Below are 57,671 nucleotides of genomic sequence, written 5' to 3'. Positions count from 1 at the left end.
GCAGTTAAGAGCTTTGGGAATAGAACCCGAAGCTTAAGCTTGAGTGAAGAGCCAAGAGTCAAAGAAGAAGAATTCAGAATTCAGAATGCAATTAGTGGGGGCTTGATATCCCTAAGTCATCCACCACTCGCACACTCGTCATTCTGACTCCTGGCTCCTGACTCCTAACTACTTCTTGGTCAAAAGTCAAGGGACAAGAGTTTTTCTTCCTTGTCCCCTTGTCCTCCTTCCCACATCTTCCTTGTCAGCCAATCTCTAATCCCCAGTCCCTACACCACTACTTTTTCTAATATCAACTTAGAACGCTTCACCTGTTCAGGAATGACAACGGGGTAATCTCCAGTAAAGCAGGCTGAACAGAAACTATTGGTGTCTTCTCGCGTTGCTTCTAGCATTCCTTGCCAACTGAGGTAAGCAAGGGTGTCTACTTCCAACTGCTTGGCAATTTCTTCGACTGACTTGGTAGCAGCAATTAACTGATCCTGAGTATCGGTATCAATGCCATAAAAGCAAGGATGAGTAACTGGCGGTGAGGAAATTCGCATATGTACTTCCACTGCACCAGCGTCATGTAAGGCTTTAACGAGTTTCCGGCTGGTGGTTCCCCGCACAATCGAATCATCTACAATAATCACTCGTTTGCCCGCTAGCACATCTTTCAGAGGGTTGAGTTTCATGCGGATGCCCGATTCACGCATGGTTTGGGTTGGCTGAATAAAAGTGCGTCCGACGTAGCGATTTTTAATCAGTCCTTCACCATAGGCGATCCCAGAAGCTTGAGAAAATCCAATGGCGGCTGGTATGCCAGAATCAGGAACCCCAAAGACAATATCAGCCTCAACCGCAGATTCTGCCGCTAGTTGCCGCCCTAACCGCATCCGGTAACTGTACAAGCTCTCGTCATGCATGATGCTATCAGGACGAGCAAAGTAAATCATCTCAAAGATACACAATTTCCGCTGGGGCTGCTGATGCCAGTGAACGGAAGTTAGACCTTCTTCGTCGATCCACACTAATTCCCCTGGTTGTACGTCTCGGACGTAATCCGCACCAATAATGTCTAAACCACAAGTTTCGGAAGCTAGAACATAACGGTCTGGATCGCCAGCTAAAGCCCCGATTACTAGGGGGCGAATGCCATTGGGGTCACGCACACCCATAATACCCACAGGAGTGCCAATTACTAAACTAAAGGCTCCTTGGCAGCGATTAAACGCTCGGATACAACCATCTAGCCAATTTGCACCAGCATTTACTTCTTGGGCGATCGCAAACGCAATCATTTCTGAGTCTGTTGTCGTCACTAAGTTGCATTTGTTCTTCAGCAACTCTTCGCGTAAGTGCACTGTATTGACTAAATTACCATTATGTGCCAATGCTAACGAACCTAAGCGACTTTCGACCACAGCAGGCTGGGCATTAACTTTGCGGCTAGAACCTGTAGTTGAGTAACGAGTGTGCCCAACGGCTAGGCTACCTGGTAACTCGTTGAGCACAGATTCGTTAAAGACTTGAGACACCAAGCCCATATCTTTGTGCAAGTGTACTTTTGTACCTTCAAAAGTCGCAATGCCAGCTGATTCTTGACCCCGGTGCTGGAGTGCATACAATCCAAAGTAGGTCAGTTTAGCAACATCTTCTCCTGGTGCGTAGACGCCAAAAACACCACAAGCTTCTTCTGGCTTGTCGGGACGAATTTCATGACTATTGATTGGGTTGTTTGACTGTTGGGGGTAGTCATCCGGAGTGACGGAATCATAGGGAATCATGCTGGCTTTGCTCCTGGTGGTGGTGTCAAGTCACTGGGATTAGACGATATCAACTTGGTTAGAAGTATTTTTAGAGATTTCTGAATCAGCGTTGTGGATTGTAGAGACGTTGCAGACAACGTCTCTACAATCCCAAATCCAAAATCTAAATCCAAAATTGATATGAGTGGATAGTTAGAGTTTTCTTAATAAAACTTTAACTGTCCATTAAAACAGTACCGTAATTATGCTAATTGACGTTAGCGATCCAGCTTGGGGGGATTTTACGAATTAACTAGGGGTAGTAATGTGGATTGCTAAACGTCTAGCGATCGCGTGGGAATAGCGATCCATCATATCGTTGATAGTAGCGTTTATTAAGGTTTGGTTATCAGAGGTTAAGACCCCCAAGCCAACGCCAGAATTAGCCACTGTACCCAGTTTTTGCCATTGTTGACCGAGATGTTCTTCTAAGTAGGATTCCCAAATTTCTTGTTGTTCTGACGCCACAGATACTAAAATCTGCCCACCACCTTCGCCAAACAGCAGTGTATCTAGGCGTGTTGGCTGATTGGCTGGGATTTCTAAGGTAATTTGGGCACCAAGCTTACCAGTAATGCAAGATTCGGCTAAAGCAATAGCTAGTCCTCCCTCAGCACAATCATGAGCCGAACGTATCCAGCCTGCACGAATACCTTCGCGGCAAACTTTCTGTATGCGACGTTCCCAGTCAAAATTTACCTTGGCTGGTCTGCCAGCAACAGTGCCGTGAATTGTGGCTAAATATTCGGATGCGCCCAAACTTTCGTCAGATGTTGGCAGCAACCCAAGAAGATAAATTCCATCGCCAGCAGTTTGCCAAGCCTGACCACAAATTTTGTTGATATCTGGGATTAATCCCACCATACCGACAACAGGCGTGGGATAAATGGGTTGGGGATTACCTTGAGAATCAAGGGTTTCATTATAAAGAGAAACATTGCCACCAGTTACAGGTGTAGCCAATTCCTGACAGCCTTCCGCCAAACCACGACATGCTTCTGCTAATTGCCAGTAACCGATTGGTTTTTCTGGACTGCCAAAATTCAAGTTATCCGTTACCGCCAGAGGTTCAGCACCCACACAACTAAGATTGCGTGCAGCTTCTGCTACCACTGCCTTAGCTCCCTCATAGGGGTCAAGATAGACATAGCGTGGATTGCAATCTACCGTTGCGGCTACAGCTTTGTTACCTCCTGCGCTGACGGGGGAGGTTGGGAGGGGTTCTAGAGGACGTAAGCGCACCACAGCAGCATCAGCGCCACCTGGGAAAATCACAGTATTGTTTTGCACCTGATGGTCATATTGGCGATACACCCAGCTTTTAGAAGCAATAGTAGGAGTATCGAGCAAAGTTAGCAGAATATCATTCCAAGTTTGTAAACTACCTTGAATTTCAATGCCAGCAGTAATGCAGTCAGGCAAAGAATCAGCCCTCCATTCCCAAGCTTGGCGGGCATATTCTGGAGGTTCCGCCAACAATTCCCGATGATATAGGGGGGTGTTTTCTGCCAAAGCATCCGCAGGAATTTCTGCTGCTATTCCACCTTCAAAGAGAATCCGCACAATAGGTTCAGGAATTACCGTACCAGCAACAACAGCCTGGAGTCCCCAACGGTGAAAAATGTCAATTAGCTCCTGTTCCCGCCCCTGATGGGCAACGAACAGCATCCGTTCTTGAGATTCCGAAAGCAGGTATTCATAGGGAACCATGCCCAATTCCCGCGCGGGAATTTTATCCAAATCTAGTTCAATCCCGACACCGCCTTTAGCTGCCATCTCTGATGTCGAACAGGTGATGCCAGCAGCACCCATATCTTGTGCAGCGACAACTGCACCTGTTTTAAATGCCTCCAGACAAGCTTCAATTAAAGACTTTTCTAAAAAAGGGTCGCCAACTTGCACAGCGGGACGGTCATCTATTGACTCATCAGTTAATTCTGCACTAGCAAAACTTGCTCCTCCCATGCCATCGCGTCCGGTGGTAGAACCAACATACAGCACAGGGTTACCTATACCCGATGCCCCAGATTTGACAATTTCTGGCGTTTCCATCAATCCCAAGGCCATGACATTCACTAGCGGATTTCCGGAGTAAGCAGGGTCAAAGTAAACTTCGCCGCCCACTGTGGGCACTCCAACGCAATTACCATAGTGGCTGATACCAGCCACAACACCTTGAAATAGCCTTTGGGTTTTCGCATCTTCTAGAGAACCAAAGCGCAAGGAATTTAATAAGGCTATGGGACGCGCACCCATTGTAAAGATATCTCGCAGGATACCACCCACTCCGGTGGCTGCGCCTTGGAAGGGTTCAACTGCTGAAGGATGGTTATGGGATTCAATCTTAAAGGCAAGTTGCAATCCATCGCCTAAATCTACAACACCAGCATTTTCACCAGGGCCAACGAGAATGCGGGGACCTGTCGTGGGAAACTGTTTGAGTAAAGGCCGGGAATTTTTATAACAACAATGCTCTGACCACATTACGCCAAACATTCCCAATTCAGCTTTGTTGGGATGTCGCCCTAGCCGTCGGACAATTTCTTCATATTCTTCTGGTTTCAAACCTTCAGCGGCGATTTCTTTGGGTGAAAAGGGAGCAGAGGATTTGGCGGTCATGGAAATAATGCACCAAAAGGACAGAGCATTATTCTATCGGTTTAATTGCGCTGTAGGTGTAGTTGGAGGAATGCAGATAATTCTTCTTTAGAAATTTCTCGCTGCACTACTCGAATCACCATGTTATAAGTTTCTTCTGCTGACAAGTTCAAACTATAGCCGTTCAATGTAATAAAAGTATCCATCACAGCAAATGCAGTGCGTTTATTACCATCGATAAAAGGATGGTTCATCGCTAGATGGTACAGATAAGCTGCTGCTTGCTCGTAAATTGTAGGATGAAGCAGTTCACCGCCAAAAGTAGCCTGAGGTTGAGCTAAGGCTGAATCAAGTAAGCCTTCGTCTCTAATACCAGCAGTACCGCCAAATGTCTCAATTTGGCGTTCGTGAATCTTGATAACTTGGAAATTAGAAAGAAATCTAGGAGTCTGCAAGGCGGCGATATACCTCTTGCCATTTTTTTTCAGAAGCTAAATAAGCTTGCCATACCTCGTCATCCTCAGCAGTCACATTTAAGGTAGTATCCCCTAATTTTTCTTTGCTGTTCTCGGTTTCACGGAAAGATGCAGCAAAACCAGGAATGCTCAACAGTTCCTCACTTACCTGATTTTCTGCTGTTGCTTGCAAATAAGCCAGAAAAGCAACTGCTACTCGCAAGCGTTCAGGAGAAAGCTGACGTAAACGGTTTTCTGCTTCTAATAAATAACTGCTGTGCTTTTGTTCTGTTGTCATTGTTGCTTATTCGCTGTTGTTTCAACAAGACGTTGTGGATCATTTTTACTGCTGAATCTAGCTTATCGTGTTGATTTTTAAATAGCGATCGCTATCTCAAATTGATATTTACGTAAGCCAAAAAATGCGATCGCTATTTTTTTATTCAATCAAATATCCAAAAATCTCAGGGGTGCCCATGTACCTCTTGATTTTTCAAGACAATTTACTATTCACTGATTTCATCATTGTTACTCTCGCCTGCTTTCGACGGTACAGAAATACTAAGCTAGCACCTGCAATTGCTAATCCAGCTAAAGGTGAAGACTCCGGAACTGTTGCTATCCGCCGAAACTCGATGGGGGTATTAACTAGCAACTGACCACTGCTGCTAAAAATTTGGTCTAACGAGTTGATGCTGTTAGCTTGAATCGAGACGCTAGATATCACCTTACCACCAGTACTACTAGGACAACCTGTTGGTGCATTATTCCCAACATAACGACTTGGCTCATAGGTTAGATCCAGACTACAAACAGCAGCAGCAAGATTATTCTGGCTAATAATTCTTTCCGACACCGGGCGATCGCAAAGTCCAGTTAAACTGCTTGAATTGATAAAGCTACGAATACCAAGGTCTATAGCACCACTGCCTAATCCGAAGGAATAAAAGCGTACTCGGTTGAACCCTGCGCTATGTTGTTCCAAATAAACATTTTGAGATTCATCTGTCCCACTACTACCATCTAGCTGCACTTGACAATTTGTCATAGTAATGACTGGTACTGAAGGATTGCTAGCTACTTGGTTGGCGTTATCAAAATTGCCAGTAAACCACTTTACTACCTCTTTAATCTGTGCTGAGAGAGTCGGTAATTCAGCAGCTTGGCTCTGTTGGGGGAAAACAAATCCAGTCAATAAAAACGCTAAGGTGTAAGCTTTTAGTTGATTCATAATAGATTCGCAACTTAAACTAAACATTAGCAAGATTTTGGATTAAATAAGAAATATATTAAGGTTATCTGGATTCAAAATCTACTGTTTAACGTTAGATTTATCAGTTAGTCACCTCTCCAATAATTACTACTGAGCCTGGTTGTTATGCTGGATAAATCAAATTTGTTAGCTATCAACTCTGTAATTGCTCTCAACTATAATTAGCACAAAGTTATTAAAAATTAATGTGCGATCGCTATTGAAACAATACCAATCGCACTTAATGCCTCTGTTTATTTTGTAAAAAAATGGGTGACAATAAACCCATTTTTTGCCAAACAGACTTTGATGCATGATTTATTGAACGCTACCAACTTGCAGATTCTGTAAAATCAAATCTGCCCTTGGTGAAAATCCGTCGCCGTATTCTACTGGATAATTGGTAATTACATAGAAAACTTTGCCATTTTGCTGACCAAGGTACACATTACCTACTATGCTTTTTCCTTTACTGAAAACAATCTTTTCTTTTGCCCAGGCATAAGGAACTTTTTGAGTTCGATCAACAACCCGCCATTTATTGGATGCAATTAAACCATTCTTAGCATTAACAAAGCTTTTTAACTGTTGGAGAGTTTTTAAATTATTCAGAAAGGCAATGTGGACATATGCGTTCTCATTTTTACTACCCCCAAAATTAGCAATAAACCTCGCTCCTGTACCTTCGCCAGAACTACTTCCTTCAGCTAGAAATTCTTTGTCTGGAAAGTAGGTGGTAAACAAATTGCTGTATTGGTCATAGAGTCTTAGAGTAATAGGGGTTTTTTCTCCTTCAACACTAATAGTGGCAGTTTTAGTGGTTGGTCTATTAGTTTTTGAGTTATAACTGGCTTGAATGGGTGTAGGTGTAGCTGTAAGACCATTTCCTGAGGAGAGTTGATTAGGCAGCGGTGCGGCGCAACCCAAGGATGTTGCCAATAGAATTGCCCCAGTCATGAGCTTTCTAAGATGAAGATGCATTTTCCAGGATAGGGATTGGTTGTTTACAGATAAATGGACTTTGTCACTTAAGTTACAGTTCCTTTGGCTTGAATGTGTATTTTTCTCTAAATAGCAAGAAATTCCTTTGGCAGATAAAGTTGGGCTATAACCATCCAGTGATAACAATCACAGATGCCCATGATTAAGATCGTCTCTGTACAATTGGCAAACTGCCATAATGCCTTATAACTGAACTCTAGCCGAGTCATTAATAGGGAACACAATATTTGCCGACAGTCTTTTATTAAAGGCTGTCGGCTTTTTGTCTTTGGTTAAGAGTCAACAGGCAGTAGTCCAAGAGCTTTGAGACATTACTAATGACTAACCATAAAATTTCCCCACACATGGTTGGTAACTTGACATAGAACTTGCCAGAGCCACAACCAGTTGTGGGGAGAGTTATGATCAAATGAGAAATGTTATGGATTTTGAGTGCTAAATATCAGCACTCACTCTAGTGAACCAAAAGTTCACTACTCGAACCAGCACACACTTTGTATCAAGACATTGCCTGAATAATGTAATCAAAGTATGGTGCTGCTTCAGCAGCGTCTTCTGAACTAAGTAAGTCAAGGGAGGCTTTTTTCAGGGAAGTGATAGCTTCTACCATTCCAGGTACGGGAACGCCCAATGAATTGTACATTTCCCGCACACCAATCAAACCAATTTTTTCAATTGGCTCTTTATCCCCAGCAAGTACGCCATAGGTAATCAGGCGCAAATACCAGCCAAAGTCACGAATACAGAGAGAACGCTGACGTTCGCCGTAAGCGTTACCACCAGGTGAGATGAAGTCAGGACGCTTCTGCCACAATTGTTTGGTTGCTTCCTGAACGATCTTTTTTTCGTTTTCAGCTAGGGTGGCGGCAATCCGCGTCCGCTGTAAGCCTGTTTGCAAAAAGGTTTGGATACTTTTCAGTTCGCCACTGCTGGGATAACGCAGTTCATCGTCGGCTTTGAGAATAACTTGGCTAATTACAGTCATGATTATTGCAATCAAGCGAAATATTATTTGCTAGTTTAACGAGTCTGAGGTACACAAGTGAAGGGTTACACGCTGCTATGTATTGAAATTACATGTTTGAGAAGTCGAGAGTGGGAATTGGGGGCAAGGGAAAGATGAAATCACTAATGACCAATGACCCTTGACTCTTGACTAATGACCAATGACTAATGACCAATGGCTAAATGACCAATGACTAAGACAGTTTGGCAACAGGGTGAATTAATTGAAGTTGCGATCGCTGATTTGAGCGATACAGGCGATGGCGTAGGACGGTATAACGATCGCGTAGTTTTTGTACCAGATACTGTACCAGGCGATCGCGTTGTTGTCCGCTTGGTACATGTAAAACCCAAATACGCCCACGGCAAACTTCAGGAATTATTGCAACCATCGCCTCATCGGCATCGGCCAAGTTGCATTGTGGCTGATAAGTGTGGTGGTTGCCAATGGCAGCATATTGATTATGAATTCCAACTAGCAGCTAAGCGCAATCAAGTTATCCAGGCTTTAGAGCGTATTGGCGGTTTTATGCAACCACCAGTAAACCCAGTACTCGCGGCTACCTCACCTTTGGGCTATCGCAACAAAGCTACATATCCCCTGAGCAAATCCCCAACAGGACAGGTACAAATTGGTTACTACCAAAAAGCTAGTCACCAATTAATTAACTTGAATCAATGCCCAGTGCAAGACTCCAGGTTAAATCCAATACTTGCTGGGGTGAAGCAAGATATTCAACAGCGGGGTTGGCAAATTTATGATGAACAACGCCACCAAGGGCAAATCCGCCATCTCGGTTTACGTATTGGACGACGTACTGGGGAAATATTGCTGACTTTGGTTGTCAAGGACTGGAATTTACCAGGAATTGAAATCCTAGCCCAGGAGTGGTTAAAACGCTATCCCCAATTGGTAGGAGTATCATTAAATCGCAATCCTGCTCGTACAAATACTATATTTGGCAGCGAAACTCGTTGCGTTGCTGGTATGCCATACTTGCGAGAAAAATTTGCAGGATTGGAATTTCAGGTACTTCCGGATACGTTTTTTCAGGTTTATACTGAAACAGCGGAGGCACTATTAAAGGAGATTGAGTCAGAACTGAATCTCCAAGGGTATGAGGTGTTGGTTGATGCCTACTGCGGTATTGGAACTTTAACGTTGCCTTTGGCGAAACAAGTACGACAAGCTACTGGGCTAGAAGTACAACCAGAGGCAGTGCAACAAGCAATTTTGAATGCCCAACGTAATGGAATTAATAATGTTACTTTCCAAACTGGGGCAGTAGAAAAATTGCTGCCACAGATGGAAAATGCACCAGATGTGGTATTACTTGATCCGCCGCGTAAAGGGTGCGATCGCTCTGTTATGGAAACTTTACGGCAAGTGAAACCATCTCGAATTGTTTACGTCAGCTGTAAAGTAGCTACCCTCGCCCGTGACTTGAAATTGCTTTGCGAAGATGGGCTGTATACTATCAAACGGGTACAACCAGCGGATTTTTTTCCTCAAACTGCTCATGTGGAAGCAGCCGCATTCCTTGTGTTATCACATCTAGACGGGGGTTCTGCCACCTTGACAAAAACTCAAATTTGAAATTTGTAGTCTAGTGCATAATAAAAATGCTAAAATTGAATTAAGCTAAAAATAGGTTTAATTTTGTTTAAAAAACTGAAGTTGCATAGACTCTAGAAATTATGAATTAGATTGTTTAAAAGGCAAATCGGCCAACAGACATAACCTAAAAATGCTATTTATAAATCCCAGCATTTTTTAGTTAATTACTACCTTTGGAGTTTACTCCTTGCCGATTTAAATATTTAGCAACCTTAAATCATGAACAGAGTCAATGCTCCCTAGCATTTTCAATATTTAGTTTTAAAGACGCAAGTTTGAAGGCAACATGACCACCTCAATTTTTATCAGGGTGCCTGTAATAGCAAACTGATGTCTAGCTAACTGAAAGCTATGGGGTTTCTCTTGTGATTACTATCTCGCTCCGTCCAGTTGGACGTTATTGGGGCACTATTAGTTTTGCCTCAACTCTCTATCTATGTCCAATCTTAGATTTGCTTTTGGCAGAGATTCCACCAACATTACAAGCCGAGTTGCGCCTAGGGCTTCAGGAAGCTTTAGTAAATGCAGCGAAACATGGCAACAATCTTGATCCTAGTAAAACAGTAGTAGTTCGCTTTTCGTTAATAGATAATCAATATTGGTGGATAATATCAGACCAAGGTAGCGGCTTTGCTCCTGCATCTGACTCCGACGCTGATTACGATCCCGACCCAATAGATTATCTCCCACCCGATGAAGCGGAAAGCGGTCGTGGTCTTTGTCTCCTCCATCAGATTTTCGATCAGGTAGAGTGGAACCGCAAAGGCACAGAATTAAGGCTTTGCAAACAGCTAGAACATCGCCCTCGGCTATCTCTGCGGCGGTGACAAACAGAGCAACTATTAGTGATTGGGTATTGGGTATTTGGAAAACTTTTTCCTAGTCCCCAGCCCTTAGTCGCTGATCCCTAGTCTTTATTCGTTGATCCCTGATGACCATGAGTAGGACAAGGGGGAGCAGAAATAGAGCGATCTAACCAGCCAGTAGCCTGTTCTAGTCTGGCGAGGGCTTCTTGTGGCTGATCTTTCAGAAGAAACACAAGAGCTGCGGCGGCTTGTTCCCGAGCGCGGAAATTGCGGTTAGACTTGAGGCGATGCCAATCGTTAGGGGTAATGCTTAGCCTTTCCATCAGGGCTTGAGCTAATTCTAAATTGCTAAATTCATTCAGTTGGCTGGTTTTAGGCAGCTGGGTTTGAGACATAACTCTAAGTGCTGAGTGTTAAGTGCTGAGTTAGTCCATAGTCTCAATTTTGGCTATTGACTATTGGCAGACTCACATTTAATCATAGTTTACTACTCGAAAATGAAGCCGCCTAAACAGTTTTCTAATTCTTCGCCCGAAAAAAATCCAGAACCAGAATTTGAACAAGAACTCGAAGAAGTAGAGCGATCGCTTCTATCTTTAAAAGAACGCTACACTCAAGTGCAAAGCGATCGCGAGCAAAAAGCACAATTGCAACAACGTCGTCAAGACTTACAGCAAAATAAAAAGCCAACGCCAGAAATCAAAGCAGAGTTAAAGCACATTCAACAGCAATTGGAAGTGCTAGAACTAAACTTAGAAAGCCAGTTATTTTCTTGGCGTAGCTTTAAGAAACCTTTCTGGCAAGCCGTCCGCTTTGGTGGAATGGGCGTTATCATAGGCTGGATATTAAAGTCCTGTGCTGGTTAAATTATGGTAAATCGACGGATTGCAGAAATATTGCGAAGTGGTCAACCTGATGAGTCCCTCTTAGTTCAAGGCTGGGTGCGGACAAAACGCGAGTCTAAAGGGTTTGCTTTTATCGAAGTCAATGACGGCTCATCACTAGCTAATTTGCAAGTCGTGATTAATCAGGATTTGCCGGATTACGAAGCTATATTGAAAAAATTAAATACAGGTGCTGCGGTCGAAGTAACAGGGGTACTAGTAGCATCGCTTGGTAAAGGACAGCGGATTGAGTTGAAAGCCGAGACGGTGAAAGTCTACGGGGAAGCTGATCCCGATACATATCCTTTGCAAAAGAAACGTCATTCCTTTGAGTTTTTGCGCACCATTGGACATTTGCGATCGCGGACAAATTCCTTTGGTGCAGTTTTCCGCGTCAGAAATGCTTGTTCGACAGCAATTCACCAATTTTTCCAAGACAGAGGCTTTTTGTGGGTACACACACCCATCATTACTGCTAGCGATTGCGAAGGTGCAGGAGAACTATTTAGCGTCACCAGTTTGGATCTGAAAAATATTCCCCGCACAGAATCCCAAGCAGTAGATTACAGCCAAGACTTTTTTGCTAAACCTACGTATTTAACAGTTAGCGGCCAGTTAGAGGCGGAAGTCATGGCGATGGCGTTTAGTAACGTCTACACCTTTGGCCCCACCTTCCGTGCGGAAAACTCCAATACCTCCCGCCACCTAGCAGAATTTTGGATGGTTGAGCCAGAAATGGCTTTTTGCGACCTAGAAGGGGATATGGATTTAGCTGAGGCGTTTCTCAAACACATTTTTCAATATGTGTTGGAAAAATGCCCAGAAGATATGGAATTTTTCAATCAACGCATTGACAATACTGTATTGGCAACGGCGGAAAATATTATTAACAATCAATTTGAGCGCTTAACTTATACAGATGCGATCGCACTTTTAGAAAAAGCTGATGTCAAGTTTGATTATCCTGTGAGTTGGGGTTTAGATTTACAATCTGAACATGAACGCTACTTGGCTGAACAACTGTTCAAAAAGCCTGTAATCGTTACAGATTACCCAGCGCAAATTAAAGCTTTTTATATGCGTTTAAGCGATGATGAAAAGACCGTGCGTGCGATGGATATTCTCGCACCAAAAATCGGTGAAATCATTGGCGGTTCCCAGCGGGAAGAACGTTTAGAAGTGTTAGAACGCCGCGTAATAGCTCAAGGGATGAAACCAGAAGATTTGTCGTGGTATCTCGATTTGCGCCGTTATGGTACAGTTCCTCATGCTGGTTTTGGCTTGGGTTTTGAACGACTTGTGCAATTTATGACGGGGATGGGAAATATTAGGGATGTAATACCCTTCCCACGTACACCGCAAAATGCTGAGTTTTAATTTCGCACAAAGGCGTAAAGAAGAGTGCATTAGTTGAGGATATTGAATTATTACTTCCTTAATGCACTCTTTTATTTAACTAAATTTTAGGTTATTTTGATTGAAAAGGATCAGAAAGAAAAGGCTTTCTATCCTTAAAATTACTGACTCTATCTTTTAACGCTTCTATTGTAGCTAAAACCTTATCTAAATTTCCTTCTTGTGAAACTAACTGAGTATCATCAATCCATTTAACAACTTCAACAGCAAGATTTTTCTGCTTGATTACATATTTATTATTTGCTTTCTGTTTGAGATATTTATAAACTTCAGATATATTTTTAGGTTCGGTTTCTGTCAAGTTGTGGCTGTACTTTATTACTAGTTTATTAGCATAATCTCTAAATATTAACATATCTTGGTTTTCAAGAGTATTATGATTTTCAAGTTTTGTTCCATATATCCACATTCCTATACAAGAAGAAGGTGGATTTTTATGATAAATCCTACTAACTTCATTTTTAAGGATTTCAATTAAAGCATCAATATCTTTTTCAAATGGAGTCGGAGGTTCGGGAATAGAAGCACAAAATAAATTACTGAACATAGAAAAATTAATTATACACTTATGGATTGATATAGCAGTCCTAAATGATTCCTAAACCTCTTTCCTTATTATCTTGGTGCTCTTGGCGGCTTGGCGGTTCGATAATTTATACAACTCAAATAGGATTGCTATATAGGATTATATTTATTTTAATAAAGCAAAAATGCCAATAAATATGTTAAGTATTATTAAACAAGCTTTCACTTTAATAAAAAATGATAACTTTTGCAAATTAATGCAAAATTATCTAGGTTACAAAACCTAGTTACCAATTAGTTCTTGCCTGCGTCGCTCCTGTTCTTCATGCTCAATCTGTCGACGTACTGACTCATATTTATTTACTGCTGTTTCAGATTCATTATATATCGACTGCCTCAATTCACGAGCTTTATCCTCATCACCTAAAAGTAAAATTAGTTCTCTTCTTTTGGGCTTATCAAGTTTAAGAAACCATTGGATAAAAGCTTTTAAAATTGCTGTTCTTGAAGCTGAAACATCATTATAAGCTACAACGCAAGAAGGACAGACGTATATTAGATACTCATAACGACCTACAGTCTCAGCCAAGATTTCATAATCAGAAGCAATCACCTCGTGTATACGACCGCATTCACTATGATTAATAAGACATTCCAATAAATATAACTTATCAGAAAATGCTTTCTGTACATTGTATGCTAATTGACCGACAACTACAGAACCAGGATATCCAGGCATTATTTCTCTTGTTGAACTTAGCCAAGGAAATCGAGACATAACTAAGGAGTAATAGTACCGAGGTTTGACACATTTTTGTAAGAAACTAGCATCTAAAGTTTTGGTATTGATAGCCAATCCCATTTTCTTGTAATAGCTCACAGAAACTACATCTTTATGACAACTTTTAGCCATCTTAGCCAAGAGCTTTATATTAATTTGTGCATCACTTCTAATCGGAGTTAACAATAAAGCTGAGCTAGTTACAAACAAAATAATTAAATCTTTAACTGTGAATCTCATGATTAATTTCCTTCTTTTATTACTTGTTCTAATTCATCGTAAGCTTTAGGTGTAGGATATGTAGATTCCCAAGGGTTATTGGCATCATTGACATAATCATTTGAACTTCCTGCCTTTTCTTGTTTTTTCCTCTCTACTTTTGATTTAGGTGAGAGTTCTCGTTTATTGGAAATCACCACTGTTGTTTTTTGTTGTTTTGTTACCAAAATTGGCTGAAATTTCTCAGCTTGCTTTTTTGTCTGTTGTTGTTTTTTCAGTGCATCTTGTTCTTTTTGTTGTTTCAATATATAAGTCTGACCTTCCTTGATCACAGCTTCTAGGTTTTCCTGTGCTTCTTTAGCTGCTTTTTCTATTTTGATAGCCTTTTGTCTATCTTGTTCAGCTTTTAAAGCAGCTAGACGTTTTTGTTGTTCTATTTCTTCTCTTTGCCCTTGTTGAGCTTCTAAATCTTTAGATGCCGTTACATTTACAGGATCTGGTTGAATTCGCGATTTAGCTTTTGGTGCAGATTCAGGAATTGTAATAACTGGTATTTTGTCTTCGGGTGCAACTATGTGTTTATTTTTAGGTTGCTTCAACGTAGCAATAGCAAAACATCCCACACCTAAACTAATAAACCAGTGTAAATTTTTAAGTTTTTTATGAGTTAGTTTAGCAGCATTATTAACTGGTTGACTTCTACTCAATGAGACAGTTATTAAAAAGCTAGGTGAATTATTATTTGATTGATTTTTTGCTGTGTTTACTAAAAAATGAGGTTGTTTTAATGCCTTTTCAATTTCATTCAAACGCTGCAAAATAACTATTGTATTTTCAGGACGCTGGTTTGCAGTAGGAGCTATCAAATAGTCTATTAAATCTGTAAATAGTGGAGAAATATTAACTGCATAGTGTCGCCAATTTAACTCGTTAGTCAGAGGATCATAAATAGCCTTATCCTGTGGTTCTTTACCTGTAAGCAGAAAAATAAAAGTCCGTCCCAATGCAAAAAAGTCTGACTGTTGTACCGAATAACCGTTTTGTTGCTCTGGTGGTGAATAGCCTTGTGAAATAATTCTGGTATGAGAATTTCCTTTTAAAATGGTTGTAGTCACTTCTCTCACTGCCCCAAAATCAATTAAGACAAGCTGTCCACTTGGTCGCAGCATGATATTCTGAGGCTTAATATCACGATGAAAATATTGATGAGTATGTACTAAATTGAGAATTTCTACAAGCTGCTTTAGCCAATTAAGAGCTTGAGGTTGAGAGATAGGTTGATATGTGTTAGATTCCATCCATTTCTCTAAATCTACCCCCTCAATTTTCTCCATTACTAAACAGTGCAATGGTACAGAGCTATTTTTGGGTAAAACAGTGAAGTAACCATCGGAATCTACTTTGGGAATTCCTGTATTGTTCAACCGACTCAAAACCTTTGCTTCTTGCTGAAACAATTCAATGGCTTTTGAGTTATTCTCAGTCAGTACTTTTAGTACTTTTACAACTTTAGCTGTGCCAGAATCATCAACTTCAAAAGTTTGACCAAAGCCACCACTTCCAAGTAGTGTGATTACCCGATAACGACCTTGCAGCAAAATATCTGACCCACAGTTACGACAAATGCGGTTTTTTGCATTCGCTGGATCAACAGGTTTTGGGCAACGAGGATTGATACAATAACTCATTAAATAGCTATAAATTCCCCCAAGAATGATTTTTGAGCCATGCTCGGAGGATAAATCTGTAAAGTTCTAGTAATAGAGTTCCCTAAAGCTCTGGGCAAACTAACATATAGTTTTTAGAATAATTAATCGAGACAGACATCTTAACAAAAATAGGGTTTTCACTTCCGGTATCTTGCAGCTATCTTGAGAGGGAAAATACTCTTTTGCAGGCTGGGTGAGGTAAATTGATGTTAATGTTGCTGTTCTGGATCGAGAATGAACGCTACGCTTTGGCAAGCGAACAAGTAGTAGAAGTGGTACCGCTTGTCAACCTCAAAACCCTTCCCCATAAACCTGATTATTTTGCTGGTGTTTTTAACTATCGGGGACAAATTGTACCAGTTATTGATTTGTGTCAGTTACTGCATGGTAAACGCAGCCGTGATTATTTAAGTACTAGGATCGTTCTAGTTAATTATCAAGGTGAGCACAGCGACTCTGGCTTGAAACCTCAAACTCCCTATATTTTGGGTTTGATGGCAGAAAGGGTTGTAGAAACCTTGCACAAATCAGATTTGGATTTAGTGGATGTCAACATCCAAATAGGTACAGCGCCTTACTTGGGTAAGATGATCGTAGACGATCAAGGCATGATTCAGTGTCTGCGGATTGAGGGCTTGTTGTCAGAGACAGAACAAGTTTATCTTTTACCTAGCAATTGAATTTCGCAGCATAAAACTAATAACGCATCGCTAAATAAATGACATATTCTGACGGCGAGGCCTTACTGAAACGGAAGATTGGGTTAGATGCAAACTCAATTGGTTCCGGTGCGATCGCCAATGTCATTGCTCAACGAATGGTAGCTTGTAAAATTACGGGTATAGCAGGCTATTTGCAGCATTTACAGCAATCTCCTCAAGAATGGCAAGCACTTATTGACAGTGTAATTGTTCCAGAAACTTGGTTTTTCCGCCAACCGGAGTCATTGAAGTGTTTGCAGCAATATGTCATGTCTGAATGGTTAGCAACTCAACCAAAACCTGTACTGCGGATTTTAAGTGTACCTTGTTCAACGGGTGAGGAGCCTTACTCAATTGCGATCGCTGCTTTAGAAGCAGGATTGAGTGCGGCTAACTTGCACATTGATGCTGTTGATATTAGCAACAAATGCCTTGCAACTGCCCAACGGGCAATTTATGACAAATACTCATTTCGTGGTTGTCCAATCTCCTTTCAAGTTCGCTATTTCCAAGAAACTCCAGCTGGATATCAGCTAAGTGAACAAGTCAGACAGATGGTAAATTTTAGCCAAGGAAACTTAGTCAATCCAGATTTTCTGGCTGGAACAACATCTTACGATGCGATTTTCTGCCGTAACCTGTTAATCTACTTTGACCGCGATACCAAAAAACGCACCATTCGCGTTCTAGAAAAATTATTAAGCCAAAATGGTTTGTTATTTGTCGGTAACGCGGAAGCTGGGGTATTGCTTAACTCACAGTTTGTTATGGTTCCTCACCCTTTAGCATTTGCCTATCGCAAGTTAGCTGTTTCTCCACAATCAGCAAAGAGTGATGTCTCACCACAAGCCCGATCCGACCCCGCGCCTACGATTACGTCGAACAGGAACGCCAAGGGCGAAAGAGTTCGAGGGTTAGATCCAACTTCTCGAAAACAATTGCTTGTAGATCAAAAGCCTACGCAACCACCTCACCCCTCTACAAAACAACCGATTAAGCCATTTCAAGATTCCACACAGAACTTGCTAGAACAAGCCAAAGTTCTAGCTAATCAAGGCTGCTTAAATGAAGCGATTCAAATGTGCAAGTACTATCTCAGCCATAATCGAGCGAGTGTAGAGGCTTATGTTCTGCTAGGTGAAGCACAACAAGCGATCGCTCAGAATGAGCAAGCTGCGGAATCTTTCCAAAAAGCAATCTATCTACAACCTACTCACGAAAAAGCGCTTACTCATCTGGCATTACTTAGAGAACACCAGGGGGATATAGTCAGAGCCAATCTTCTTTGGCAACGCATTCATCGACTGCAAAATCAAACTGAAACTTAGCTAGAGCTTACTGCAAAATAATATAAATAATAATAAAGTTTTCTATTTTTTATTAACAATCTGGTGATCTCATAGTTGAAATGGGAACTCTTGCAGATACAGGCATTTTCAATAACCAGTACTAAATTAAGCTGTCACACACTTACTTGCACATATTAGATAGCAAGGGGAGCCAGCGCCTTAGGTGGGGTTTTTCGGCTGACTTGTAGCGAATAGTGTATCAAGGGTTGGCTGGAGAAGAATTGACGCTTTTTCTCCAAAATCAAGAAAATGTAAGTTAAATGTGCATTAACTCAATAGCATTTAAGTTTAAGTTAATCCCAAAACTTAGGAACAATTAGATGATGAAAAGTTGGAAAATTAAAGATTTAACATTACTAGGATTTTCCATACCAACAGTTCTAATGATTAGTTTTAGTATCATGGTTTATCTTACATCTAACCAAATATGGCAAACATTTAGGCAGGTTAATAATTCACAAACTGCTCTTACTGGAAAAAATCGTGTTCAGGTTAGTTTACTGGATATGGATAGACGAATGCGTCGTTATGTAATTGATTATCAAGTTAATCAAGATGCTCTAGATTTATATACCAAAGATCAGCAAAGATTTCAACAAGCTTGGGATCTGGCAACTAGTGTAGTTGAAGATGCTAGACAAAAAGAGAGATTGAAGAAAATGCAACAATTACATGATGCATACGATTCTCTCAAAAAAGCAACAGTAAACAAAAATCCAGGCAATATTCATAAAAATAAAGATGATGTTGAAAGTTTTTTTGATAAAGCTAAAGATATTACTAATAATTTTGAAGAAGTATGTAATGACTTTGAAACAACAGAAAAAGAAATATTGGATAAAAGTATCTCTTCCACCAAAATATCTATAGGTTTCTTAAGTTTAGCGGCTGTTATTGCATCAGTATCATCTTTATTGGTTGCTAGTAGTACTACATTTTTAATTACCCAGTTTTTAGGATCTAGAATTGCTAAAGCTGTACAAGCAGCAGAAAAAATTTCTATTGGCGATTTAACTCAATCTGTGGTCGAAAGTACGTCCAACAGTAAAGACGAAGTTGGGCAGTTACTTAACGCTTTCCAAAGCATGACTCAGAATTTAAATATGCTGATTCGTCAAGTGCAGCACTCTGGTATCCAAGCGACTTCTTCAGCTACCCAGATAGCAGCATCAGGTAAGCAATTAGAAGCGACAATGACTGAACAGGTAGCCTCAACAAATGAGGTGACAGCAGCAGCCAAAGAAATTTCTACCACTTCTAGACAATTAGTAAGAACTATGGAAGAAGTTGCTGTCATGTCGCAAACTACAACCATAGGTGCTAGCGATAGTCAAAAAGATTTACTGCGAATGGAAGCTACTATGCGCCAACTAGCAGAAGCAACTAATTCCATCGCGGCTAGACTTGGGGTGATTAGTGAAAAAGCTAACAATATCAATAATATCGTTGTCACAATTACCAAAGTGGCAGACCAAACCAATCTATTGTCACTAAATGCGGCGATTGAAGCTGAGAAAGCTGGTGAGTATGGTTTAGGTTTCGCCGTGGTAGCTAGAGAAATTCGCCGTCTAGCCGATCAAACTGCTGTCGCTACTCTTGATATTGAACAGATGGTCAAACAAATGCAATCTTCAGTATCTACAGGTGTCATGGAAATGGACAAGTTTGCCGCAGAAGTAGGGCAGAGTGTAGAAGATGTAGCCAATATTAGTACTCAGGTGGGGCAAATTATTGAGCAAGTCCAAGATTTGACACCAAGATTTGAAGCCGTTAACCAGGGGATGGAAACCCAATCTCAAGGCGCGCAACAAATTAGTGATGCTATGACACAGTTGAGCAATACATCTGTGCAAACAGCAGCTTCTTTGAGAGACATTAATCAGGCGATCGCCCAGCTTAATAAAGTTGCTCAAGGTTTGCGCCAAGAGACTACCCGTTTCAAAGTTAAGGATGAGAGTTTATCTACCAACCAGATTGACTTGAGCAAACAGTTATACAGGATTTCAAATAATTCTGCTGATTTATGTTGATTTATAAAAAACCGTATATAATTCATTAATTTGTTTTAAATAACATTACAAATATATGCAACAAGGACTAAAAATTAATCATTTTGTACTAGGTGGTTGCGGATTAATAATTATATTGTCATGCGTTACCACTTTTTTTAGCAACAGAACGAATCAAGAACTTATAGAAACTGCCAATTTAGTCAATCAAACTTATGCCTTGAAGACAGGCTTGAAAGATTTAGAGAAAATTTTAGTCGATGCTGAAACAGGTCAACGTGGGTTTATCATCACAAAACAAGAAAGATATTTAGAACCTTTTAACAAGGCTAAAGTTAAATTAAATGATAAGTTTGACGAATTACACAAAGTATTTAGAAATGATAATTTTAAAGATAAAAAAATAAGTTTTATTGAAGATTTAGCCCAGGAAAAAATTCAGGAGTTAGAGGGAACAATCAGATTCAAAAAACAGGGTAAAGAGAAGGAATTATTAATTGTAGTTCTTTCAGATAAAGGTAAAAATATTATGGATGAAATCAGGCGTAAACTTGAAGAGATGCTGCAATTAGAAGAGCAAAATCTCGAAGAAAGGCAAAAGCAAGTTAATCAAATTCAAAATTTGTCGAATATGGTTACTTGGGGAAGTTTTATCTGTATTGTCATCACAGTAGTAGTAGTTTCACTAGCAATTATCCTGATTCCTGGGAGAGCTTTAAATCGTTCATTACAGAACGCTTTTATTTTGGCAGAGAAGGTTTCCACTGGTGATTTAACCGTTGATTTTGAAGTGACATCAAAAGATGTAATTGGAAAGCTAATGGCTACACTCAAAAATATGGCACAGAGCCTCAACCTTTTGATTCGGCAAGTACAGCAATCTAGCTTACAGGTAACATCTTCAGGTACCCAAATAGCATCATCAGGTAAGCAATTAGAGGCAACAATTACCGAACAGGTAGCCTCTACCAGTGAAGTTGCCGCAGCTGCTAAAGAGATATCTGCCACCTCTATAGAACTGGTAAAAACAATGGAAGAAGTAGCGGATATGTCGCAATCTACAACCATAGCAGCTAGTAATAGCCAAAAAGACTTGTTGCGGATGGAAACAAATATGCGTCAACTGGCAGAAACCACAAATGCGATCGCAGCCAGGCTGGGGGCAATTAGTGAAAACGCTAACAACATTAACAGTATCGTCGTCACAATTAGCAAAGTTGCCGACCAAACCAATCTTTTATCATTAAATGCCGCGATTGAAGCCGAGAAAGCTGGTGAGTATGGCTTAGGTTTTGCAGTAGTTGCTAGAGAAATTCGTCGTCTAGCCGATCAAACAGCGATCGCTACCCTGGATATCGAAAAGATGGTCAAGCAGATGCAATCGTCAGTATCCACAGGCGTCATGGAAATGGACAAGTTTGCCACAGAAGTAGGTCACAGCGTGGCAGATGTTGCCAGGATCAGCACTCAAATCACCCAAATTATCAATCAAGTACAGGATTTAACTCCAAGGTTTGATGCAGTGAATCAAGGTATGGAAGCCCAGTCTCAAGGAGCGCAGCAAATCAGTGATGCCATGATGCAATTGAGTGGAACATCCATACAAACATCAGATACGCTGCGAGAAATCAATCATGCGATCGCCCAACTTAACCAAGTTGCTCAAGGTTTGCGTCAAGAGACTGCCCGTTTTCGCGTCAAAGTTGAGGATATTTCGTCTCCAGCCCCAATTCATCAAAACGCTTAATTTGTCAATATGGATACCGACACCTACAGTAGTAATATTGAGCGTTGCTGGAATGCTATAGGTATTGGGGGCGATCGCTCTTGCCCGGAATTATCCACTTTCACCCACTGCCGTAACTGTCCTGTTTACTCAACGGCGGGACGCCATTTACTAGAGCGCGTCATCCCAGAAAACTATCGCCATGAATGGACTGAGTTACTCGCCCAAAAAAGAGCAGGAACCGAGAGTAAGTTACTTACATCTGTTGAACATTCCCATGTACAATCTTACGTTTTACCAGCCACAGAAACTCTGGCGGTCGTAATCTTTCGGTTACAACGGGAATGGCTAGCACTTCCTGCTCAAGTCTTTAAAGAAACAACCTCACCTAGTCCAATTCATACCCTACCCCATCGCAGTAACCAAATTCTGCGGGGATTGATGAATATCCGAGGCGAGCTGCAATTGTGTATCTCGTTAAGCAATCTGCTGAATTTAGAAGTAACCGATACCCCACCTGAAGCACTCAGCCCGATAGTTTATTCACGCATAGTAGTAGTGGAAAAAGCAGGCAGCACTTGGGTTTTTGCTGTTGATGAACTCTACGGGGTACACCGATTTCATCGAGATGAATTACGAGATGCGCCCAACAGCCTCACATCAGGCACTCAAACCTACGCCAAAGGCTTCTTTCACTGGCGATCGCGCAGCTTGAGCTATTTAGATGATGAATTATTATTCACCAGCCTTAGTAAGAAAGTGTTGCAATGACAAAAGACCAAGATTTCAGCAAGTTTTCCTTGCTGGATTTATTCAGCATGGAAGTTAAAGCCCAGGTTATCGTTTTAAACGATCGCCTATTGGCGCTAGAAAGCAAACCCCAGCCTCAAGAAGAACTAGCAGCCTTAATGCGGGCAGCTCACTCTATCAAAGGAGCCGCAAAAATTGTCCAACTCGATGCAGTGGTTATTCTTGCCCATGTGATGGAAGACTGCTTTGTTGCAGCTCAGGAGGGAAGAATTACCTTAAGCACAGCTCACATTGATGTCTTGCTGCAAGGGGTAGATATGCTGGTGCAGATAGCTGAAGCTTGTGATGGCAATCCAGAACCGTCTTTGCCTGAAGATGGCAGCATTCAATCGCTGGTGAGTGCGATCGCCAATATCCTACAGCCCCAAAATACTCCTGCTCTATCTAGCAATATTGCAACCGTGGAAGTGCCAACTACCTTGATAACGGAGCCAACCACCGCACCGAAACTAGAGGAACATTTAGGAGTGTGGGGTAAAAGCGATCCCGGACAAATGTCTATTGCTCCCCCACTACCGCAGCCACCCTCCCCAACTTTAGAACCTGCTACCACCCCGCTTCCGGTCTTGCCAGCTATCGAGAAAGCAGATACTATGCAAAACCGAGCTGTGCGGGTGAGTGCAGAAAATCTCAACCGCTTGATGGGATTAGCAGGAGAGTCACTAGTTGAAACCAAGTGGTTAGAGACATTTTCTGACTCTTTACTTAAAGCCAAAGCTAGCCAAAGCAACTTATCGAGTCTATTAGATCGGTTACATGAATTATTAGGAGACCACCATTTAACTCGGCAAATTGAAGAGCAGTTAGGTATGGCACGTCAAACAGCCACAGAATGCCGTCAACTATTGAGCGATCGCCATAACGAGCTAGAACTTTTTTGCCAACGCTCCGCTAACCTTGCAGATCGTCTTTATCGGCAAGCGATCGCCACTCATATGTGCCCATTTACTGATGGGGGGCAAGGCTTTCCGCGCATGGTGCGAGATTTGGGCAGACAATTGGGTAAACGAGTCAAGCTAGAAATTATTGGCAAGTCTACCTTAGTAGATCGAGATATTCTCGAACGTCTAGAAGCTCCTCTCACGCATGTTTTGCGGAATGCCATCGATCATGGTATCGAATCGCCCGAAGAGCGTTTGGCAGTTGGAAAACCAGAAGAAGGAACTATCCGCATCGAAGTCATACATCGTGCTGGTATGTTGTCAATCACTGTTGCAGATGATGGTCGGGGAATCGAGTTAGAGTTTTTGCGTCAGGAGGTTGTCAGAAAAAAATTAACTCATGCCGAAATGGCTGCACATCTCACCGAAGCAGAGTTGATGGAATTTCTGTTTTTACCTGGTTTTTCAACAGCACAGTCTGTAACTGAAATTTCCGGCCGGGGCGTCGGGCTAGATGTAGCACACAGCACGATCCGAGAAGTTGGTGGAACTCTGCGAGCCGTTTCCAGCCCAGGAAAAGGTATGACTTTTTACTTGCAATTACCTCTAACTCTTTCGGTGATTCGGACTCTACTGGTGGAAATTGCCGGAGAACCATACGCATTTGCACTGGCGCGGATCGATCAGTTGGTAATGCTGCCGAAATCTGAAGTTGCCCTCTCGGAAAATCAACCGTTTTTTATGCTTAACGATCGCTCAGTTGGGTTGATATCCGCACATCAAGTGTTTGATTTACCAACGCGTGCCGTCAATCCAGATTTTCTCAGTGTCATTGTGATTAGCGATCGCCTCAGTTGTTACGGATTAGTTGTAGATAAATTTCTCACTGAATGCAGTTTAGTTGTCAGACCCCTAGATCCGCGCTTGGGCAAAGTTCCTAACATTAGTGCTGCGGCTTTGATGGATGATGGTTCCACTGTGTTGATTGTCGATGTTGAAGATATAGTACGTTCCATTGCCAAATTGCTTTCTAGTGGGCAACTTAGCCAGGTAAATCAGTCTCACCAACAAGCTGCTAACAAAAACTACAAACGTATTTTAGTTGTTGATGATTCGATAACCGTTAGAGAAATGGAACGCAAACTTCTGGAAAATAACGGTTACAAAGTGGAAGTCGCAGTTAATGGTATGGATGGGTGGAATGCAATCCGCAGTACTGACTACGATTTGGTGATTACAGATATTGATATGCCCCGCATGAATGGCTTTGAACTGACTAGTCAAATTAAAACTCATGGGAAATTGAAAAATAAACCTGTGATTATCGTTTCTTATAAAGACCGAGAAGAAGACCGACTGCAAGGTTTAGAAGTGGGCGCAGACTACTATCTGACCAAAAGTAGTTTTCAAGATCGCACCTTGTTAAAAGCTGTTATTGATTTGATTGGAGAGGCTTAAGCAGTGAGAATTGGTATTGTTAACGATACAGTCATAGCAGTAGAAGCGCTGCGACGAGTGGTGGCGAAAGTCCCAGAATACAAATTGGTATGGGTTGCTTACGATGGTGTGGAAGCTGTCAGCAAGTGTTTAGCAGATACTCCTGATTTAATTTTGATGGATATCATCATGCCCAGCATGGATGGAGTCGAAGCCACACGACAGATCATGACTCAATCTCCCTGTGCAATTCTTCTGGTGACTGCTAGTGTGAATCGCTATGCAGCCAAAGTTTTTGAAGCTATGGGATATGGTGCTTTAGATGCGATTAATACTCCAGCTTTAGGTAATGGGCAACAAACAGAAGGTAGCACTGGGTTACTAAATAAAATTGCGACTATTGCCAGACTGATTGGCAAATCTTCACCACCGAGATCGCACCAACCTGACTACTACCAAGAATCACTCTCGCCTTTAATTATTATCGGTTCTTCTACAGGAGGCCCCCAGGCATTGGCAACTATTCTGGCACAGTTTCCCCAAGACTTTCATGCAGCTGTGGTGATTGTGCAGCATATAGATGCCCAATTTGCTGAAGGTTTGGCCATGTGGTTAGATGAGCAAATACCTTTATCAGTGCAGCTGGCAATTCCTGGAACTTCGCCACAGCCAGGAAAAATTCTGATCGCTGGCACAAATCATCATCTTGTCATGCGTAGCGATCGCACTCTTGTCTATCAACAACAACCTCTAGATAGTTTCTATCATCCATCAGTCGATGTCTTCTTCAAAAGTGTGGCTACTCATTGGAAAAAACCAGGAATTGGCATACTGCTTACTGGTATGGGGCGTGATGGTGCTCAAGGTTTAAAACTCTTGCGGGAAGCAGGTTGGCATACTATTGCTCAAGATGCCAAAACTTGCATTGTTTATGGTATGCCCAAGGCAGCTGCGGAATTAGAAGCGGCGGTAGAGATTTTACCCCTGGAGGCGATCGCATCAGCTTGTAGGCGAAAGCTTTTCTCAAGTAAGTAATTTTTCAATACAACTATATACTTAAATTGCTCCTAGGACTTTCCAAACTATTAACATTAATCCTAAATTTTCCAAGGTTTAGTTCATATCAATATTTGGATTTTTACCATCATATTTTCTTGCAGTATTTTAAATAATAATCTAACTGTGACTAATGCAAATAAATAATTTTTGACAGAGTAAATATACTGAAAAATATTATTTTAATCTAAAAGACTAGAGCAATTTAATTTAAATGTGAGAATCACTTAGATGCAAATTCCTTGTTTATAAGCCTTCCAACAGTTTAACTTCTCATGCATGATTGAGATTGCTATAGTAATTACTTAATTTTCTATGAGAATATCAGTCTTTATTATTTTACAAATTACTACAAAAAAATTATACATCAATTTTCTAAAGCTAAAATTAGTACATCAAAAATATTCAACGTAGAAATTGTATATTTTCTAGATTTTCAACTAAAAAATAGTGAATTTATGATGAGATTACAAACGCAAGCAATTCCACAAATAGTAGGTAAGATAAAACATTCATTACGTAATTTAAGGCTAATCAGGACTCCTACATCTGATAGTAAATCTTTAGATTTCAACACAGATCCAGTAACGCTGCTTTTAATCGACGATCAGATAATTATTGGTGAAGCAGTTTCTCGAATTCTGGCAAATGAAGCAGACATTGCTGTTCATTATCTCAATGACCCGACTCAAGCAATCCAAAAAGCTATTTCAATTAAGCCAACAGTTATTTTTCTAGACATGGTAATGCCTGAAATAGATGGGTTAATGCTACTACGGTGGTTTAGATCTCATCCAGTCACCCATGATATTCCTATTGTCATGCTATCCGGCAAAGAAGAACCAAAACTGAAAGCAGACGCTTTTGCTGAGGGTGCAAACGACTATCTGATTAAGCTACCTGATGCAGTCGAGCTGATTGCTCGTATCCGTTACCATTCAAAAGCATACAGTAACCTCAAAACCCTCACTCTTACAACTAACAAAGCCCAACAGCAAGCACGGCAACTAGAGAATACTTTACAAGAATTACAAAACACTCAAGCCCAATTAATTCAAACTGCAAAAATGTCCAGTTTAGGTCGGATGGTTGCAGGTTTAGCCCATGAGCTTAATAATCCGATTAACTTTATTCAAGGAAATTTAAGCCCTCTAAATAGCTATGTCCAATCTCTTTTAAATTTAATTGAACTATATCAACAAGAATATCCAGATTCCACCCTGGCGATCCAAGATAAAACTACCGAAATCAATCTTGATTTTATTATTGATGACTTACCTAGAATACTTTCATCAATGAAAATAGGCAGCGATCGTATCCGTGAAATTGTGTTGTCTTTACGGAACTTCTCCCGGCTTGACCAAGCAGAAAAGAAAGCTGTAAATATTCATGAAGGTATTGAAAGTACTTTATTAATTTTGAGCCATCGTCTTAAGCAGGGAATTGAAATTAATAGGCAATATGGAGACTTACCGCTAATTGAATGTTATCCAGCCCAACTCAATCAGGTATTCATGAATATCCTCAGTAATGCTATTGATGCTTTACTAGAACAGAAGGCACAAACTCAAAAACAGATTATTATTCAAACTGAAACTATTAGTTTTCATCAAGTTAGAGTCGCCATTAGAGATAATGGGCCTGGAATTGCTTCAGAAATACAAAGTAAAATATTCGATCCTTTCTTTACAACTAAAGCTGTTAATAAAGGAACGGGGTTAGGATTAGCAATTAGCTATCAAATTATTGAGAATCATCATGGAAATATTCATTTAACATCCCGGACTGAATCCGGAACAGAATTTGCTATTGAGATTCCTATAGCATTAGCTAGCTAAACTAAATTTGCGCTCAATAACTTATGAAAGAAATACTCGCTTGCTAAATTTCATGGTGCGATTCAGGTGAGGAGATGCGTACCCTGAATTATCTACAAGCAAGCGAGGGGCTGACTGAGGAGGAACCACCAGGGTATATCAGCCTGATCTTTTACCCTAAGTTGAACGCCCTTTCTACTTTCCTAATATCCAAAAACAGCCGTTGTTTTGTGAGGAAGTAGAACCAGCTACTGTGAAGCGATGGAATACCTATTACAGCCTAGAAGCAAACTTACCAATTTACCTAAGGAGTAGAGAGGCGCAGGAAAGCTTCTGCAAAATGGTAGTTTTACCAGTATCAGGGAGCACGGACTCTATTTTTAGTTATGAATGATGAAGTTAGAAAGTGATGAAATTCAATCCTGAGTTTCACAATTCATCATTCATCATCTTTGCAAATAGATGCAAGGATTTATATGAATTGAGAAATTTTGCGCCAATTCATCTTGAGAACAGACGCGTACCAATCAAACTATCAGCTATCAGCAGTCATTAAACAGTTAAAAGCTGACGGCTGAATGCTGATAGTTATTTAAGCCATTTGATTTTCAATCGCCCACCGCGCTAGTTCAGTGCGGTTGTGGAGATTTGTTTTGCCCAACATATTGGACACGTGGCTTTCAACGGTACGCTGGCTGACATTTAATTCTTCGGCAATTTCCCGGTTAGCTAAACCTCTCGCTACAAACTGTACTACTTTCAGTTCGGTTGGAGTTAACTGCACATCGAAGGGAACCTGGATGCGGGAACCATTTTCTCCTCCTTTTGCTTGGTGTTCTTTCCAACGGATAGTTTGCTTTAGCGAAGATTCTACTTGCGCTACGAGTTCTTCTGGTTCAAAGGGCTTGACCATATAGACGTCAGCACCTTTATTCAGACCTTTAACTCGGTCTGCACTTTGTCCCTTAGCTGAAAGGAATAGAACAGGAATCCAGCTAGTACGTTCATTTTGCCGGACTTGTTCTACAAAAGTGTATCCGTCCATTTCCGGCATCATCACGTCGCAGATAATCATATCTGGAACATCATGCTCTAAAATTTCCAGAGCTTCTCGTCCGTTTTCAGCGGTGATGACTTCATATCCCCGGAATTCCAAGTAATCCTTCACCAGCAAGATGAGGTTAGGGTCATCATCAATCAGTAGAAGTCGTTTGTGATCTTTCATGCTGGGCTCTTTCATAGCAGTGGCACTTGTCGCGCTTCGGTCCATCAAGGTCTTGTATATTTATCCTCTATGGTGGATTATTTGAGATGTTGTCTTTTTTTCCACTTAACTTGCCTGTGCTTGTTGAAATTCTTATCAGTGATAACCACAGTTTAGAAGACTACTAGCATATAGGCAATAGTCCAGTAAGGATACGTAGAGCAGTAGTAACTTATAATGCGTTATTATATATCGCTTTGAAAGTGGCGGGTGAAAAAACGCTGATTAAATAATAATCCTTCCGATTCACAGGTTCAGTATTGGCTGAAGATGACCCTAGCTCAAAACCAACCACCGCTTCAGAGCACTTACTACTTAATACGATATCCTTTGGATGTTAAGCCGCTATCAGATGTTCACAAGCAACCAGAGAAGTTTCTGGCAAAGGATGGGTTAAAAATGCATATTCTTCAACCACCATTATGCCTATCAAGTGTTCTTGGATGATCCGCTCAATCACTTCCGGGTTTGCTTGACGATACCAGACACCATCCGGGTAAACCATCATTATCGGTCTAGAACAAGAAACTCGCAAGCAATTGGCTTTAGTTCTAGAGAAGCAAATGGGACGACTGTTTTGCGACTGGTCGAGTTTTAGCTCTTGCAATCGCTTTTTTAAGTATTCCCAGGATTCCAGACTAGCTTGTTTTGAGCAGAAGTTGGCAACTGTCTGATCGGCACAAATAAAAATATGTCTTTGAATCTTTGCAAGTCCTAAAGTTTCTACACAATTACGCAGGGCTTTATTGTCTAGAGATTTAGTGGTTTTGGGGATTTTACGGCTGCACTGGATCACTGTATTGTTACTCATCGAGCGGCTCCCTGATTACAGTTCTATAACAATTTCCCCGCTTTGCAAATAAATTTGTCCATATAAAAATATTCGTAACTTACACAACATAACCTGAAGATTTAAAATAAATAAGTATTTATACTTAAGTATATGCTTGAACAGCCTGCATAAATAACGAATGAAAATGGTCAAGCTTCAAGGGTAAAGAGTCCTTTGTCTTCCTTGCCCCCCTTCTCCCCCATCTTCCAATCCCTTAGTTCGGGAACCCGTACACCAAGAATTGTTGCCATTGTATGCTTCTCTTCGGTAAATTAGCACTCAGGAGTTGAGAGTGCTAACTCTGGAGAAATTAATATGGCAGCTGTATCTTTAAGCGTTTCTACAGTTAAACCTTTAGGCGATCGCGTTTTCGTGAAAGTGAGCGCCTCTGAGGAAAAGACCGCAGGTGGTCTGTATTTGCCCGACACCGCCAAGGAAAAGCCCCAGGTAGGGGAAGTAGTCGCCCTTGGTCCTGGCAAGCGGAATGATGACGGTTCTCGTCAAGAACCAGAAATCAAAATCGGAGACAAAGTACTTTACTCCAAGTATGCTGGCACTGATGTCAAGCTAGGCACTGAAGAGTACGTCCTGCTTTCTGAAAAAGATATTTTAGCAGTTGTGAGCTAATAGGTCTTGGTGCTTGTGGCATGGCGATCGTGCCCAATACGAGAGCGATCTATTACCAAAATTTAAAGACAAATTTGACTTACTCCCTCAATTAGACACCTATGGCAAAGCGCATTATCTACAACGAAAACGCCCGTCGTGCCCTTGAGCGAGGCATGGACATCCTAGCTGAAGCTGTGGCCGTTACCCTTGGCCCCAAAGGTCGTAACGTAGTGCTAGAGAAGAAATTTGGCGCACCGCAAATCGTCAATGATGGTGTCACCATTGCCAAAGAAATCGAATTAGAAGACCACGTTGAAAATACTGGCGTGTCTTTAATTCGCCAAGCTGCTTCTAAGACCAACGACGCTGCGGGTGATGGTACCACCACAGCCACCGTTTTGGCTCACGCGATTGTTAAAGAAGGCTTGCGGAACGTTGCTGCTGGCGCAAATGCAATTTTATTGAAGCGCGGTATTGACAAAGCTACTAACTTCCTAGTAGAAAAAATTGCCGAACATGCCCGTCCCGTAGAAGATTCCAAAGCTATTGCTCAAGTTGGTGCAATCTCCGCCGGTAACGACGAAGAAGTCGGTCAGATGATTGCCCAAGCAATGGACAAGGTAGGTAAGGAAGGCGTAATTTCCCTAGAAGAAGGGAAATCCATGACCACCGAATTGGAAATCACCGAAGGGATGCGCTTTGACAAAGGCTATATCTCTCCTTACTTCGCTACCGATGCTGAACGGATGGAAGCCGTCTTTGATGAGCCTTTCATTCTGTTGACCGATAAAAAAATCGCTTTGGTACAAGACCTCGTACCCGTACTTGAGCAAGTAGCTCGTGCTGGTCGTCCCTTGGTGATCATCGCTGAAGATATTGAAAAAGAAGCTTTGGCAACTTTGGTAGTTAACCGCCTACGCGGGGTGCTGAACGTAGCTGCTGTTAAGGCTCCCGGATTTGGCGATCGCCGCAAAGCGATGCTAGAAGATATCGCCATCCTCACCGGTGGTCAGCTAGTTACTGAAGATGCTGGTTTGAAGCTGGATAACACCAAGCTAGATAGCCTAGGTAAAGCTCGCCGCATTACTATTACCAAAGACAACACCACAATTGTTGCCGAAGGTAACGAAGTTGCTGTTAAGGCTCGGATTGAGCAAATCCGTCGTCAAATTGACGAAACCGAATCTTCCTACGACAAAGAAAAACTGCAAGAACGCCTCGCTAAGTTAGCTGGTGGTGTCGCAGTTGTGAAAGTCGGTGCAGCTACCGAAACTGAGATGAAGGACAAGAAGCTGCGCTTAGAAGACGCTATTAACGCTACCAAAGCTGCCGTGGAAGAAGGTATTGTTCCTGGCGGTGGTACAACTCTGGCTCACTTGACTCCACAATTGGAAGAGTGGGCAAACGGCAACCTCACCGGTGAAGAGTTAACTGGTGCGTTGATTGTTGCGCGTGCTTTACCTGCACCTCTGAAGAGAATTGCTGAAAACGCAGGTCAGAATGGTGCTGTAATCGCTGAACGTGTAAAAGAGAAAGAATTCAACGTTGGCTACAACGCTGCAACCAACGAATTCGTTGACTTGTTTGCTGCTGGTATCGTTGACCCCGCCAAGGTAACTCGTTCTGCACTGCAAAACGCTGCTTCTATCGCTGGTATGGTGTTGACAACCGAGTGCATCGTAGTTGATAAGCCTGAACCTAAAGATGCTGCTCCTGCTGGTGGTGCTGGCATGGGTGGCGGCGACTTTGATTACTAATACTCTATAGCCCCTATTTGTCAAAACAGCTGCTTCCCTTGTGGAAGTGGCTGTTTTTTTGTTTTATCGAACCGCAGAGGCGCAGAGGACACAGAGTAGAAAACGCCAGTATTAGATATATTTTTGGAAGATTGCGATGATGAGCCTTTTATCATCTATCCAAGCATAACTAAAATGATGCTTGCAGAAGCAGAGCTTTATAAATCCGGTTATTACTTGCAGAAAGCTGAACTCAAACAGTTAAGCTATGACTTGCAATCAATATATAGATCAGCTTTAGATGAAGAAGCAAAATATATTCGCCAGAAATATCAAGCTATGCCAATCAAGGTTTGGCGACAATAAAAACTAACAAGCACAGTATTTTTTACAAAAAAATCAATAGCTGATTAACATACATACTTAATCTTCCGCTTCGTATAAAAAATCTCAGAAAAGACTTTGCGTCTTTGCGCCTTTGCGTGAGATTATTACCCCTGCTGCTAAACCAAATTAATGAGTAAAATTCTCGAAAAAGAAGTTTCTAATGCTTGGCATGGCAAACTTAATTTAGTCTACGCCGATCGCAAAAATGCCACCCAGCTAATTTACAACCACCAGCAAGCACCGCTGAAGGTACAGCGTCCGTTTTATCCAGAAGGTGAAAAAGTCTGTCACAGCGTCATTTTACATACCGCTGGGGGAGTGGTGGGAGGCGATCGCCTTTCTCTCAACTTCCACCTCCAACCCCACGCACAAGCTTTAATCACTACAGCAGCCGCGAGTAAGATATACCGCAGTAACGGACAGCAAGCTAGACAAACTATCGACATAAAAGTAGATGCTGGCGCTTGTTTGGAGTGGTTACCCCAAGAAACAATTTTGTTTAACAATGCAATTTATCGGCAAGATTTACGGGTAGAATTAGCAACCGAAGCCAGTTGGTTAGGGTGGGAAATTACGCGATTGGGACGCAGTGCTAGAGGAGAGAAATTTTTGCAAGGAGAATGGCGATCGCACACCGAAATTTGGCAGCAAGGTGTTCCTTTGTGGATTGATCGGCAATATTTACCGGGTAGCGAAGAAGTTTTCTACAGTCCCCACGGCTTGGCTGGACAACCAATAGTGGGTAGCCTAGTTTGGGTTGGTAATCCAGTTTCGGCAGAAATTGTCGAAAAAGCTCGCAATTTATGGCATGGTGCAGGACAAGCGGGAGTAACGCTACTACAACATGGACTTTTATGTAGATATCGCGGTGCTTCGTCATCTGAAGTGCGACACTGGTTTACGGCTGTTTGGCAGATGCTACGGGTTAATTTTTTGAGTCGTGGTAGCTGCATACCAAGAGTTTGGCAGGTTTAAATGAACCGCAGAGGAGGAAGAAATGCAACTTACGCCGCAGGAAAAAGATAAGTTGTTAATTTTTACTGCTGCTTTATTAGCAGAAAGACGCAAGCAAAGAGGTTTGAAATTAAATTATCCAGAAGCGATCGCCTATATTTCTGCTGCTATTTTAGAAGGTGCAAGAGATGGGCAAACCGTCGCAGAATTAATGAGTTATGGCACAACTTTGTTAATACGAGAGGATGTCATGGAAGGTGTGCCGGAAATGGTGCATGAAGTGCAAGTAGAAGCAACTTTTCCTGATGGAACAAAGTTGGTGACAGTGCATAATCCGATTCGTTAATTTGCAAAGGAGCAAAGTATGATTCCAGGGGAAATTATCACACCATCTGGAGAAATTGAACTGAATACTGGTCGTCAAACTATAAAATTACAAGTATCAAATACAGGCGATCGCCCCATACAAGTTGGTTCACACTTTCACTTTTTTGAAGTCAATACAGCCTTAAACTTTGACCGAGAACAAGCACGAGGAATGCGCCTCAATATTCCCGCCGGAACCGCAGTCCGCTTTGAACCAGGCGATGAAAAAGAAGTAACGTTAGTTCCTTTAGTTGGTAGCCGCCAAGTTTACGGTTTCAACGCCAAAATTAACGGACAACTGCCTCAGGCCTAAAATAGATTAAAACCTTCATCCAGGATTTACTATGTTGCTAGCACAACAGCGACGAATTAGCCCTGATTTAAAAACTGTATTGAAATCTCTGGTTTGTTTGTTTAAAGAGCCTGGTAATCTTGACTATGTTTACGATCTTGAAGATGGGTTACGTAAAACTAAGGCGAATTCATTAGTACTAGATTGGCTCAAAACTCAGCCTGAAGTTGCCCAGCTAATCCAAGAACGTTATATTGCACCAATTCCTGATATAGAAAAATTGTTGCAATATCCAGAAGGCAGTTTAGGATATGCCTATGCTTCATATATAAAAAAGTCAGGTTTTGATCCAGGTTTTTATCGCCAAATCCAAGTTGAGGATGATATTAGTTACGTGCTTTTGCGCACACGGCAAACTCATGATATTTGGCATGTAATTACAGGTTTTAATACTGATGGGCCGGGGGAAATAGGGCTTAAGGCTTTTGAAATAGCGCAGACACGGCGAAATTTAGCAGTTGCGCTCGTAGCAGTTGCGTTATTATTAACACTCATAAAAGCGCCAGATGTTCTCCCTGATTTATTAGAGCAGATAACTTTGGGATATAAGATGGGTTCAAAAGTAAAACCATTATTTGCCCAAAAATGGGAAGAACACTGGGATAAGCCTTTATATCAATGGAGAACTGAATTAGGAATTGAACCAATATTCAGTTGATTTGAAGCTGGCAAAATTCCGAATTTGCAGTTTGTGAGGAGTAATTATGAGTTATCGTATGGATCGCCGTGCTTATGCGGAAACCTATGGTCCGACAGTAGGCGATCGCGTCCGACTTGCTGATACAGAATTATTTATTGAAGTAGAACAAGACTTCACGACCTACGGCGATGAAGTGAAATTTGGTGGTGGTAAAGTCATCCGCGATGGGATGGGACAATCCCCTATTTCTAACGCTGATGGTGCAGTTGATTTAGTAATTACAAATGCGTTAATTCTCGATTGGTGGGGTGTAGTTAAAGCTGATATTGGTATTAAAGACGGCAAGATTTTTAAAATTGGTAAAGCCGGCAATCCTTATATTCAAAATAATGTAGATATTATTATTGGCCCTGGAACTGAAGCTTTAGCTGGGGAAGGGATGATTCTCACGGCTGGGGGTGTGGATTCCCATATCCATTTTATTTGTCCCCAACAAATTGAAGTTGCGATCGCCTCCGGAATTACCACGATGATTGGCGGTGGTACTGGGCCAGCTACAGGTACGAACGCTACCACCTGCACCCCAGGCCCTTGGAATATGTATCGGATGTTGCAAGCCGCTGATGCTTTTCCCGTCAACTTAGGATTTTTAGGCAAAGGTAACGCCAGCCAACCTCAAGGACTTGTTGAACAAGTTGCGGCTGGTGCAATGGGGTTAAAGCTGCATGAAGATTGGGGAACCACACCCGCAGCCATTGATACTTGCCTCAGCGTCGCCGATGAGTATGATGTACAAGTGGCAATTCACACTGACACCCTCAACGAAGCCGGATTTGTCGAAGATACGATCGCAGCTTTTAAGAATCGTGCCATCCACACATACCACACCGAAGGCGCAGGTGGTGGACACGCGCCAGATATTATCAAAGTTTGTGGCGAGGCTAATGTTCTCCCATCTTCCACCAACCCCACACGTCCTTACACCCTCAACACCTTAGACGAACACCTGGATATGTTGATGGTATGTCATCACCTCGATCCAGCGATCGCGGAAGATGTCGCCTTTGCCGAATCCCGCATCCGTAGAGAAACCATCGCCGCCGAAGATATTTTGCACGACTTAGGCGCGTTTAGCATGATTTCTTCCGACTCCCAAGCAATGGGGCGAGTAGGGGAAGTAATAATTCGCACCTGGCAGACATCTCATAAAATGAAGGTGCAACGTGGAATCCTTAACCCACAAGCTCAAGAGCAAAGAGCAGATAATTTTCGGGCAAAAAGGTATGTTGCCAAGTACACCATTAACCCAGCCATTACCCACGGAATAGCCCAGTATGTAGGGTCAGTGGAAGAGGGAAAACTTGCAGATTTGTGTTTGTGGCGACCAGCATTTTTTGGCGTGAAGCCAGAGATAGTAATTAAAGGCGGAATGATTGCATGGTCGCAAATGGGCGATGCTAACGCCAGCATTCCCACACCGCAACCAGTGCATATGCGACCGATGTTTGGCAGCTTTGGTGGGGCGCGTCACGCCACATCATTAACTTTTGTTTCCCAAGCCGCGTTAGAAAGGGAGATTCCCAGCCAGTTAGGTTTGCAAAAATCGGCCGTTGCAGTTTCTGGGACACGCCAATTGAGTAAGCGGGATTTGAAGCTGAATGATGCACTACCTCATATTGAAGTAGATCCAGAAACCTATGAAGTCAGGGCTGATGGCGAATTGTTGATTTGTGAACCTGCGACAATTTTACCAATGGCTCAAAGATACTTTTTGTTTTAGTGCATGACCGAGCAATCTACCGATTACGATAGTCCTTGGAAAGAAATCATTGAGCTATATTTTCCCCGCTTTTTGGAATTCTTTTTCACCCAAGCTTACGACGCGATCGACTGGACGCGACCCTATGAATTTCTCGACACAGAACTGCAACAGCTAGAACCAGATGCAGAAATTGGGCGGCGTTTTGTTGATAAAGTCGCTAAGGTTTGGCTACTGGACGGCGAAGAAGCTTGGGTATTGGTTCACGTAGAAGTCCAAGGACAATATGACAGCCAATTTGCCGAACGGATGTACACCTACAATTACCGCTTGTTTGACCGCCATAAAAAGCGAGTCATCAGCTTAGCTGTATTAGCCGATGAACAAGCCAATTGGCGACCTTCAAGCTACGGCTATCAACTGGGGGGATGTCGCGTCAGCTTAGAGTTTCCCATAGGGAAGTTATTGGACTATGAACAAACATGGGAAACCCTAGAGCAAACAACCAACCCCTTCGGGATAATTGTGATGGCGCATCTCAAAACCAAAGCGACGCAACGAAACCCAGAAAGTCGGCTACAGTGGAAACTAAGCCTAGTCAGAAGTCTTTTTGAAAGGGGATATAGCCGACAAGATATTCAAGAATTATTTCGGTTTATCGACTGGGTGATGGTTTTGCCAAAAGAATTGGCAAGTAGTTTCAAAACAGTAGTGAGAAATTACGAGGAGACAAATAGAATGCGGTACGTAACTAGTATTGAAAGGCTAGCAAAAGAAGAAGGGATTATTGAAACTGCTAGAGAAAGCGTGATTGACGTTCTAGAGACGCGGTTTGGAGAAGTACCAACTGCTATTGTAGAAGCTATCAATGGCATAGAAGAACCATCGGTACTGAAAACACTTCATAAAAGAGCGATCGCAATTCCTTCGACAGCCGAATTTCAGCAACTCTTAGATAATCTTACTTCTGGAGAATGAGTGATCGCCTATTTTTTGATGGGAGTGCGATCGCAATTCCATCTACAGATGAATCACAATTAATTTTTGAACAGTATAGCTTCTGGATAGGGTATATCTTCACTCTCCCGAATTCCTAATTTTTATTTTTTAGTTCACTCATAGGTAGTAGTAAAGAATCTTCAATTCCTTGTCTTACTTCATCGCTTATGTGATAATTCCTATGCAAGCATTCTATTAGTAGATCATTAGCATAGTAATAATCTTTTAAGAGTTGAACTTGTAAATCGTTTAATTGCCAGTCATGTCCAATATTGCGATGCCCAATAATTACTTTTCTTAGTTGTTCAGCCCAATTTTTTCCATTACCTAACCACCAAATTTTAAAACATTCAGGTGAAGTAATAGGTAACTTTTTTCTGAGTTTTTCTAAGTTGTTGTGTAATTCAGAATCGATCCCGAAGATAGAAGGGCGGTTAAAGTCAAAGTTTAGATCTTCGGCAGTGAGTAAGTGGTTACCGCAGGCTTGATCATGAGCATGTGCAAGAGCAAGATCAACATCAAAATCAATGGCATCACTGTTAACAGATGTGTCAAGAGCATAAGCAAAGGAGAATGAAATCTCACGAGTTCTAGTATAAGCTGATGCACTGGAAAAAATCATTCTATAAGCTAAGACGAAATAAAATGCTCTCACCGCAACAGGTTTATATGATAGCTCAACAGAATTCGCTTTTTTAGAAAGCCATTCTAAAAAACCCTGTAATTTCTTATCCTCTGCAAATAAATTATCAATCTTTTGTTTCATCAGATGCACCAAATCATTCGCCGTAGACGTAATGCCTACGGTTAGCAAAAACACCTCTCGCCATCTTTTATCTGTGATACATTGAAATAAAATTGCATAGTTTGAAGTAGCAACAATTTCTTTAGCAGCGAAATACTCCTGAAAAGTCAAATGAGAAAAAGAATAAATTCCATTAGCACGTTCCACGAGTAACCCATGTTGAGCTTCAATAGATTTTAAAATAGCTTCGCTGTCAAAATGTAAAATTTCTGTATCTGGATTATGCTTGTGTAACTTATGGAAAAACTCAGTAATGTAAGCCTCAACTTTTGCTTGCTCAAAAAAATAGTTCTGATGTTCAAATGTAGCCAAAGCAATTTGACTGAGTAAGTCTTCCTTAAGTTGCACTGACAAGTTTTTATATACATGATCTCGTTCATGGAAAATTTTTGCATCCCATTTTTTTAGTAATATTCTCAAGCCCTCTTGATAAAGTTTGGAACGCTTCTTAGGAAAATCTCTTTTCTCTGCAAATACTAGACAGAGCAAAGTTAGCAGTAATGGACTGGTTGCCAGTTCTTGAATTCGCTTGTTATGTTCCAATTTCCAAATGAATCGTTTTGCTTCGTTTGGGTTACTTAATCGGAACCAGTTTTCGGCAAATATGGTAATCTGTTCTTTGTTAAAATCAGCCACCTCCACCTCTGTAAAACTTACAAACGTGTATTCTTTCGCAGCTATCCGACAGGTAATAACAAATTGATTAGTATGAAAATGATCGGAAATATCTCTAATTTGCCGTACAACACGCTTTGTATCTTCTTTCTGGACTTCATCCAAACCATCAAGTAAAAGCAATAACCTACCCTGTCTTAACAGTTGCTCTGCTTGAACGCTGGCATCCTGTACTCCACAAAGTGTAAATTTTTGAGCAATATATTCCAATACATCTGGTTGTTTGGGCGCTTCTGCAAAATCCTTAAGCGTAATAAACAAAGGAACTCGATTTGTCAAATACTGCCCCTCAATACATTGCATAGCCAGATACTTCAAAAATGTAGTCTTTCCTGCGCCTGGTTTACCTAACACCATCAGTTTGTGATGGCGCTGCACTGCTTCTATTCCTGGTACTCGATTCTCTTTAACTCTGTTAAGACCAAAGCGATCAAAGTGATCTGGGTCAGAGTTTTGCAACAGTTCAGAGATATCCAATCGCCTGCGTCCGATGATTTTCTCTAAAATGTTGACGTTGGTATAAATACCCCGTTCGCCAGTTAACTCTATTGGCTGAGGCATATCTAGCACCTTCATAGTTCCATACTTTTGTTTAATGCTCGGTTGAACCTGTTCGCGGATTTCTTGAACTAGAGCATCTATATCTGAAGTTGTTTCTTGGCTAGCTACTTTAACAGGCTCGTCATTATCTACCGCAACCATTTGCCATTCCAACTTCAAAAACTCACAGATTCGTAGAAACAAACTGCGATCAACAGGTTTCTTGTTAAAAAACTTATTGATTGGCTGACGGGTAACCATTAAAGCTGTTGCTAATTGCTGTTGCGTTAAAGATCTACCAATTAAAGCCTTTTTAGCTAATTTGACCCCTTGATCAGAAAGCTGAAGTGATCGCTCGACCATATTGTGATGAATCAGTTTTTACTAATTTTAACGGCGTAGAACAAAAATCACCCATAGCGCGTACATAACTTACACGCCAAGAAAGCCTTGCGATTACGAGATTAGAGCGATTTTAAAAAGGTGTAATGCACTAATGCTTATTGAGGTAATCGCAATGCTCGAAACACTAATTCCCCTAGTTCTCAACAAGTCTGTGGAAATTATCCTGGGGCTACTGCTAGAAAAATTCTGGGCTTGGGTTTTGAAGGATAACAACTGCCAACGCTTGAACCAATTCCTGAAAATGCAGATTCTCGCACTCTATCTCGATTGGGTTTTGCTCAAAACACCTCTAAAATATCTACCAGAGTCAACACAAGAGAATAATTCAGGAATTAGTGGTTAGTATCAAATAACGAGGGCATGACACAGTATAAAAATTTCCTTTAGCAGATACGCTAAATCTGTGTCTATGCTCTACCTCGAACTGGGGAAAGCTACTATCTCTGTGCATTTGCTTATTAAAACTACTACCTCTTGCTTACGATATATCGAATTGATAGCAATTTAGTTTTAAAAATTAACCAATCATGATTCAATTAATTAGTAATTATTTTGCTAATAAAAATTAGCAAATTGAAATTAATATAAAACTCAACAATTGATTTAAGTTTTTAGGTAAATAATATTTAGTCAAGGGAGGTTACCTAAGATTCATATAATTACAGCTAAGATTACAAAAATTAAATTTTACCTATACCCGATCGCTACATGAATTCGCAAACTTCTCGCTCTGACAAAATTTTGGTTGTAGATGATTCTCCAGATAATGTGTTTTTAATCAAAACTATCTTGGAGGAAGAAGGCTACACAATTAGCACAGCAGAAAACGGGGCTTCGGCATTAGCACAACTAGAAGCCTCTCCTTGTGACTTGGTGTTGCTGGATTTGATGATGCCAGGAATGGATGGTTACGAAGTTACTAGGCGTATTCGTAGCAATGCTTCAATGCAGCAATTTATCCCGATTCTGCTGATTACTGCTCACGATGCACCCAATGTTGCTAAAGGATTAGATTTAGGTGCTGATGATTTTATCCGTAAGCCTGTAACAGTGGATGAATTGCTAGCGCGGGTGCGATCGCTCTTACGGTTAAAACACAGTATCGATGAACGTGATGAAATTGCTCGTCAGCGAGAAGATTTTGTCTCCCGCCTCACCCACGACTTACGCACCCCCCTAGTAGCAGCCGATCGCGTACTGATGCTGTTTCAGGAAGGTGCTTTGGGAGCTTTATCTCCGCAAATACAGGAGGTGATTGCGATCATGGCACGTAGCAATACTAACTTGCTTGCGATGGTAAATACCTTATTGGAAGTCTACCGCTTTGAAGCTGGTCGCAAAACCTTGGCGTTTCAACCAGTGAATCTCCGCCAACTACTAGATGAAGTGGTAGGAGAATTGATGCCTTTAGCTGAAGCAAAATCACTATCAATGAATTTGGTAGTTGCAGATGAGACCAACATTAGTAACATAATGGGCGATCGCTTGGAATTGCATCGCTTATTTACTAACCTTATAGGTAATGCAATTAAATTTACTGATTCTGGCTCAGTAAATGTCCGCCTCTCTTCTACACTTGAGAGCGGCAAAAGTTATGAATCTAACACTTCCGAAAATTCCGCCGCTAGTGACTACATTATCATTGAGGTAGAAGACACAGGCCCCGGTATTCCAGACGAAGAACAAGCCACTTTGTTTGAACGATTTCGCCAAGGAAGCCACAAGAGTTCTGGTAGTGGCTTAGGACTTTACCTTTCCCGTCGAATTGTCGAGGCTCATGAAGGTACTATCCTCGTCAAATCTGAGTTTGGTAAAGGTAGTGTATTTATTGTCATGCTGCCTGTTAAATCATAAAACAATGATGATTTAGACTGCTTAAATTGATGACAATTACACTGTAAGTGAACATAAACTTTGTCTTACACCAAAAACCCTAAGCAGAACATCAAACATTCATTCTGATAAAATGAGCTATTTTAGTAAGAAAAAATATGATTACTGAATTATCCTTTTCTCCTGCTGATATTATTCGCAAACAGCGTGAATTTTTTCAGACTTGTAAGACTAAAGACATTGCTTTTCGGATTGCACAACTAAAAATTCTTAAGCAGGCAATTCTAGAGAATGAACAAGCTATTGTTCAGGCATTGAGAGCAGATTTACATAAACCAGAATTTGAAACTTACGCTACAGAGATTTTTGTAATTAAGGAAATTGATTACGCCATCAAAAATATCAAAAATTGGACGAAACCCAAAAAAGCCCCAGTTACCATTGACTTTTTTCAATACTCAGCAAGAATTTATCCTGAACCTTTAGGAGTTGCTTTAATTATTGGTGCTTGGAATTATCCATTTAACTTAATTATCTCACCATTAATTGGTGCGATCGCCGCAGGCAATTGTACAATTCTCAAACCTTCAGAACTTGCGCCTCATACGTCTAGTCTGCTGGCTGAGATGATTGCTAAATATTTTGACCCAGCATATATTGCCTTGGTAGAAGGTGGTGTAGAAACCAGCCAAAAGCTATTAGCAGAAAAATTTGACTATATCTTTTTTACTGGTGGTACCAATGTCGGGAAAATTGTCATGGAAGCAGCGGCAAAATACCTCACACCAGTTACTTTGGAATTAGGTGGTAAAAGTCCTTGTATTGTAGATACTGAAATTAATCTAGAGCACGCCGTAAAGCGAATTACTTGGGGCAAATTTCTGAATGCTGGACAAACTTGTATTGCCCCTGACTATATTTTAGTTGATAAAAAAATTAAAACAAATCTAGTAGATGGTCTGAGAAAATGCATTAAAGAATTTTATGGTGATAGCCCTGCTAGTAGTCCTGATTATGCCAGGATTATCTCTCAAAAACACTTTGATAGATTAGCGAACCTGCTCAACAATGGTGAAGTTATCATTGGCGGTGAAACTAATCCTGAGCAGCGTTATATTTCCCCAACCGTGATTGATAACATCTCCTTGGATACTGCGATCATGCAGGAGGAGATTTTTGGACCGATTCTGCCAATAATTGAATATACTGACATTACAGAAGCGATCGCCTTAATTAATTCTCGACCAAAACCCCTGGCTTTATACTTATTTACTCAAAATAAAAACCTACAAAAGCTAGTTTTACAAGAAACTTCATCTGGTGGAGTTTGTATCAACGATACAGTGATGCAGTGTGGTGTTTCATCTTTACCATTTGGTGGTGTAGGTGATAGTGGTATTGGCAGCTATCACGGTAAAGCTAGTTTTGATACTTTTTCCCACAGCAAAAGTGTCTTGCAAAACTCTTTCTTATTAGACTTAAAATGGCGTTACGCTCCTTATCAAGGAAAATTAGCTTTTCTCAAGCGACTTCTTGGTTAGTAGCCTGCAAAGGTAGGCTTTGTACAGCTATAGACTTCCAGCCTAAGGGCAATAAGCTTAAACCTTCTTTTTAATTACGAATTACGAATTACGAATTAGTAATTAATTGTTAGTAGCTATAACGTTCTTCCGCCCAAGGTTCACCACGGCGATGGTAGCCATTACGCTCCCAAAAACCAAGTTCCTCACGATTAAGAAATTCTAAACCATTGATCCATTTGGCACTTTTCCAAGCGTAGAGATGGGGGACAACTAGCCGCATAGGTCCACCATGTTCTGCTGGTAAAGGCTCACCAAATAGTTGAAAGGCAAAGAAGTTTTCTTCACGCAGAAAGTCTTCCATTGAGATATTGGTAGTGTAGCCACCATAGCAGTGTTCCATAATATGAACTGCTTCTGGATCTACCTCAATCAAACTCATGAAGTCTGCTACTTTAATGCCAGTCCACTTAACATCAAGCTTAGACCAGCGCGTTACACAGTGGAAATCCGCTGTAAATTCAGATTGGGGTAATGCCATAAAGTCTGCCCAGGTAAAAGTGGCAGGTTTTGCCGAACCCCATACCCGAAATTCCCATTCTTCTGTGCTTATTTGCGGAGTTGCACCATAAGTTAAGACTGGGAAGCCTTTAGCCAAGTGTTGACCAGGAGGGACACGTTCGCTCTCTTCCTTGTCTGGTTTCTGAAAAAATTTTCCTAACATACTTGTAGAAAAATTGGTTTTTTCAAGTTAATTTGTTCTCTTGAGATAATTGTCTGAGGATTTGAGGATTTAGGCTACCCTCAATAGGAGACAAAATAATAATTGTGCTGAATACTAAATAGTCAAGAATTACTAAAGCTACCTTACTGTTAATAAATTATTGGAGCATCAGTCATGAGTAATATTTAATGGGATGCGACTAATTACTTATTACCAATTTATTATTAACAAAATGGGCTTTTGTAAACTACTTAGTTAGTCATAATGCAATCAGAAAAGCAACGATAAAGCGCTTATATAACAGCGCTATTCGTGCTTTTCGTGACTAGAGAATTATGATTCTTCTGCTTCCTCTTCTTCAGCAGCTGGGTAGACAAATGTAGAGCGTCCAGTCAAAATCGACTTGCCTAGAGAAAGAGCTTTTTGAGCTTCAACAGCAGCTTTATGTCTCCAGGTAGCTCGGCGTTTATCTCGTTTAGACTTAGATGTTTTCTTCTTAGGAACAGCCATGATAGCGGATATCGCAATTCTTGACAACCTTTTTATTCTAAGCCATCCATTGACACTGGCAACAAGAACTCAGTTGGTAATTGAGACAAGGAGATAACAAGAAAGTGTGAACCAAGAAGATGCAAACAAGGGTAGACTCGAAGAAATTCTCCTTCTGTGTGTGTCTGTGTCCTCGTTTCCCTGCATCTTCTTCAATGGCTATTTGGTAGTGGCTGGTTGTCCGGGATTGGGGGTTGCAGGATTTTGTTCGGGATTGGGAGGTACAGGATTTTGTCCGGGATTGGGAGGTACAGAATTTTGTCCTGTATTGGATGCTGTGGAATTTTGTTCAAACCACAGTAGAGATCGCGCTGTTTTAAAGTAAGTTGCCCAACGCTGGGGATCGGGACGAGTTCGCCATTGCGGACGACTAACATCTAAAGCCAAAACTGGTGCGATCGCTCCCTGACTTTGTACGGATACAATTACTGAAACATCTGTCACTAAAATATCTTGATCGAAGCTTCGTTGAGCAGCTGCTCTGGCTGCCGCTTCTGCCCTTCTGAGTATGGTTTCGTAATTTTCTTCTGGCAAGCGATCAATCGCAAGATCAACTCTAGCGGTGTAAGCCCTTACAATCTGAGGGGCGATCGCTTCACACACAAACCACACAGGAACAGCAGAGAATAGCAAAACTGCTATCGGAACTATCCGGATTTTTCTGGCAAATTGGCTAATAACTGAAAAGGGAATGATCGATGATGGTTGATGAGCAACTCTTCTACTCATGACCTTGTAGCTCCTTAGTGAACAATCTCTAATTTAAATTGAGTGAAAGTATTTACTGACTAAACTATGTAATAAAAATTACATATTATTTTGAGTCTGATAGGAATCTCCTAGACTATAAGACATAGGTTAACTTTGTTTTTTCAGCAAAGCCAACCGCAATTTTAGGCAAGCAAACAATAAGCGACAAAGAGGGGATGGCAAATTACTGGGCGATTACTATTGGCATCAATCAATATCATTTATTTCAACCTTTAAGTTGCGCCCAAGCTGATGCCGAGGCGCTCAACGACTTTTTGGCTACAGAGGCAGGTTTTATACCCCAACACTGCCTGCTGATGACAGATACTTCTGTGCCGCTTAGAGATAGATCCACCTATCCGACAAGGGAAAATATCTTCCTGTTATTAGAGGATTTAGCAGCATCATATTGGCAACCACAAGACCATCTGTGGTTGTTCTTTAGCGGTTATGGCATCAACTACAAAGGACAAGATTACTTAATGCCAGTGGAGGGTAACCCCGATCTCGTGCAGGAGACTGGCATAGAACTGCGATCGCTAATGCAAAGTCTGCAACTTACTGGGCTGAATGTTTTGCTACTGCTGGATATCAACCGCGCTTTCGGCACTCAAGCGGATGCTCCTGTTGGGCAAGAAACGGTAGAACTGGCCCAAGAACTACAACTGGCAACTATTCTTTCTTGCCAACCAGAGCAATTCTCCCACGAAAGCAGTGAACTAGGTCACGGATTGTTCACAGCAGCGTTACTAGAAGCTTTAGGTTCCGGTCGTGGCAGTAGCTTAGTGGATTTAGAAAGCTACCTGAGCATTCTCACGCCAAAATTGTGTCAACATCATTGGCGACCTACACAAAACCCGATCGCTGTTATCCCATCTAAGCAGCAAATTATTCTGCCGCGATTGAGAAGCAATAGTACACCGGCTAAAAGTGAAGTAGAATCTGTTATTTTTCCAGAAGAATCCTTTGCGGTTGCACGTGCAGCACCCTCGCTTGCCGCAAATTCCGCTAAAACTTCAGAGAAGTTACAAACAACGGCTACACCTAGAGAACTTCAAGGGGTGGAAACTACCGTTAGCCGAAGATCCAAGCAAGGGAAGTCTCCAAAATTTACAGCAGTCAGCGAGAAATTGGAGAGTCAGCAAGTCCAAGGCTCAGCTGGCAATGTAGTCTCCCCAGCACTTCTTAATCCAGATCAGAATTTCAAACAGCAACCCCAAATGCTCCCACCTGCTCAAGAGGTGAATGCTGGGGGACGGTCTATTCCTGAGTCTTCCCCACCTTTTATCTCCCAAGCGCCTGTAAATCAGGTAAATACTCCATTTTGGAAACAATTTTTATGGTGGGTGGGAGGCAGCTTATTAATAGTAGGTTTAGTCGCAGTAGTTTTTCTCCGCAATCAGACACGATTTAGAGGTGCCGAAGTATTCAGGACATCGCCTAATACTGCTGCTAATGAGGCAAAAGACCTCAAGAATTTGCCAAATGCTCGCTCTGTCTCTAATTCCACTACACCAACTCAACCCACCAAACCATCAAACTCGCCAACAGCCTTCAATTCCGAGTCACAAAAGCGGAATAAAGCAGTTTTAGATCTAGCGAAAATGTCGCTCAGGGAAACTCAGGCTAGTGATTTAAGCTTGGCGATCGCAACGGCTCGCAAAATTCAATCTGGTGAACCGCTTTACGAACAAGCTCAAGAGGATATTAAAATCTGGAGCCGGATGATTTTAGATTTGGCAGAAGGTCGTGCTCAGCAACGACAGTATGCTAGTGCGGTGGCTGCGGCGCAATTAATTACCAAAGACGAATCACTTTATCCCAAAGCACAAGCTTTGATTAACCAATGGCGACTAGAGTCCAAACAGTATGTTAGTAACAAAACTCTTTTAGATGCAGCAAATGGCTTAATTAAGCCTGGACAAGCATCTACATATAATCGTGCTATTGAAGTTGCCAAGAAAGTCCCACCAGGTCAACCAGGTTTCGATACAGCACAAAAATCAATTAATAAATGGAGTGACAAAATTTTGGAGATGGCGAAGAATCGCGCTGTCCAAGGGGAACTCAATGCAGCAATTGAAACTGCGGCCTTAGTACCAGAAATGACATCTGCTTATGAAGATGCTCAAGAAGCTATCCAAAAATGGCAGGTGAGGCGGATTAAAAATTAGTCAATTCAAAGTCCAGAGTCCAGAATCAATAGCAGTTTGCTTTAATTCTGGACTCTTTATTTAATGACTCAGAATTGAGAAATAATAACTCGGAACTTGCAACTCAGCACTCTGTATTAGCAGTACTGGGACACATCCTCTCCACATTCATCAGCTAGATAGCATAGCGCCCGGAAACGTAAGCCTACCACTTCTTCATATAAAGGATTAAGCTTACACATTGGCGGAATGTGAAACAGAGTTTTGCCAAATAATTTGACATCACGCTCAAAAGGACACTGAGAAGGAATTAGTTTACACAAGCGGTGAGCTAATTCGCGATCGCGGACTTGAATTCTGTCTACTTTTTGTCGTAGGGGGTGGAGAAGATCACAGTAAGACTGAGCAGCAGAACGTGGCAGCTGGGTTAGGGGGGTCTTAGTAGCTTCTGCTTGATTTATCGATACCCAGCTTGCTAAAAAAATTCTTTTTGTGGTATTATCGAATACCTTCATTGTTACTCCTCTATTTTATTGAGGGTATTCACCTTAACGATGAACATATACATAGTGGCTACGACCGTTCCCGGAAAAATCTTGTCCTGACTAGATGCAATCTGATGTTATCCGTAGCCATTTTAGTCAGAACCCATTTATAACTACGTCAAGTTAAACGCAATTTCCCTGTAATCGGAAGTGTAGTATTCTGATCTTGTTCATAACTTGACACAGTTAAAATTTTAGTGAAGACATCTACCTTTGGGTGGGTTTTTTGATAAATGTTACAAAACTTAATTATATAATATTTGATTGAGTACAAATACTAGCCACTGAATTCTATACACCTAGAGTGGCCTATGCCTGATACTATTTCACTTTCAGGTTGTAACACTTGAACGGACTTGAGCACACGCAGAATAATGTATCGCAAGATTTTAGAGACTTGATATTAGATAGACAGCAGGTCTATATCGTGTATGTTGGTTAATGTCAATAAAAAAAGCAGAAGCTTCTTCAATTATTCCTCCTTGTTTGACCTGTCCCTAGAAAGAATTTGTTCCCTGCTGCCTCAACCTCTTGCTTGTAGCTGTAATGTAGATAATTGGTGTGAGGAATTACTGCTTAATCACTAGGTAACGCGAGTGACTGTCCTTCAATTTGCAATCTATGGCGTGTTAGGGCTGACTTACCTGGGGTTGGCATTGGGCTATATTCCTGGTTTACGCATGAACCGTGCCACTATTGCCCTAGTGGGGTCTGCCTTTTTAATTGCTTTGCGTGCTGTAAATTTGCAGGAGGCATGGCAGGCAATTGATGCCAACACCATCATATTTTTACTAAGCATGATGGTAGTCAACGCTAATTTAGCCTATGCAGGGTTTTTTGGGCGATCGCTATCAATACTTTTGAGTTTAACCAGCAGTCCTCTAGGCTTGTTGATTGCCTTAACTTTTGGTAGTGGTATTCTCTCTGCCGTTTTTCTCAATGACACCATAGCACTAATTTTTACACCGCTGACATTGAGCCTGACTCAAGCATTAGGTTTAAATCCTATACCTTTTTTATTAGCGATCGCAGGTGCAACTAATATCGGTTCTGTTTGCACTCTCAGCGGTAATCCGCAAAATATTTTAATTGGCTCATTTTCAGGCATTCCCTACCTAGATTTTCTCCGCGCACTCGCCCCACTAGCCTTAACTGGCTTAGTGATTCAGGTAGGATTATTATGGTTACTTTATCCAGATGTGCGTTCCATCCAACCTTGTCAGCAGAAAGTTGGTGAAAATCATCGCATTTTCAAACCTTTGTTTAATAAAACATTAGTCATCACCACAGGATTACTCATTGCCTTTGCTGTTGGCTTTCCTCTAGCGGAGTCTGCTTTAGTTGCTGCTAGTTTGTTGTTGATTACGCGGCGACTGAAACCACAGCGCATTCTCCAAAAAATAGATTGGAATCTGTTGGTGATGTTTTCGGGATTATTTATTCTCACCAAAGTCACACAAAATTTAAATTTATTGCAGTTATTTACTCATGCAGTTAACTCTTCCGCGAGTTTTTTGAGTGTAACTGTTGTCTTATCTAATTTAATTTCAAATGTTCCGGCTGTACTTCTGTTACACCCTCTAATTCCCAAAAATGATACTCACTACTGGCTATTACTAGCAGCTGGATCTACATTAGCAGGTAATCTAACTTTGTTTGGGTCGGTTGCTAACCTAATAGTCGTAGAAGCTGCTACCAATTTAGGCTACAAGCTTACTTTTCGGGAGCACCTACGTTTTGGAGTACCGCTTACACTGTGTACTTTAGCTTTAGCTTACCTGTGGATTCCCTGAAAGTTTCACATCATCCTGAGAAATTGCTGAATTAGATTTTGGTAGTCTGTCCTGTCTCAACAGCTTTCTCTCAAGCTTCTGAAGGAGTACCAAAATCATCAAGTATTTTAGGTTTAATAGAAGGAAGTGGTTTTTTAATTAAATTAGCTAGAAAATATAGAGGACAAATAAAGAATAAACGTATAGGAATAAAATACCCTAGCAGTTTAAGCTACTAGGGCTTTTAATATAAAGAATTAACTACTAGAATTTTTATCTTTCAGCTATACCGCCAGCAATTAATGCTTCTCTATATAACCATGCTTCTCTTGCTGTTTTAAAACCTTCTTTTCCGTCAGCTTCCTTTTTCCCTCTAAGATGATATTTAAATCTCCAAGTATTTGTTTCAAAATGATAATTCATGTTGTAGAGCATTACTGGTTGAGCAATATCATTTCCACAATCACCCTCATTTTCTATACGAGAACCATCTAATTTAACACCATAAAATCGACGTTTTGCTAGGTCTATACCAACATCTAGAACATCACCTAAATGGTTAGAGTGCAAGATAATAGTTCCATCTTGTTTGACAGTATGAAAATTAGGACTAGGTTTAGACATTAAAACACCTGTGTAAGATATATAACATTAACAGTACTAATATATTTCTAAAATTACTGAACAGCAATATTAAAAGAGAAATTTATAGATATGTTGGACAAACTGCTATTAAAGTTGATGAAATTATTGAGTCAGCATTAGACGGTGTGGTGTTTATTGATGAAGCCTATGCATTCAAGCCGGAGACTTCGCGTAATGATTTTGGGCAAGAAGCTATAGATACACTTTTGAAAAGAATGGATAATTATAGGGACAGAGTAGTAGTATGTCAAAATTTCTGAAGTCAGCAAAGAAATGATGATGAAATTATGCCCGAAGATATACCTTAAACATAATAGGTTTTGTCACAATCTTTTTTTATACTTACTCAAAAACGCAAAGACGCTCAGAAAAAACTTTGCGTCTTTGCGCCTTTGCGTGAGGCTATAATTCTAAATTCTTTACGATGCTACCTGAGCAGCAGTTCTAGGCCGCCGTCTTCTTCCATCGGCAACTTTTACAGGTGGCTCATCAGGAATCTGCATTAACAATGTTACTGTAGGTTGACATTGCAGTTCTCGCCGGATGGAGCGTTGCAATTCTCTTTCTAACGTCCCTTGCAATCCACCCCAATCTACTTCTAATTGCTCGCCTTCACTGGGTTGAGCAAATTCTGACCAACGAACTCCCAGGATTTCTTCAATTCGCTGTTGTACCCATTTTTGTAAGAGCGATCGCTCTATACTTGTCACTACACCCCGCAGGTGAATTTCTGGCTTAGCCAACAACTTACCACTCCAATCGATGGCGGCGGCGATGGTAACGAGACCTTCGGAAGCCATGCGTTGCCGTTCTTGCAAGACTTTGGCACTGACCATACCAGAACTAGTAGTATCCACCAGTTCAATCCCTGATTGAACTTTCCCGCCAACGCGGATGGCATCTTCTGTTAATTCTATGATGTCGCCATTCTGGATAATAATCATGTTTTCTGGAGGAATACCCATACTCTGAGCTGTTTGGGCGTGCTTCACTAGCATTCGATGTTCACCGTGGAATGGCACGAAAAACTTCGGTCGAGTTAAGGCAATCATCAATTTTTGGTCTTCTTGACAACCATGACCGGAAACGTGAATTCCCTTGTCTCGACCATAGACAACGTTTGCCCCTTGCAGCATTAATTTATCTATAGTATTAACAACCGCGATCGTATTACCAGGAATCGGGTTAGCGGAGAATACTACCGTATCTCCTTGACGAATTTTAATGTGGGGGTGTTCTTGATTGGCAATTCTTGTCATGGCTGCCATCGTTTCACCCTGAGAACCAGTGGTGAGAATTAGTACATTCTCATCTGGCAAACCACGAACAGAATGTAACGGTTGCAACAGATGATCTGGACACTTGATGTAACCCAAATTTCGCGCGTGGGCAATCAAATTTAGCATCGAACGCCCGACAATTGTGACTGTGCGGTTGTGCTTCTGCGCCAGTTCCAAAATCATGTTGATACGATGGACGCTGGAAGCAAAAGTAGTGACAAATAATCTCCCAGTGGCTTGAGAGAATACCCGGTCAAGATTGGGATACACGGAACGTTCAGAAGGCGTGAATCCGGGAACTTCTGAGTTAGTTGAATCACTCAACAGACAAAGCACGCCTTTTTCACCGTGTTCTGCTAGCCTTTGTAAATCAAATCTCTCCCCATCTACTGGGGTGTGGTCAATTTTAAAATCTCCTGTATGGATGACTATACCTATGGGTGTATGAATGGCAACGGTAAAGCTATCAGCGATGGAGTGGGTATTGCGAATATATTCTACAAAGAAAGATTTCCCAATTCTGACTACATCTCGGGGAAGAACCGATCTTAATTCTGTGCGATCGCGTACTCCTGCCTCTTCTAATTTACCCTCTAGCATCGCCATTGCTAGCCTTGGACCGTAAATTACGGGTATTTCAAACTGCTTGAGGTGAAATGCAATACCGCCGATATGATCTTCATGACCGTGGGTAACGATCATCCCTTTAATTTTATGGCGATTTTCCCTTAGATAAGTCATATCTGGCAGGACAATATTTACACCATGCATTGCCTCTGTAGGAAAGGCTAAACCTGCATCTAATAGGATGATTTCATCGTCATACTCGAAAACACAAGTATTTTTACCAATTTCATGCAAACCGCCCAAAGGAATGATTTTTAGGGCGGAGCCAGCTTCGTTTTTAGCCATTTGCTCCTTGGATTGTTGTTTGTGGTTAGTTAAGTTAAAAAGTTAGCGAAATTGTACTAAAGACAACATTAGCTGTCTTATAAAGTCACTCCCAAAGCAGCCTATTTTGAATCAGATCTTCTATTGTTGGTTCAAAAAAAATGGACTTTAAACTGAAGGATTCATAGTATATCTATTTAGCCGGTAGCACAGGCGTTTTAAATACAACCTGGTATAAATTATGTATGTTCCTTGTTTATATGTATCTATGGCAACCAAAAACTTGCAAGCGCTCAACAAGTTGGTACCTAGATTAAACTAAGTTCTTTTAGAACCACCTCTAACTTGTGACTGACTTCTGGATCAGCTTCGCATAGGGGCGGACGAGTTGAACCTACCTCCCAACCTTGAAGTTTTAGTGCTTTTTTAACTGGAATAGGATTTGTAGTTAAAAATAAAGCTTTAAACAGCGGAAAAAGTTGAAGATGAATCTCAGTTGCAACTTGAATTTTACCCACACTAAAAGCTTGAATCATCTGCTGTAGTTGGTTTCCTACCAGATGAGAAGCTACGCTCACCACGCCCTTTGCTCCGATCGCTAACAAAGGCAAGGTTAAAGAATCATCTCCAGCGTAAATCTGAAATTCTTGTGGTGTCAAGCGGCGAATTTCACTCGCCTGGTCTAAATTTCCACTAGCTTCTTTTATCCCAACAATATTATTAATCTCCGCTAACCGGGCAACTGTTTCGGAACTGATGTTTTGACCGGTACGACCAGGAATGTTGTATAACAACACAGGTAGGTCGGGACAGGCTTGTGCTACCGCCTGAAAGTGCTGGTAAAGCCCTGCTTGTGGCGGTTTATTATAATAAGGAACAACTTGTAAAGACCCATGTACTCCTATTTTAGCTGCCTTTTGGGTGGCGGCGATCGCTTCTTTTGTGGAGTTGGAACCACACCCGGCTATCACCTTGGCTTTTCCAGCTACAGCCTGCAACACCTCAACAAACAACTGGTATTCCTCCTCCCAACTTAGGGTGGGGGATTCCCCTGTTGTACCACACACCACCAATGTATCTGTACCGTTGTTAGCTAGATGTGCTGCTAGTTCTGCCGCTACATCATAGTTGACACTGCCGTCTTCTTTAAACGGCGTAATCATAGCGGTTAAAACTCTGCCAAAATCTCCCACCCTCTTTTCACTCCTGATTACCTTTTTTGTTTTTGTAGCTTGGTGGTTTTCTATTTTAATAACCTATCTGCAAACTGCTTTCAAGCGTGATCTGCACATTTGCTGAGATTTTTCTGTATCGGATCGAGGCTAAATATCCGCAATCTATTTGCTATTTTTTTAACTCATAGCCTGTGCTATTGCAGGCTTCAGTAGATTTTTTTCTACTAATAACTCGGCAATTTGTACTGCATTTAAAGCTGCGCCTTTACGGATTTGGTCACCACATAACCATAGTTCCAAGCCGCATGGATGAGAAATGTCCTGACGAATTCTTCCCACTAAAACTTCATCTCGACCAGTGGCTTCAATTGGCATCGGAAAATAATTTGCTCTCCAATCTTCTACCAATTTCACCCCAGGGGACTGACTCAATATTTCCCTAGCTTCATCTGGGCTAAAAGGAGTCTCAAATTCTATATTAATCGCTTCTGAGTGAGCACGTAGTACGGGAACCCGCACACAAGTGGCAGTAATTCTGATTTGTTGGGTTCCAAAAATTTTGCGAGTTTCGTTGACCATTTTCATTTCTTCCTCGCAGTATCCCCAATCGTTTAATGGAGAATTATGGGGAAATAAATTAAATGCCAACGGGTAAGGCAATACTTCCGCAACTGGCGCTTGTCCTTCTAAGATGGCGCTTGCTTGAGTTTTCACTTCTGCCATTGCTTTGGCACCAGCGCCACTAGCAGATTGGTAGGTTGCAACTACAAGCCGTTGTATTGGTTTTACTTTATGTAGCGGCCATATTGCCACTGCCATCAAAATTGTCGTGCAGTTGGGATTAGCAATAATACCTTTATGGCCAGCAGCAGCTTGGGGATTTACCTCTGGTACTACTAAAGGAACTTCCTCGTTCATCCGGAAGGCACTGGAGTTATCAATTACTACTGCACCCTTCTCGACTGCTTTTGCTGCCCAAGTTTTGGATGTAGAACCACCTGCACTCGCCAGTACTATATCTATATCATCAAAGGCACGATCGCTTACTGCCTCTATTGGTAAATTTTCTCCTTTAAAGGGCAGCGTCCTCCCCACACTTCTTTGTGATGCCAACAACTTTAAATTAGATAACGGAAAATTTCTACTTTCCAGTAATTCCAGCAACTCCGTACCAACAGCACCAGTTGCGCCCAAAATAGCTACACTATAGGATTTAGACAACCTTGCTTCCTCCTTTAAGAGGTTATTTACGATTTGTTGAACCGATGCAAAACTTATTTCACTATTTAAATGGCAGTTGTATACATTAACATTAAATAAAATTTTCTTTACTTTAAAAATTTCTGCTTTTGTTTTCCCTGATTCAATTATTAAGTTTTATTGATTTAATTGATTAATTAAGTAATGTTCCTGTTTTCGCTAATTTCCTTTGCTTTGTTGACATTCAGAGTTTTGTTACTTTTATTTAAATTATATTATTATACAACGAATTTATTCAGCAGCGAAAGAATTAAAATTCTCTACTTAGGCGTTGTTGAAGTTTCATAGTTTTCCAGGTAACTCAACAATTTTGCCTGTGAAGCTGGGCTGCAAAGATGATCGATGTACTATGATCCAAGTGAAAGAAAACCAGCAAGACAACCAACTGAGCTATGTGGCAATGCAGTCAGTCCTAAGAAATCCCACATGGGAATCCAAGTTCCTAGTTGAACACCAGAATATCACGCTGTTAGCCCTCTGAATCATAAATCCACTTTCGTGCCTAGATTATGGAGTGCGCAACCCCCAACATCAGCACATCAGCAGTGGTTTTTGTTTCTTCAGCAATGATTGGGCTGAGGATGAAGCACTTATTGTAATCGACTTTGGAGGTGCGATCGGTAAACTTATTGCGCTAAAGTGTTCAGTCTTTTGCCATTAGCAGTACACTGGATCTCTGCTGAAGGGCACTTATCCATGATTGGATTCTCATGATGCCTTGTGGGCATTTGCCATCCCAGCTAAGAGACATCAACGAAACAGAAGCGATCAATCGCGTTTTGTATGTACTCGGAGTCAAAAATACCAGAAAACAGAGACGAAGCATGAAAGTCACCCAGGAAAAACTTCCCGCCAGCCAAATAGGATTGGAAATAGAGATTACGCCGGAAATTACCAAACAAACTTACGAACAGGTAATTAAAAACCTAGCAAGTACTGCCAATATTCCTGGGTTTCGCAAAGGCAAAGTGCCTCGGCAGATTTTGCTACAGCGCCTTGGCACAACTCGCATCAAGGCAGCAGCCCTAGAAGAACTTATTCAAGATGGAATCGAGAAAGCTGTTAAACAAGAAGAAATTCAAGCAATTGGGCAACCGCAGTTACGCTCTTCCTTTGACGAATTGATTAATAATTATCAGCCAGGGCAACCGCTAACCTTTTCTGCTGCTGTCGATGTGGAACCAGAAATCCAGATAGCCCAGTACACAGGTTTGCAAGCCAAAGCGGAGGAAGTCAAATATGACTCGGCTCGGGTTGATGAGGTTCTGGATAAAGAACGCCAAGAACTGGCAACATTGATTCCTGTCGAAGGACGTGCTGCCCAAATTGGTGATGTCGCAGTCTTAGATTTCAAAGGGGTATTGGCGAAAGCTGAAGGTGAAGACGAATCCGCAGAACCAACGCCAATTCCTGGGGGAGAAGCAACAGATTTTCAAGTGGAATTATACGAAGATCGATTTATTCCCGGATTTGTAACTGGCATAGTTGGAATGAATCCAGGGGAAACAAAAGAAATTTCGGCTCAGTTTCCAGATCCTTATGCTAACGAAGAGTTAGCAGGCAAACCTGCTTTGTTCACAGTGACGCTTAAGGAACTGAAGGAAAAAGAGTTACCTGAGTTGGATGATGACTTTGCTAAAGAAGTCAGCGACTTTGAAACGTTAGCTCAATTGCGGGCGTCCTTAGAAGAGCGATATCAAAAAGAAGCGGAACAGAAAACCAAAGCCAATAAGCAAGAAGCCTTATTAGCAGAACTGCTCAAACATGTAGAAGTTGATTTGCCAGCGACGTTAGTTGAGCAGGAAGTAGATGAAATGCTCACACAAACAGCAATTCGGCTGTCGCAGCAAGGGCTGGATATTAAGAAGTTGTTTACCCAAGATATTATTCCGCAGTTACGGGCGCGATCGCGCGATGAAGCAATTGAACGCCTCAAACGCTCCCTCGCTTTGCGGGAAGTGAGTAAACGTGAATCTATCCAGGTGACAGATCAAGAAATTCAAGCTAGAGTCACAGAACTGTTGCAGCAGTACTCACAAGAAGATGTGGACGAAGATAGACTGCGTTCAGTAGTGGAAAATGAACTGTCAACCGAAAAAATCGTCGATTGGCTGTTAGAACACTCATCAGTCGAAGTTGTTCCTGAAGGCTCTCTGAATATCCCAGAAGCGACAGAAAGTGTAGATGCGGAATCCGAGGCGCTATCTGCACCCGAGGTTGAAGGAGAAAGTGGTGAAGCTGCTACGAGCGACGAGTCTACTAATCCTGAGTAAACAAACTCATGCCATATGGCAAAAATAACTATCTACTTGCAAAAGGTGGAAAAGTCTGTAAAATTAGCTTTCTTACCTTTTGACTCGCAAAAGGCAGGGGGAGGTAGAGAGAATAATTACTGAGTTATTGGC

At 41.4% G+C, this 57,671-nt stretch carries 51 protein-coding genes (1 of these 51 only partly in view); 29 read left to right on the top strand and 22 right to left on the bottom strand.

Annotated features, from left to right (window positions below):
- On the top strand, positions 1-37 hold the final stretch of the coding sequence (locus BV372_RS00950) for a Uma2 family endonuclease (RefSeq protein ID WP_086681838.1). The gene continues 671 nt to the left of window position 1, outside the view; only the last 37 of its 708 coding nucleotides appear in the window; the start codon falls outside the window, past its left edge; the stop codon is at positions 35-37.
- Between the two features lie 232 nt (positions 38-269).
- Here BV372_RS00950 and purF read toward each other — a convergent pair whose 3' ends face one another.
- The 7 genes from purF to BV372_RS00915 form a co-directional block, all read right to left on the bottom strand.
- The gene (purF, locus tag BV372_RS00945) at positions 270-1,769 is read right to left on the bottom strand and encodes an amidophosphoribosyltransferase (protein ID WP_086681835.1); all 1,500 of its coding nucleotides are present in this window, start codon (positions 1,767-1,769) and stop codon (positions 270-272) included.
- Between the two features lie 270 nt (positions 1,770-2,039).
- Entirely contained in the window at positions 2,040-4,409 is a 2,370-nt protein-coding gene (gene purL, locus BV372_RS00940; protein ID WP_086681832.1) for a phosphoribosylformylglycinamidine synthase subunit PurL, read from the bottom strand.
- Positions 4,410-4,450: 41 nt separating this feature from the next.
- Positions 4,451-4,843: a type II toxin-antitoxin system death-on-curing family toxin gene (locus BV372_RS00935; RefSeq protein ID WP_086681829.1), complete on the bottom strand. Its 393-nt coding sequence runs from the start codon at positions 4,841-4,843 to the stop codon at positions 4,451-4,453.
- Positions 4,830-5,141 (bottom strand): hypothetical protein, encoded by a 312-nt coding sequence (locus BV372_RS35820; RefSeq protein ID WP_179197932.1) that lies wholly within the window; start codon positions 5,139-5,141, stop codon positions 4,830-4,832. The genes BV372_RS00935 and BV372_RS35820 overlap by 14 nt, the downstream gene beginning before the upstream one ends.
- 195 nt (positions 5,142-5,336) lie before the next feature.
- Entirely contained in the window at positions 5,337-6,074 is a 738-nt protein-coding gene (locus tag BV372_RS00925; protein WP_179197931.1) for a chromophore lyase CpcT/CpeT, read from the bottom strand.
- 339 nt (positions 6,075-6,413) lie between these two features.
- Positions 6,414-7,052 (bottom strand): hypothetical protein, encoded by a 639-nt coding sequence (locus tag BV372_RS00920; RefSeq protein WP_256973050.1) that lies wholly within the window; start codon positions 7,050-7,052, stop codon positions 6,414-6,416.
- 544 nt (positions 7,053-7,596) lie between these two features.
- Positions 7,597-8,082 carry an allophycocyanin subunit alpha-B gene (locus tag BV372_RS00915; protein ID WP_086681820.1) on the bottom strand — a complete coding sequence of 162 codons (486 nt, stop codon included), beginning with the start codon at positions 8,080-8,082 and terminating at the stop codon, positions 7,597-7,599.
- Between the two features lie 210 nt (positions 8,083-8,292).
- Between BV372_RS00915 and rlmD the strand changes: the two genes are divergently transcribed.
- On the top strand, positions 8,293-9,699 hold the full coding sequence (rlmD, locus tag BV372_RS00910) for a 23S rRNA (uracil(1939)-C(5))-methyltransferase RlmD (protein WP_086681818.1): 1,407 nt from the start codon (positions 8,293-8,295) through the stop codon (positions 9,697-9,699).
- A 386-nt stretch (positions 9,700-10,085) separates the two neighbouring features.
- On the top strand, positions 10,086-10,547 hold the full coding sequence (locus BV372_RS00905) for an anti-sigma regulatory factor (protein WP_086681815.1): 462 nt from the start codon (positions 10,086-10,088) through the stop codon (positions 10,545-10,547).
- 80 nt (positions 10,548-10,627) lie between these two features.
- Here the strand turns inward: BV372_RS00905 and BV372_RS00900 are convergent, their stop codons facing one another.
- Entirely contained in the window at positions 10,628-10,921 is a 294-nt protein-coding gene (locus BV372_RS00900; RefSeq protein ID WP_086681811.1) for a DUF6439 family protein, read from the bottom strand.
- A 102-nt stretch (positions 10,922-11,023) separates the two neighbouring features.
- On the opposite strand from BV372_RS00900, the gene BV372_RS00895 reads away from it, so the two are divergent.
- Positions 11,024-11,392, top strand: a complete 369-nt coding sequence (locus BV372_RS00895) for a hypothetical protein (RefSeq protein ID WP_086681807.1) — start codon at positions 11,024-11,026, stop codon at positions 11,390-11,392.
- A gap of 3 nt (positions 11,393-11,395) precedes the next feature.
- Complete coding sequence (asnS, locus tag BV372_RS00890) at positions 11,396-12,787, top strand: asparagine--tRNA ligase (RefSeq protein WP_086681803.1); 1,392 nt, start codon at positions 11,396-11,398, stop codon at positions 12,785-12,787.
- Between the two features lie 91 nt (positions 12,788-12,878).
- Here the strand turns inward: asnS and BV372_RS00885 are convergent, their stop codons facing one another.
- The 3 genes from BV372_RS00885 to BV372_RS00875 form a co-directional block, all read right to left on the bottom strand.
- Positions 12,879-13,373 (bottom strand): hypothetical protein, encoded by a 495-nt coding sequence (locus BV372_RS00885; protein WP_086681800.1) that lies wholly within the window; start codon positions 13,371-13,373, stop codon positions 12,879-12,881.
- Between the two features lie 261 nt (positions 13,374-13,634).
- Positions 13,635-14,372 (bottom strand): hypothetical protein, encoded by a 738-nt coding sequence (locus BV372_RS00880; RefSeq protein ID WP_086681799.1) that lies wholly within the window; start codon positions 14,370-14,372, stop codon positions 13,635-13,637.
- A gap of 2 nt (positions 14,373-14,374) precedes the next feature.
- Positions 14,375-16,039 carry a serine/threonine-protein kinase gene (locus tag BV372_RS00875; RefSeq protein WP_179197930.1) on the bottom strand — a complete coding sequence of 555 codons (1,665 nt, stop codon included), beginning with the start codon at positions 16,037-16,039 and terminating at the stop codon, positions 14,375-14,377.
- A gap of 233 nt (positions 16,040-16,272) precedes the next feature.
- Between BV372_RS00875 and BV372_RS00870 the strand changes: the two genes are divergently transcribed.
- The 8 genes from BV372_RS00870 to BV372_RS00835 all read left to right on the top strand — a co-directional run bounded on the left by BV372_RS00870 (position 16,273) and on the right by BV372_RS00835 (position 27,867).
- A complete protein-coding gene (locus BV372_RS00870) occupies positions 16,273-16,740 on the top strand; it encodes a chemotaxis protein CheW (RefSeq protein WP_256973049.1) in 468 nt (155 codons plus the stop codon).
- Between the two features lie 38 nt (positions 16,741-16,778).
- Positions 16,779-18,089 (top strand): protein-glutamate O-methyltransferase CheR, encoded by a 1,311-nt coding sequence (locus tag BV372_RS00865; protein ID WP_086681795.1) that lies wholly within the window; start codon positions 16,779-16,781, stop codon positions 18,087-18,089.
- Between the two features lie 341 nt (positions 18,090-18,430).
- Positions 18,431-20,140: a methyl-accepting chemotaxis protein gene (locus tag BV372_RS00860; protein ID WP_086681792.1), complete on the top strand. Its 1,710-nt coding sequence runs from the start codon at positions 18,431-18,433 to the stop codon at positions 20,138-20,140.
- 55 nt (positions 20,141-20,195) lie between these two features.
- Positions 20,196-21,866 (top strand): CHASE3 domain-containing protein, encoded by a 1,671-nt coding sequence (locus tag BV372_RS00855; RefSeq protein WP_086681789.1) that lies wholly within the window; start codon positions 20,196-20,198, stop codon positions 21,864-21,866.
- A gap of 9 nt (positions 21,867-21,875) precedes the next feature.
- A complete protein-coding gene (locus BV372_RS00850) occupies positions 21,876-22,616 on the top strand; it encodes a chemotaxis protein CheW (protein WP_086681786.1) in 741 nt (246 codons plus the stop codon).
- A complete protein-coding gene (locus tag BV372_RS00845; protein WP_086681783.1) occupies positions 22,613-24,994 on the top strand; it encodes a hybrid sensor histidine kinase/response regulator in 2,382 nt (793 codons plus the stop codon). The genes BV372_RS00850 and BV372_RS00845 overlap by 4 nt, the downstream gene beginning before the upstream one ends.
- Before the next feature lie 3 nt (positions 24,995-24,997).
- Complete coding sequence (locus tag BV372_RS00840) at positions 24,998-26,008, top strand: chemotaxis response regulator protein-glutamate methylesterase (RefSeq protein WP_086681779.1); 1,011 nt, start codon at positions 24,998-25,000, stop codon at positions 26,006-26,008.
- Positions 26,009-26,487: 479 nt separating this feature from the next.
- Positions 26,488-27,867 carry an ATP-binding protein gene (locus BV372_RS00835; protein ID WP_306298934.1) on the top strand — a complete coding sequence of 460 codons (1,380 nt, stop codon included), beginning with the start codon at positions 26,488-26,490 and terminating at the stop codon, positions 27,865-27,867.
- 571 nt (positions 27,868-28,438) lie between these two features.
- On the opposite strand, the gene BV372_RS00830 is transcribed toward BV372_RS00835, so the two are convergent.
- Positions 28,439-29,116, bottom strand: a complete 678-nt coding sequence (locus BV372_RS00830; RefSeq protein ID WP_010997804.1) for a response regulator transcription factor — start codon at positions 29,114-29,116, stop codon at positions 28,439-28,441.
- A gap of 331 nt (positions 29,117-29,447) precedes the next feature.
- On the bottom strand, positions 29,448-29,921 hold the full coding sequence (locus BV372_RS00825) for a ferredoxin (RefSeq protein ID WP_086681772.1): 474 nt from the start codon (positions 29,919-29,921) through the stop codon (positions 29,448-29,450).
- 336 nt (positions 29,922-30,257) lie between these two features.
- On the opposite strand from BV372_RS00825, the gene groES reads away from it, so the two are divergent.
- The 9 genes from groES (at position 30,258) to BV372_RS00780 (ending at position 37,723) form a co-directional block, all read left to right on the top strand.
- Positions 30,258-30,569 (top strand): co-chaperone GroES, encoded by a 312-nt coding sequence (groES, locus tag BV372_RS00820; protein ID WP_086681770.1) that lies wholly within the window; start codon positions 30,258-30,260, stop codon positions 30,567-30,569.
- A gap of 101 nt (positions 30,570-30,670) precedes the next feature.
- Positions 30,671-32,308: a chaperonin GroEL gene (gene groL, locus BV372_RS00815; RefSeq protein ID WP_086681767.1), complete on the top strand. Its 1,638-nt coding sequence runs from the start codon at positions 30,671-30,673 to the stop codon at positions 32,306-32,308.
- Between the two features lie 123 nt (positions 32,309-32,431).
- Positions 32,432-32,653 (top strand): hypothetical protein, encoded by a 222-nt coding sequence (locus BV372_RS00810; RefSeq protein WP_086681764.1) that lies wholly within the window; start codon positions 32,432-32,434, stop codon positions 32,651-32,653.
- Between the two features lie 150 nt (positions 32,654-32,803).
- Positions 32,804-33,649, top strand: a complete 846-nt coding sequence (locus tag BV372_RS00805) for an urease accessory protein UreD (RefSeq protein WP_086681761.1) — start codon at positions 32,804-32,806, stop codon at positions 33,647-33,649.
- A 22-nt stretch (positions 33,650-33,671) separates the two neighbouring features.
- Positions 33,672-33,974 carry an urease subunit gamma gene (gene ureA / locus BV372_RS00800; RefSeq protein WP_086681758.1) on the top strand — a complete coding sequence of 101 codons (303 nt, stop codon included), beginning with the start codon at positions 33,672-33,674 and terminating at the stop codon, positions 33,972-33,974.
- An 18-nt stretch (positions 33,975-33,992) separates the two neighbouring features.
- The gene (locus tag BV372_RS00795; RefSeq protein WP_086681755.1) at positions 33,993-34,307 is read left to right on the top strand and encodes an urease subunit beta; all 315 of its coding nucleotides are present in this window, start codon (positions 33,993-33,995) and stop codon (positions 34,305-34,307) included.
- Between the two features lie 31 nt (positions 34,308-34,338).
- The gene (locus BV372_RS00790) at positions 34,339-35,004 is read left to right on the top strand and encodes a Coq4 family protein (RefSeq protein ID WP_086681751.1); all 666 of its coding nucleotides are present in this window, start codon (positions 34,339-34,341) and stop codon (positions 35,002-35,004) included.
- Between the two features lie 46 nt (positions 35,005-35,050).
- Positions 35,051-36,766, top strand: a complete 1,716-nt coding sequence (ureC, locus tag BV372_RS00785; protein WP_086681748.1) for an urease subunit alpha — start codon at positions 35,051-35,053, stop codon at positions 36,764-36,766.
- Between the two features lie 3 nt (positions 36,767-36,769).
- Positions 36,770-37,723, top strand: coding sequence for a transposase (locus BV372_RS00780; protein ID WP_086681745.1), 954 nt, complete (start codon positions 36,770-36,772; stop codon positions 37,721-37,723).
- 115 nt (positions 37,724-37,838) lie between these two features.
- Here the strand turns inward: BV372_RS00780 and BV372_RS00775 are convergent, their stop codons facing one another.
- Positions 37,839-39,926, bottom strand: a complete 2,088-nt coding sequence (locus BV372_RS00775; RefSeq protein WP_256973048.1) for an NACHT domain-containing NTPase — start codon at positions 39,924-39,926, stop codon at positions 37,839-37,841.
- A gap of 355 nt (positions 39,927-40,281) precedes the next feature.
- Here BV372_RS00775 and BV372_RS00770 point away from each other — a divergent pair, with 355 nt between their 5' ends.
- From BV372_RS00770 to BV372_RS00760, 3 genes are all read left to right on the top strand, one after another.
- Positions 40,282-40,512 (top strand): hypothetical protein, encoded by a 231-nt coding sequence (locus tag BV372_RS00770; protein ID WP_086682446.1) that lies wholly within the window; start codon positions 40,282-40,284, stop codon positions 40,510-40,512.
- A 365-nt stretch (positions 40,513-40,877) separates the two neighbouring features.
- On the top strand, positions 40,878-42,023 hold the full coding sequence (locus BV372_RS00765) for a hybrid sensor histidine kinase/response regulator (protein WP_086681739.1): 1,146 nt from the start codon (positions 40,878-40,880) through the stop codon (positions 42,021-42,023).
- A gap of 137 nt (positions 42,024-42,160) precedes the next feature.
- Entirely contained in the window at positions 42,161-43,543 is a 1,383-nt protein-coding gene (locus BV372_RS00760) for an aldehyde dehydrogenase (RefSeq protein WP_086681736.1), read from the top strand.
- A gap of 109 nt (positions 43,544-43,652) precedes the next feature.
- On the opposite strand, the gene BV372_RS00755 is transcribed toward BV372_RS00760, so the two are convergent.
- The 3 genes from BV372_RS00755 to BV372_RS00745 all read right to left on the bottom strand — a co-directional run bounded on the left by BV372_RS00755 (position 43,653) and on the right by BV372_RS00745 (position 45,524).
- A complete protein-coding gene (locus BV372_RS00755) occupies positions 43,653-44,246 on the bottom strand; it encodes a sulfite oxidase-like oxidoreductase (RefSeq protein WP_086681734.1) in 594 nt (197 codons plus the stop codon).
- Positions 44,247-44,579: 333 nt separating this feature from the next.
- Positions 44,580-44,756: a 50S ribosomal protein L32 gene (rpmF, locus tag BV372_RS00750; protein WP_086681732.1), complete on the bottom strand. Its 177-nt coding sequence runs from the start codon at positions 44,754-44,756 to the stop codon at positions 44,580-44,582.
- A gap of 198 nt (positions 44,757-44,954) precedes the next feature.
- Positions 44,955-45,524, bottom strand: coding sequence for a hypothetical protein (locus tag BV372_RS00745; RefSeq protein ID WP_256973047.1), 570 nt, complete (start codon positions 45,522-45,524; stop codon positions 44,955-44,957).
- A 197-nt stretch (positions 45,525-45,721) separates the two neighbouring features.
- Here BV372_RS00745 and BV372_RS00740 point away from each other — a divergent pair, with 197 nt between their 5' ends.
- A complete protein-coding gene (locus BV372_RS00740; RefSeq protein ID WP_086681730.1) occupies positions 45,722-47,719 on the top strand; it encodes a caspase family protein in 1,998 nt (665 codons plus the stop codon).
- Positions 47,720-47,835: 116 nt separating this feature from the next.
- Here BV372_RS00740 and BV372_RS00735 read toward each other — a convergent pair whose 3' ends face one another.
- A complete protein-coding gene (locus BV372_RS00735) occupies positions 47,836-48,213 on the bottom strand; it encodes a Mo-dependent nitrogenase C-terminal domain-containing protein (protein WP_086681727.1) in 378 nt (125 codons plus the stop codon).
- Positions 48,214-48,839: 626 nt separating this feature from the next.
- Between BV372_RS00735 and BV372_RS00730 the strand changes: the two genes are divergently transcribed.
- The gene (locus tag BV372_RS00730) at positions 48,840-50,036 is read left to right on the top strand and encodes an anion transporter (protein ID WP_086681724.1); all 1,197 of its coding nucleotides are present in this window, start codon (positions 48,840-48,842) and stop codon (positions 50,034-50,036) included.
- A gap of 252 nt (positions 50,037-50,288) precedes the next feature.
- Here BV372_RS00730 and BV372_RS00725 read toward each other — a convergent pair whose 3' ends face one another.
- The gene (locus tag BV372_RS00725; protein WP_086681721.1) at positions 50,289-50,639 is read right to left on the bottom strand and encodes a hypothetical protein; all 351 of its coding nucleotides are present in this window, start codon (positions 50,637-50,639) and stop codon (positions 50,289-50,291) included.
- Between the two features lie 8 nt (positions 50,640-50,647).
- Here BV372_RS00725 and BV372_RS38175 point away from each other — a divergent pair, with 8 nt between their 5' ends.
- On the top strand, positions 50,648-50,920 hold the full coding sequence (locus BV372_RS38175) for an AAA family ATPase (protein ID WP_086681719.1): 273 nt from the start codon (positions 50,648-50,650) through the stop codon (positions 50,918-50,920).
- A 159-nt stretch (positions 50,921-51,079) separates the two neighbouring features.
- Here BV372_RS38175 and BV372_RS00715 read toward each other — a convergent pair whose 3' ends face one another.
- The 3 genes from BV372_RS00715 to BV372_RS00705 form a co-directional block, all read right to left on the bottom strand.
- Complete coding sequence (locus BV372_RS00715; protein WP_086681716.1) at positions 51,080-52,852, bottom strand: ribonuclease J; 1,773 nt, start codon at positions 52,850-52,852, stop codon at positions 51,080-51,082.
- Between the two features lie 287 nt (positions 52,853-53,139).
- On the bottom strand, positions 53,140-54,024 hold the full coding sequence (gene dapA, locus BV372_RS00710; RefSeq protein ID WP_086681713.1) for a 4-hydroxy-tetrahydrodipicolinate synthase: 885 nt from the start codon (positions 54,022-54,024) through the stop codon (positions 53,140-53,142).
- A gap of 159 nt (positions 54,025-54,183) precedes the next feature.
- On the bottom strand, positions 54,184-55,227 hold the full coding sequence (locus BV372_RS00705; protein WP_086681710.1) for an aspartate-semialdehyde dehydrogenase: 1,044 nt from the start codon (positions 55,225-55,227) through the stop codon (positions 54,184-54,186).
- 863 nt (positions 55,228-56,090) lie between these two features.
- On the opposite strand from BV372_RS00705, the gene tig reads away from it, so the two are divergent.
- On the top strand, positions 56,091-57,539 hold the full coding sequence (gene tig, locus BV372_RS00700) for a trigger factor (RefSeq protein WP_086682443.1): 1,449 nt from the start codon (positions 56,091-56,093) through the stop codon (positions 57,537-57,539).
- The last annotated feature ends 132 nt before the right edge of the window (positions 57,540-57,671 follow it).

The sequence above is a fragment of the Nostoc sp. T09 genome (genome assembly GCF_002154695.1).
GTDB lineage: Bacteria > Cyanobacteriota > Cyanobacteriia > Cyanobacteriales > Nostocaceae > Aulosira.
The sequence above is the reverse complement of the archived record's forward strand: the minus strand, read 5'-3'. Positions and strand labels throughout refer to the sequence as shown.

Excerpts from the sequence above, each read along its gene's own strand:
- BV372_RS00725 (WP_086681721.1), bottom strand. The coding sequence starts at position 50,639 with ATGTCTAAACCTAGTCCTAATTTTCATACTGTCAAACAAGATGGAACT.
- BV372_RS00735 (WP_086681727.1), bottom strand. The coding sequence starts at position 48,213 with ATGAAGGTATTCGATAATACCACAAAAAGAATTTTTTTAGCAAGCTGG.
- BV372_RS00915 (WP_086681820.1), bottom strand. The coding sequence starts at position 8,082 with ATGACTGTAATTAGCCAAGTTATTCTCAAAGCCGACGATGAACTGCGT.
- BV372_RS00860 (WP_086681792.1), top strand. The coding sequence starts at position 18,431 with ATGATGAAAAGTTGGAAAATTAAAGATTTAACATTACTAGGATTTTCC.
- BV372_RS00835 (WP_306298934.1), top strand. The coding sequence starts at position 26,488 with ATGATGAGATTACAAACGCAAGCAATTCCACAAATAGTAGGTAAGATA.
- purL (WP_086681832.1), bottom strand. The coding sequence starts at position 4,409 with ATGACCGCCAAATCCTCTGCTCCCTTTTCACCCAAAGAAATCGCCGCT.
- BV372_RS35820 (WP_179197932.1), bottom strand. The coding sequence starts at position 5,141 with ATGACAACAGAACAAAAGCACAGCAGTTATTTATTAGAAGCAGAAAAC.
- BV372_RS00900 (WP_086681811.1), bottom strand. The coding sequence starts at position 10,921 with ATGTCTCAAACCCAGCTGCCTAAAACCAGCCAACTGAATGAATTTAGC.
- BV372_RS00920 (WP_256973050.1), bottom strand. The coding sequence starts at position 7,052 with ATGACTGGGGCAATTCTATTGGCAACATCCTTGGGTTGCGCCGCACCG.
- BV372_RS00775 (WP_256973048.1), bottom strand. The coding sequence starts at position 39,926 with ATGGTTGCGGTAGATAATGACGAGCCTGTTAAAGTAGCTAGCCAAGAA.
- BV372_RS00885 (WP_086681800.1), bottom strand. The coding sequence starts at position 13,373 with ATGTTCAGTAATTTATTTTGTGCTTCTATTCCCGAACCTCCGACTCCA.
- BV372_RS00865 (WP_086681795.1), top strand. The coding sequence starts at position 16,779 with ATGACATATTCTGACGGCGAGGCCTTACTGAAACGGAAGATTGGGTTA.
- BV372_RS00925 (WP_179197931.1), bottom strand. The coding sequence starts at position 6,074 with ATGAATCAACTAAAAGCTTACACCTTAGCGTTTTTATTGACTGGATTT.
- BV372_RS00825 (WP_086681772.1), bottom strand. The coding sequence starts at position 29,921 with ATGAGTAACAATACAGTGATCCAGTGCAGCCGTAAAATCCCCAAAACC.
- BV372_RS00805 (WP_086681761.1), top strand. The coding sequence starts at position 32,804 with ATGAGTAAAATTCTCGAAAAAGAAGTTTCTAATGCTTGGCATGGCAAA.
- BV372_RS00850 (WP_086681786.1), top strand. The coding sequence starts at position 21,876 with ATGGATACCGACACCTACAGTAGTAATATTGAGCGTTGCTGGAATGCT.
- rlmD (WP_086681818.1), top strand. The coding sequence starts at position 8,293 with ATGACTAAGACAGTTTGGCAACAGGGTGAATTAATTGAAGTTGCGATC.
- BV372_RS00790 (WP_086681751.1), top strand. The coding sequence starts at position 34,339 with ATGTTGCTAGCACAACAGCGACGAATTAGCCCTGATTTAAAAACTGTA.
- ureC (WP_086681748.1), top strand. The coding sequence starts at position 35,051 with ATGAGTTATCGTATGGATCGCCGTGCTTATGCGGAAACCTATGGTCCG.
- rpmF (WP_086681732.1), bottom strand. The coding sequence starts at position 44,756 with ATGGCTGTTCCTAAGAAGAAAACATCTAAGTCTAAACGAGATAAACGC.
- BV372_RS00870 (WP_256973049.1), top strand. The coding sequence starts at position 16,273 with ATGTTGCTGTTCTGGATCGAGAATGAACGCTACGCTTTGGCAAGCGAA.
- BV372_RS00770 (WP_086682446.1), top strand. The coding sequence starts at position 40,282 with ATGCTCGAAACACTAATTCCCCTAGTTCTCAACAAGTCTGTGGAAATT.
- tig (WP_086682443.1), top strand. The coding sequence starts at position 56,091 with ATGAAAGTCACCCAGGAAAAACTTCCCGCCAGCCAAATAGGATTGGAA.
- BV372_RS00895 (WP_086681807.1), top strand. The coding sequence starts at position 11,024 with ATGAAGCCGCCTAAACAGTTTTCTAATTCTTCGCCCGAAAAAAATCCA.
- BV372_RS00755 (WP_086681734.1), bottom strand. The coding sequence starts at position 44,246 with ATGTTAGGAAAATTTTTTCAGAAACCAGACAAGGAAGAGAGCGAACGT.
- BV372_RS00795 (WP_086681755.1), top strand. The coding sequence starts at position 33,993 with ATGATTCCAGGGGAAATTATCACACCATCTGGAGAAATTGAACTGAAT.
- BV372_RS00875 (WP_179197930.1), bottom strand. The coding sequence starts at position 16,039 with ATGAGTTATTGTATCAATCCTCGTTGCCCAAAACCTGTTGATCCAGCG.
- BV372_RS00880 (WP_086681799.1), bottom strand. The coding sequence starts at position 14,372 with ATGAGATTCACAGTTAAAGATTTAATTATTTTGTTTGTAACTAGCTCA.
- BV372_RS00760 (WP_086681736.1), top strand. The coding sequence starts at position 42,161 with ATGATTACTGAATTATCCTTTTCTCCTGCTGATATTATTCGCAAACAG.
- groES (WP_086681770.1), top strand. The coding sequence starts at position 30,258 with ATGGCAGCTGTATCTTTAAGCGTTTCTACAGTTAAACCTTTAGGCGAT.
- purF (WP_086681835.1), bottom strand. The coding sequence starts at position 1,769 with ATGATTCCCTATGATTCCGTCACTCCGGATGACTACCCCCAACAGTCA.
- BV372_RS00715 (WP_086681716.1), bottom strand. The coding sequence starts at position 52,852 with ATGGCTAAAAACGAAGCTGGCTCCGCCCTAAAAATCATTCCTTTGGGC.
- ureA (WP_086681758.1), top strand. The coding sequence starts at position 33,672 with ATGCAACTTACGCCGCAGGAAAAAGATAAGTTGTTAATTTTTACTGCT.
- BV372_RS00845 (WP_086681783.1), top strand. The coding sequence starts at position 22,613 with ATGACAAAAGACCAAGATTTCAGCAAGTTTTCCTTGCTGGATTTATTC.
- BV372_RS00745 (WP_256973047.1), bottom strand. The coding sequence starts at position 45,524 with ATGAGTAGAAGAGTTGCTCATCAACCATCATCGATCATTCCCTTTTCA.
- BV372_RS00740 (WP_086681730.1), top strand. The coding sequence starts at position 45,722 with ATGGCAAATTACTGGGCGATTACTATTGGCATCAATCAATATCATTTA.
- BV372_RS00830 (WP_010997804.1), bottom strand. The coding sequence starts at position 29,116 with ATGGACCGAAGCGCGACAAGTGCCACTGCTATGAAAGAGCCCAGCATG.
- groL (WP_086681767.1), top strand. The coding sequence starts at position 30,671 with ATGGCAAAGCGCATTATCTACAACGAAAACGCCCGTCGTGCCCTTGAG.
- BV372_RS00855 (WP_086681789.1), top strand. The coding sequence starts at position 20,196 with ATGCAACAAGGACTAAAAATTAATCATTTTGTACTAGGTGGTTGCGGA.
- BV372_RS00765 (WP_086681739.1), top strand. The coding sequence starts at position 40,878 with ATGAATTCGCAAACTTCTCGCTCTGACAAAATTTTGGTTGTAGATGAT.
- asnS (WP_086681803.1), top strand. The coding sequence starts at position 11,396 with ATGGTAAATCGACGGATTGCAGAAATATTGCGAAGTGGTCAACCTGAT.
- BV372_RS00780 (WP_086681745.1), top strand. The coding sequence starts at position 36,770 with ATGACCGAGCAATCTACCGATTACGATAGTCCTTGGAAAGAAATCATT.